Origin of the sequence: Acidihalobacter sp. (genome assembly GCF_037381185.1) — a bacterium.
GTDB lineage: Bacteria > Pseudomonadota > Gammaproteobacteria > DSM-5130 > Acidihalobacteraceae > Acidihalobacter_A.
Map to the genome: position 1 here is coordinate 1 of NZ_JARRQY010000007.1, position 56,546 is coordinate 56,546.

Genomic DNA, 56,546 nt, shown 5'->3' on the forward strand with positions numbered 1-56,546 from the left:
ATCATCCAGGCACACGCCGGCCTCATCGTCAACGTTGTCCAGGCCGTGCAGAACCCGGAACTGCGCCCGCAGCTCGACCAGCTGCTGCGCACCAGCGAGGAAAACGGCTGGGGTGCGCTGGTCGCCACGGTGCGGCGCATCCTCGATGGTTCACGCGACCTCAGCCTACTGGCCGGACTCGACGAGGAGGACCACGTCATCGCCGAGGCGATTCTGCACGGGCTGCAGGATCCAACCAGCCTGCCTGACCCTAACGCCCGCCCCGACCCGGTTCTCGCCGCTCCTGGTCTGGCCGGCATGATCCACGCCTGTACCCGAGGCGACGTTCAGGCCCTCGAGCTGCTCTCCCAGATGGCCGAACAGATGACCCGAGTCGGCGGCGACATGGGGCGCATGGGTGGACTCATGCGCCGCCTCGTCGAAGGCGAGCGCGATCCCGACGTGCTGCTCAAGGGGATGGGTGCCCAAGGCGAATCGCTGGTGCTCGCCGTGCTCGATGAACTGGGCAAGCTCGAAGCGCACTGATCCACTCCGTCAGCCGACCAGCGATCGGAGTCCGATATCTCCCAGCCACAGCTCTTGCAGCACATTGTCCGCATCCCATACGGGACAACAGAAGGTCAGGCAGAAATCCTCCGTCGCCCGTGACAGATACACGCTGGACAGGTAGGCCGCGCACCCCGGCCGAAGCATGGTGAAATAGGGACGATCCCCCCGATACACCCCCACCCCGCCGCGCTTGATCGAGCCTCTCATCGCGGGATTGACCCAGTTCACGCCACACTGCATTCCTTCGCTGTCGACCCGGAACACCAGCTCGAATTCTGGATGATCCGCAAACCAGGCATCGACCGCCTGACCGCTGGCCAATGCAGGGAAACTCCGCAATGCGCGCTCCAAATGTGCATGCCAGGCAGGCAAGCCATCAACCCCGGCGCGCGGCACCATGTGCAGAGGTTTGCCCTCCACCACGATGACGCTGCCTTGCCGATTTTTGCCCAGGCGTTTGAGCTGTGCGGCGCGCGCACTGGCACCGACGCTGTCCGTCACGCGGACCTCGGCGCCGGTAATCACCGCGACCGACAGCGTCGCAACCGGATAGCGCCCTCCACTCTCCGTACTGAAGTAGCCGCGCTGGAAATCGTGCTGGTCATACAGGTAGATGGCCAATTCGTGGAAACGGGTGATAAGCCATTCGAGGGCCTCTTCCACTTCACCGTGCGTCGAGGCCGGAGCCACCATGAGAAAATCGTCGCCTCCGATATGCCCGAGTTCCACGCCCGGCAGCGCAGCCGCGGTCTTGCGCAGAATTTCCGCCAACAGGTAGATCATCGCGTCACCGCGCACGAAACCGTAGCGATCATTGAAGGCCTTGAAATGATCCAGGTCGAGGTAGATCAGATGCAGCCATTCCTCGCCGGCGAGCCGGTGGTCGATGAGACTCCGCAACACCGGGCCGGTCGGCAGATTGGTCAGGGGGTGAACGCTGGACGGCACACCCGCCTTGGTCAAATGATCCAGCGCCCCCAGCAGCGCCAGCGTACCCATGTAGCGCCCCGCATCGTCTGTCACCACCCACGGCTGGTTACGGCCGCCATTTTCGTACAGGCGTCGAAACAGACTATGGGCATTCGCCGTAGCTCCCAGGATATGCTCCAGGGCCTTGGCATAGCGCCCCACATTCCCTCTGCCGACACAACGCAGCAACTTACGGTCCAGGTATCCGACCGGACGTTCGTCATCCAGCACGACAATGAATTCCAAGGCCGTATCGGAGCGAAAACGGCGCTGCGCGGCATGAATACCGTCATGCACCGACACCACGGATCCGGGCACGAGAAAATCCCCCAGACGCACCTGTGGCACGGGCGAGGCCGTTCTCGCAGCGGCAACCGTGGGCAACTGTCCTTCGGCAACCGGTTTCTCGTCGGGAGGCGCGAAGAAATAGCCCTGGGCATAGCTCACGCCGAGGTCGCAGCACAGCTGCACGTCCTGCTCGTCTTCCAGACCCTCCACCACCGTCGCGCATCCCAAACGTTGCGCCAAAGAGATGATCGCCTCAAGCATCACTGACCGCACGCGGCTGTTGTGCGCGCCATGCACCAGATCGCGGTCGATTTTCACGAAATCCGGCCTCAGCGCGCCAAGCAGACTCAGGCCGTTGTAGCCAGACCCCATATCGTCCAGCGCTATGCGCACTCCCTGAGCACGCAGTGCGTCGCAGGCCAAGGCCAGCATTTCAACGTCCTCAAAACGTTCGCTCTCGACGATCTCCACCACGATTTCCTGCGCGGGTACACCGCGCGCCCGTAGTGCGGCGAACAGCGGATGGCGATCGTAGTCCGCCTGCACCAGACTACAGGGCATCGCGTTGATGAACAGGGGCATGCCGGCCGGCATCAAACGAATCTTGGTCTCTATTGCGGCCAGTTGAGCGGCCACATCCATCGCCTCCAGACGCTTTGCCCGACGCGCCACATCGAATGCCTCGATCGCGCCGATCACCTCGTTCTCGCCGGTCCTGACACGGCACAGCGCCTCATAGGCGAACAAACGCCCTCCGCTCTGCAAATCGACGATCGGTTGCAACAGACTAAACAGGCTGTCCCCGAGATCGCCCTTGATCCACTCATGCTCGACCCAGGTATACAGCGTTTCCAGCGAAACCACGTGCGAAAGTGCCTCAAGAGGACTCAACGCGCCTTCGGCGTTACACAGCCACAGAACCTGAATCTCGCTACCGACCGACTGCGGCATCGTTCGACACAATTCCGCAAGCAGGCTGCGCAAACCGTTCTCGGCCACGTCAAAGCACCACAAACCGGCTGCCGCATCCAACAAATTCCCGTACAGCAGACAATCCTTCGGCACCTCATGAATACCCAAGCGAAGATAGAGCTGCCCGGCCTTCGAAATGTTATCCATTCATTCCCATCGCGCGGTATCGGAACATGGCGCGAGACGAAATCCATATCGTGTTCGAAGGATTATGTCGCTGAACTCATCGCCACGGGCCGGCAGGGAGCCGAACCGCGTTAATACAGAGCAAAACCCGGACCACCAAATACAGCCGGGTGTGTGATGAGGAAGAGCTATTGTCCCGGCAACTGGATAGTCATGCTTCCCGGGCTTCAACAAAGCTCTGAATCAAGGCGCGGCGCTTGGCAAAGAGCACGACGCCGGCTCGGGGAATGCTCCAAAGCGGGCGCACCATCGCAAGACCGTTCGCCCCACGATGGTGCAGAAGGCTTTCTGCCATGAATCAACTGCCGGACGAGGGGCGGGGGCAAGGAAACGAAACGGAGGAGATGTCAGCCCTCCGTCTGCTTGAGACTGTCCAGGGCGGAAATCAAGGCCCGGTCGACTACCGGCGCATCTTCGATAATGCGCGCACGCGTTTCACGCAACTCCGTCGCCAAGGCTTGCGGCGTCATCTCAACCACTTTCATTCCCTGACGATTGACGAAGAAGTACTTGTTACTGATGATGCTGCGCCAGGACAACTTGATCCGCTGCTCGAGGCCATTCGCATCGGTCCAGTCAAGCCACGTCCCCTCCTCCAGGCTTTCCGCGCAGTCCATGAATTCATCCAGGACCACTTCACCGGACTCGTCGCCGAGATTCGGCGTGACCGCCTCCGAACCGCGGAAACGGCCCTCGGCGATCATCCGTTTGATCTCGTCCGTCTTGCGCGCCATGAAACTCTTCTGGTCGAGTTCCGGCTCCGGTGTTGCAAGAACTTCCTCAGTCCGGTCAACGGAAGACAAGGCATCCGTATCCGTGTCCACGCTGACGGCGGGAAGCGGGCCAGAAACGCTTTCAAGGCCACTTCCGACCGAGGGGACAGCCTCTGCACCAGCAGCTGCATCTGAAGACGGCGCGGCTACGGCATGCCTCGACTCCGCGGGCATCGGTTCAGGCGCCGGTCGTCTTGCAATCCGCGCCAGACGCGAATGCTCCAGCGCGAGACATGCAAACAGGGCCTCGCGCTTTTCGGCCGGGACATTCAGTTTTTCCATGCCGTCTCTCAACGCCCGCAGGATGTTGGGCAGGGTATCCAGAAGCTGGGCTCGTGCCTCATCCGTCTCCTTGGGCATAAGACTCCAAACCAGCGTTGAAGCTATGTTCAGCGCCTTCATCCAAGGTGTCGATTCACTACCCGAACTCGCATAGATTCCGGCCATCAAATCGCGCCAGGGTCCACGTAGAAACGTTTCCACGGCATCCGGAACCCGGCTTCCCACCAACACTTGATCAATCGCGGCCGATGCCACGACACGTCCGATCTCACGATTTTCGCGGCGCATCGCCTGTTCGGCCTCGGCGCTTTCGCGCTCCTGCGCGGCGTGCTCTTCGGAATCAAGATGCGGCTCGAAATCCGCCAACACTTTTTCGAAGATCTGCGTATCATCCTCGAACTCGTCGACGACCCGATTCACCATTTGCTCGACGCGGGCAAGCAAGTCTTCGGCGCCCTGGCCGGCGCCCGGCATCCAGCCAATCCCGGCATGCGCCATCAGGTTGAGCAGGCGCCGGGCCGGATGATGTTTTCTGGTGAGAAAGCTACGGTCGAGCAGGGCGACCTTCACCATCGGAATCTGCAGGCGCGCAATCAAGCCCTTGAAAGGCTCCGGCAAGGCGGGATCTTCGAAGATGAAATCGAACAGCATCGCCACGATGTCGATGGTGTTTTCGTCAACAGGCGTGAACGCCTGCGTCCCCGCACCACCCGCACCCGCACCACCCGCACCGACCGCCTGGCGGAGTTCGTCCTTGAGCATGTCCGGCGCCAACGGAACAACGCCGCTATCCGCGGCATGGGCTGCCTGCTGCAATCGGGTCAAGGCTCCGACCAATTCGTGGCCGGAAACGATCAGCGGCGCGCCACCGGCATAACCGTAGCCCCCTCCTGGCCCCCGCCCCTGACTGCGAACCGACCCCAGGAACGCCTGCAAAGCGTCGGCCAGCTCGTCGTTGCCCTCATCCTCGTAATAGTCGTTTCCACCCTGTGCGGAGTTGCCGTTGCCGCCGACCGAAGCTCCGCCACGAGGACTACCTGCAGACCCTCGGCGGCTTCTGCCGCCAGAGTGCTCTTCAACGCGCAGATTCGGCAGCAAGCCTGCTTCACGCAACATGAGATTGAAGCCGCCGTACACATCACCCAGTTCGCCAACCACGAAGCGGTCGAACAGCTTGTACAGTACCAACTTGGGCTGGATCGACATTTCCAGCACCGCCGCTGCCTCGTTGAAGGCCTCGCATACCGTTCGCGGACCGATGGCGATATCGTCTTCGGCAGACGGCGCGGTCTGACTGCCAAGCGCCGCCAAACGCTGTCCGATCAGATAGAGGTCTTCCGAATAAAGGCGCTTCGCCTTGCCGGCCATGCCGTCTGTCGCCAGCCGTTGCTCGAGTTCATCGGTTTCGACGAGACTCAGTTCACCTTCATCATCGCCCCCGCCGGCTTGCACACGGTTCCTACTGCCCGGAGTCAGACTACGTTCGAATTCCTTAAGCACCCCCGCAACGAAGTCTCCTTCGATGCTGCTGCGCTTGAGGCGGATTTCCCTCATCGCTTCGAAATAGAGCGCCTGCTGGTGGTTGCTCTCGGCTTTGTCGGCACGCGCGAAAAACGCATCGTCGACGTTTTCCAGCATGACCCGGATGCGCTGCATAAGCGCATCACGAAGCTGCTCGCGCAGACGGGAGATGAGCTGGCCTCGCTGTACCGCACCGAGTCCGCCGCGGACAGGCGCGATTGCTACGACCTTATCCTGATTACCTTGCTGCATCGTTCACCTCACGCGCGGCCCAGCCTCAAAAGGGTATTCGTCCTGGGTGTCGCACCGATGGAGCCTCGTGCGTATTTTCGCATCCAAAATTATCGGCTTCGTTCAAGCCCGACTTAACACGCAACCGATACGCGGTTGCATTCGACCGACAAACGTAGCCCACGCTGACCATGGCATACATCATTCGGTATGATTATGCCTTTATACCATCATCGCCTGCGATGACCCGTAGTTCATACCCGGGTCGTCCGCCGAGCGGCATTATTCAACGCGCGAGCCTGACATGCCAAAGGCCTCCCAACACTGCAATGGAAGATAAACGTATGCTGTGCGCAACCCTGAGCAAAAGACGTACCAGCGTTCCCGTACGTATCGGCTCCGTCATCGTCGGCGGCGACACACCCGTCGTCGTGCAGTCCATGACCAACACCGATACCGCCGACACACTGCGCACCGCGATACAGGTGGCCGAACTCGCGCGGGCCGGCTCCGAGTTGGTACGCCTGACCGTCAATACCGAAGAAGCCGCCGCAGCCGTCCCCGAAATCCGCGAGCGCGTCGAGGCCATGGGATTGGCCGTACCGCTGGTCGGCGACTTTCACTTCAACGGTCACAAGCTTCTGACCAAGTATCCCGCTTGCGCCGAAGCACTGGGCAAATACCGCATCAATCCCGGCAACGTGGGCCGCGGCAAGAAGCGCGACGAGCAGTTCGCGCAGATGATCGAACTCGCCTGCCGCTACGACAAGCCCGTGCGGATCGGCGTCAACTGGGGCTCCCTGGATCAGGACCTGCTGGCGCGCCGCCTGGACGACAATGCGCGCAGCGCAGCTCCCAAGGAACTCGAAGAGATCACCCATGAGGCGCTGCTCGAATCCGCACTGTCGAGCGCGCAGCGAGCCGAGGAACTCGGGCTGGGGCATGACCGAATCATCCTCTCCTGCAAACTGTCGGGCGTGCAGGACCTCATCCGTGCCTACCGCGACCTGGGCGGCCGTTGCGATTACCCGCTCCATCTCGGTCTCACCGAGGCGGGCATGGGCGTGAAAGGCATTGTCGCCTCCACCGCGGCACTGTCCGTTCTGCTCGTCGAAGGCATCGGCGACACGATCCGCATCTCGCTCACCCCCGAACCTGGCGGGGAGCGCACTCAGGAGGTCCTGGTCGCCCAGGAGATCCTACAATCGCTGGGCATGCGCTCCTTCACCCCGCGCGTCATCGCCTGCCCGGGCTGCGGCCGCACCTCCAGCGACTACTTCCAGCGTCTGGCAGCCGAGATTCAGGAATTTCTCGTCCGGCAAATGCCGACGTGGCGCAGCACGCATCCCGGCGTAGAAGACATGAGCGTCGCCGTGATGGGGTGTGTGGTCAACGGCCCCGGCGAGAGCAGGCATGCCAACATCGGAATCAGCCTGCCGGGCAGCGGCGAAACCCCCGTCGCCCCCGTCTACGTGAACGGGGAAAAAACCGTCACCCTCAAAGGCGACACCATCGCGGACGAATTCAAGACTCTGGTCAGCGACTACGTGGAACGCCACTACGCCAACCCACATCGCGAAAGCGAATCGGCCTGAGCGGCCTCAGTCTGCAGCGGATTAAGGCCCGCGCGGGAATTATCCTGCGCGGAAGCTGTCGGATAGCCCTGACACTCATTCCGGTGTGCTCCGTCGCTGCAGCATCGGCAGCCGGCCTCCCCGGGCAATACCTAGTTAATACGCGATCCGCATGCCACGAATCAATTACTTGCCTCCTGCCCTGCAGCGACTGCTCCTGCTGTTGTTGCTGACAGCTCCTTTCCTTCCAACAAGCTACGCGGACACCAAGCCCGAGGGCGAATCACCGCTCTCCGCCAATCACTATCTGATCCCGAATTTCAGCAACCATTTACTGCAGGAAGGACGTCTCATCTACGGGGATCTGCTGGAAGCACGCGATGCGGAGCGCGCCAAGCACATTTTGGCCCTGCGTCTTGCGCTGGCGGACGCAAGCGGTCATCTGCTGCAACTGTCCACGCCACCGTCCCTCGCCGGTCTCAGGCAACAGATGGTCGCCGTACGTCAGGCACTTGCCGGCGACGGCGGAACGACTCCGGCCACGGCCTGGGCGGCACTCATCAAATCCATCAAACAACTGCCCATGCATCGGGCGGACCAACCGGCAAGAGTCCGTCTGCAGCGTACCGCCGAGCGAGGCCAGCAACTGACCGCACGGGGCGACCTTGCGGGCGCCCGGGTCGAACTGTCGAAACTCATCGGGGAAATCGAGATCACCTCGCACGTCTTCCCCATCACCACCGTACGCAAGAGCGTCGGCGATGCCGTCAAGGCAGCCTCGGCATTCACTCCGCACTGGAAGCAGGCGCACAAGGCTATCGCCCAAGCTCTCCGGGAAACCCGCTGGATAACCACCCCCGAAGCCGAACGCATGATCCACGCATTCGATGCGATGGTAGCGGCTTACGTCCAGTTTCCGGACTCCATCTCCAGGGCCCGCAATTCGCTGCAGCACGCCGTCTGGTGGTTGAAGTTCGATCGCCACCAAAGCGACGCATCGCTTCTGCAGGACCTTCGCCGGGCCGCGCGGCCGCATAGCGATCTCAGCCTACAGCGCATAGGTGAGCTGCAAACCCGCCTCGCCTACGACATTCACCATGACCGACTCATTGCCCTGCAGACGAACTAGAACCTTAGAGCCTGTTCACAACGACTATGCATCGCTCAATGGTGTGATCGGACCATGGGGCAGCGCTGCCAATCGCCTGTGGAGACATCTACTCGACGTCTTCTCGGGACCCGCTCAAAACGGGCCCCAGAAAATCAGCCATCCCTCAAACGGCCGCTTCGAGCCCTGACGCTCTATCGCCATTGACCCAATTCGCTTCAGCCGACCTGTTCGATCATCATTGCAAGCACCCTCAAAGGTGGTTGATTTCAACCAACACCTTGCCATATCCACCACCAATAACCCATATGAGGCCGCAGCCCGGCAAGCTATAAACCACCCGTACGGCCTGGCATGGTGCTTGCTGCCCAGCTCCGCACTCGCCGCACTGAACGAACACGCCTAGGAGCGATCGGATGTTGGAAAATTCATTATCCCTATTTATTTCACGGCTGGATTTCGCCTGGATCACCAGCATGCATATCCTCTATCCGCCGCTGACCATCGGTCTATCGCTGATGCTGTTTTTCGCCGAATGGCGGTGGACAAGAACCGAAGATGAGCAGTGGTATCGTCTGACCCGTTTCTTCGAAAAGCTCTTCATCATCAACTTCGGCGCAGGCGTGGCCACCGGCGTCACCATGGAAATGGCTTTCGGAATTCTCTACGGCCCGTTCTCCCAGGCTGCCGGCCCGTTCTTCGGCAACATTCTCGGCTACGAAACGATCACCGCCTTCATGTACGAAGCGGGCTTCATCGGTCTGATGATCTTCGGCTGGGGAAAGATCGGCCGCAAGATGCACCTGTTCGCCACTTTCAACGTCATGCTCTCCTCCAGCCTCTCGGCGATGTGGATCCTGGTGGCGAACTCCTGGATGCAGACGCCAACCGGCGTCGAACTCAAGAACGGGCTGTTTCAGGTCACCAACTGGGGCGCCGCCATCCTGAACCCCGATTTCCTCAAGGCCTTCCCGCATATGTGGATCGCCACGCTGGAACTGGCGCTGTTCTTCGTCGCCGGCGTATCGGCCTGGTACCTGCTCAAGGGACGCAACGTCGCGCTATTCCAGCGCGCACTCAAATACAGCGTACTCGCTGCTCTCGTCATCACACCGCTACAGATTTATCTCGGCGATAGCCTGGGTCGCGTGGTCGCCGAAGCCCAACCCGCCGCCCTGGCCGCCATGGAAGGCCACTACCACACCGAGATCAACGGCAAGGTCAACACCGGATGGCACATCCTCGCCTGGCCGAACGATGCCGAAGGCAGGAACGACTGGGCGATCACCGTGCCGCACGTGCTGAGCCTGCTCGAAACGCACACGCTCAACGGCAAGGTTCCCGGCCTCGACCAGTTCAAGCCGCAGAACCGTCCGCCCGTACTCGTGCCGTTCTATTCATTCCGCATCATGGTCGCGATCGGCTTCTTTCTGTTCCTGATGGCTCTATGGGGCGCATATCTGGCGCTGCGCGGCCGACTGTCGGTAGACCGAGTCGCGCAGAATAAATGGTTCCTGCGTCTGCTGGTGTTCAGTGCTTTCCTGCCCTACTTGGCGATCTGGACCGGCTGGTGGACCCGCGAGATCGCCCGTCAGCCGTGGATCGTATATCACCTGATGACCACCGCACAGGGCGTGAGCCACATGACGGCCGCCGAAGCCATATTCTGGCTTGTCGGTTTCGTGATCTTCGAACTCGGCGTGTGGATCGGCGCCTGGTACTTCTTCGCCAAGGTGATCCGCAAGGGACCCGACATGGACAGTCCGGTGGTCGAGGAAGGCCACGAGCAGCTCGGACATCTCGAGGCGCCCAGTCACGACGAAACCGCCGCGCCCGCCTACGTGCGCCCGGCCTGAGTCGACAAGGAGACGAACTGCATGGATTCTCTCACGCAAACACAGCAAATCATCACCTTCGCCTGGTGGCTCGCGCTCGGCCTCAGCCTGGTGCTCTACATCATCCTAGACGGCGCTGACCTTGGCGCGGGCATCTTCTCCCTGTTCGTGCGCGACGAACAGGAACGCGGTGCCATCATGGCCGCGATGGCCGGCACCTGGGACGCGAACGAGACCTGGCTCGTGGTTGCGGGCGGCGTGCTCTTCGGCACCTTTCCGCTGGTCTACGGCTCCGCCTTCCACTATCTGCTGATACCGCTGGCCTTCGCCCTGTGGAGCATCATCACCCGCGCCGTCGCACTGGAGTTCCGACATCATGCCGAGAGTAGCCAGCGTTTCTGGGACCGGGCATTCGGTATTTCCAGTCTGACCGCGGTGTTCTCCGCCGGTGTCGCCATCGGCGCCGTGCTCAAGGGTTTCCCCATGACCTCCGCCGGTCAGGTGCCGACCTACGTCGGCGGAGCACTGCGTTTTCTCAGCCCATTCAGTGTGTGGACCGGTATCGGCGCCGTAGTCGCCGCCTCGCTGGCCGGAGGCCTGTTCGTGCGCGCGCGCTTCGAGCCGCACTGCCCGATCCGCTCGCGTGCCGCCACCTGGGTCGACACCACCTTCTGGCTGGCGCTGGCGGCCGTGCTCGTCACCGTGATCTGGAGCGTGTTCGCGTTCCCGTGGGCTTCCTCCAAATGGCTGGGACCTCACGCCTGGGCCTGGGTACTGCTCGGTCTGGTCACCGTATACGCGGTGTTCCGCATGCGCCGCGCCTCCGCGCTGGGCAATGACCTGAACGCGATTCTCTGGCTCAATCTCACCATCGTGCTAATGTGGGGCGGGATGATGGCCACCATGTTCCCCTGGCTGGTGCCCGGCACCTGGACCATCTACAGCGGCGCCAGCCCCTCCGTGTCGCTGTTCACTTTCACGCTGGCCATGGGCGGATTCTTCCCGGTGATGATCATGTACAACTGGTACCAGATCTGGGTATTCCGCGCCCGTATCAACAAACTGGCCGCCTACGCCCATCATTAGGCATCCGACCCGCGCGGCGGCGCCGTGCCGCCACGCGGGCACTCCCGGCACATGTACATGAACACACGGACCCATCCCATGCTGCAGGCATTCTGGAATCTGCGAATGCTCGCATTGTTCCTGCTCGGGCCGATACTCGGCGTCGGTCTCGTAGGTATCATTTTCGGCCTGCCGCCGGGCCTCTATCTGTTGGCCGGAGCTGTCTTCCTACTCTCCCTAGGCATGCTGTTCAGCCTGGTCGTCACGGAACGTAGACGCATCGACACGGTCAACAGAACAGGCATGGATCGGCGCTGAACCTGCCGGTCGAATACACTACGCTGCCACATCCGTTCTCGCGCTCTCCCGAGCCGGACGCTCCACACACCAGCATCGGAGCCATCCATGTTCAATCGCGGCCCCAGCCACGCCTTGCGCCGCTTGGTCATGCAACCCTTGTGGCTGCCGGTCCTGATCACCATGACCGCGCTGATCAGTTCCATGACCGTGCTGGTGTTTATCATTTACGGTGGCCTGAACCGCGTCGCACCCTTGTACACCCACGCGAAACACGTCGCCGAACTTCGCAGCGTCGCCAACACGATCGAACACGACCGCGAAGAGCAAAGACTTCCCAGTCCCGCCACCGCCAGACAGCTGAACGAACTGACGCAAGGTACGCGTTGGTTCGCGCCCCGAACCCGAACCTGGCTCGAGCAGGCCGCAGCCGTCCTGCGCGATCGCAACCGACCCAAGGATCAGGCAATAGACCACGCCCTGCAGTGCCTGCGCCAAGCCGAGCAGGCGGAGAATGCAATCAGTCTCGGCATGATCGAGAAGGCCTACGATGCCGCGCGGCGCGCGCTGCAGCTCGCGCTGGCCACGTTGATCGCCTTTCCCCTGCTGGTGATCGCCTTTCTCTACGGCCTGCATGGGCGCCTCGTCGCACCGCTCGGACGCCTCGCAGACATGCTCACCATGCTTGCCGAGCGCAACTACCAACCGCTCGAAGAACGCGGCACGACGCCCACTCTGCGACCACTGCTATCGAGCTACAACCAACTCGTCGCCCGCCTGGAGTTGCTGGAGGAACGACATGCCGATCGTGAACGCGAACTCTCCGCAGCTGTCGACGAGGCGATGCGTTCCCTGCTGCTCACCCACTCGGCGCTCACCCGCGCCGAACGCCTCGCCGCCGCAGGAGAAGTCGCGGCCGGGCTGGCTCACGACCTGCGCAACCCCTTGGCCGGCATCCGGCTAGCGCTGCACAATCTCGAAAGCGACAGCACCGATCCGGACGCCACGGCGAGACTCCAACTGGTCGGCGGAGAAATCGACCGCCTCGTCGACACCCTCAACGGACATCTGGATCGCGTCCGCCATCGACCGGAAGCGCGAAGCACGATCCGCGTTGACGAGGCGCTACGCAATACAGCCCGACTGCAGGGCTTTCACTTCGGCGACAAGGTGCGCCTGCACGTCCGAGCCCCCGAAGATCTGCAGTGCAGACTGCCCGAAACCGGGTTCCGCCACACCGTGCTCAACCTGATGAACAATGCCTGCGAAGCATTGGGCAACGCGGGCGGAGAAGTTCGCATTAGCGCCGAAGTCAGGCAACGGGAATTGCACATCATCATCGAAGATGAAGGCCCGGGGTTTTCTCCACGGCTGCTGACCAGTGGCCCCCGTGCCTTCGTTTCCGAAAAGGATCGAGGCACGGGCCTCGGCCTGACCACCGCCCGGCGGTTCGCGCAGGAGTGCGGCGGTCGCCTGGAGCTTTCCAACCTGGAAAGCGGAGGCGCGCGCGTCCTGCTGGCGATTCCATACGGCTCCGAAGTTGGCATAACGCCTGAACCGATCTCGCATCTGGCACAATGACAGGTTCAAGTTAGTACATCCATCCCGCACCCGCAGTCCGAACAGCGCTCATGAGTGAAGTTCTGCTGATCATCGAAGACGAAGCCCTACTGGGCCAGGAACTCGCACGCCATTTCCAGCGTGAGGGCTGGGAAGTCGTGGTCGCGACCAACCTGACGCAGGCCAGGCAGCAGCTCTTCCACGATACGTTGGACCCTCTGGTGGTCCTCTCCGACATGAGCCTGCCGGACGGCAATGGACTCGATCTGCTGGAAACTGCGCGCAAAGCCGGCATCCGCAGCGAGTGGATACTGCTCACCGGCTACGGCACCGTGCCCGACTCGGTCCGTGCGCTACGGCTGGGTGCCTACGAGTTCCTGGAAAAACCCTGCACACGCGATCGCCTCGACCTAATCGTCGGTGGCGCAGCACGTGCCGCGCGCGCGCATCGCCGCCTCGACCAGCAGCAGCAGGCAGGCAACGAGCGCTACCGGCCCGAATCCATGCTCGGCGACAGCCCTGCCAATCAGCTCGTGCGCGATCTGCTGGAGCGCCTCGCCACCGTCCCGTTCAGCACTCTGCTGATACAAGGAGAGACCGGCACCGGCAAAGGTCTTGCTGCGCGAATCCTGCACCACAGCGGGCCACGCAGCGACGGGGCTTTCGTGCAGCTCAACTGTGCCGCCCTGCCCCGCGAACTGCTCGAATCGGAGCTGTTCGGCCACGAGGCCGGTGCCTTCACCGGCGCCCGGGGACGCCGCATCGGTCTGTTCGAACAGGCCAACGGCGGCACCTTGTTCCTGGACGAGATCGGCGAACTGGACACCGATCTGCAGGCCAAACTGCTCATGGCCATTGAGGAACGCACCATCCGCAGGCTCGGTGGCACGCGTGAAATCCGCATCGACGTGCAGATCATTGCCGCCACCCATCGCAATCTCGTCCAGTCCGTCGAGCAAACGGAGTTTCGCGCCGACCTCTACCACCGCCTCAGCGTCTTCCGCGTCGAACTACCCCCGCTGCGGCGGCGGCTGCAGGACCTCGACCAGTTGGTGCCGGTGTTTGTTGCCGAATTCGCGGCCAAGGCGGGCCGCGCACCCGCCGAGGTACCCGATGACGTCATGCGTCAGCTGCGCGGATACCCCTGGCCAGGCAACGTGCGTGAATTGCGCAACGTGATAGAACGCAGCGTGTTACTCAGCGAAGGCAGCCGTATCTCCACCCGCTGGCTGCAGTTGTGCAGCGTCAGTCCCTGCCCGCTGGACCGGCACGAAGGTCCACTGCTGCAGCTCCCCCTCGACGGCAGCCTCAGTCTGGAAGAGATCGAACGCGAGGTCCTGGCCAGAGCACTCGAGCTGAACGATTACAATGTCTCGGTCACCGCGCGCCTGCTCGGAACCACGCGCGAGACTTTGCGCTACCGCATGCAGAAATTCGGCCTACAGCGGCCGAGCGAAACCACCTGAGCCCAAACACCAATGTCATCGCCATCAGCCCCAATGCCCCGCACCACCGGCAAGCTTCTCAACGACTGGCTGCGCAGCCACGTCGGCCGGGTACGCCGACCGCTAACCGCTGCCGTCGCCGTCGGAGCCGTAGGGGGACTACTGCTCATTCTGCAGGCCTGGCTACTCGCACTCACCATCAACGCCGTGGCCATCGAGGGCCACGGACTGACATACGTCTGGCCGTGGATGACTGGCCTGATCGGGGTATTCGCCGCGCGAGCCGTTGTCTCGGCGCTGTCCGAAGCCACCGCCTTCGAAGCCGCCGCGCGGGTCAAACTGGACGTTCGCAAACGCGTCTATGCACACCTGGAGGCGCTGGGTCCGGCATGGACCCGCCAGCAGCGCACCGGCGACCTCGCCAACACCCTGATCGATGGCGTGGAATCGCTGGAGAAATATTACGCCAACTATCTGCCGCAAACCGCCCTGGCCGCTTTCATACCCTTCGCGATCCTGGTCTTCGTTTTCCCCTCCGACTGGATATCGGGACTCATCATGCTGATCACCGCGCCACTGATCCCGTTTTTCATGATCCTGATCGGCAAGGGCGCCGAACGCCTCAATCAACGCCAGTGGCGCAAGCTGGCGCGCATGAGCGCGCATTTCTTCGACGTCATCGAAGGCCTCACTACGCTCAAGCTGTTCAATGCCAGCCGCTTCGAGGCTGAAGTCGTCGCACAGATTTCGGACGAATACCGCCGCAGCACCATGGCGGTGTTGCGCGTGGCCTTTCTTTCCTCGCTAGTACTGGAGTTCCTGGCGACCGTCAGCATCGCCATGGTTGCCGTGTTCATCGGCTTTCGACTGCTCTACGGCGACATCCACTACCTGCCGGGCTTCTTCGTGCTTCTGCTCGCTCCGGAATTCTACCTACCGCTGCGCAACATGGGCACGCAATATCACGCCCGCATGGAAGCGATCGGCGCTTCGGAACAGATCGTCAAGCTGCTCAATACGCCCCTACCCGAATCGAAAGCCGGCACCGACAGCCTGCCGGACGCAGCTCCACTGGACATCCGCTTCGAACACGTCGGCTTCGCCTATGAGCCCGGACAAGCGGTGCTCACCGACATCGACTTCAGCCTCGCCCACGGCGAGCGCGTGGCCTTGGTCGGACCGAGCGGCGCGGGAAAAACCACGCTCAGTCAGCTCCTGCTCGGTTTCATGCAGCCTCAAAGCGGACGAATCAGCGTCAACGGCGTCGACCTGAGCGAACTATCGGAGGACGCCTGGCTGTCGCGCGTCGCCTGGCTGCCGCAGCGGCCCACGCTGTTCCACGGCAGCATACTCGACAATATCCGCCTAGGCCGGCCCGATGCCACCCCGGAGGCCGTACACCGCGCCGCCGAGCTGGCCAACGCGGCAACTTTCATCGAAGCCCTCCCTCAAAGTTACGACACGCAGGTCGGCGATCGTGGCCAGGGCCTATCCGGCGGCGAGATCCAGCGCATCGCCCTGGCCCGCGCGTTTCTCAAGAACGCCCAGCTAGTGGTGCTCGATGAAGCCAGCGCTAGCCTCGATCCGGAAACCGAGGCGTTGATCACCGAATCGGTCGAACGCCTGGCGCACGACCGCGCCATGCTGATAATCGCGCACCGGCTCGAAACCGTCCGCCGCGCAGACCGCATCCTGGTGCTGAACCGCGGCCGCATCGCCGAACAGGGCAGGCACGACGAACTGCTGGCCGGCGGCGGCCTGTATGCCGGCATGAACAGCCTGTATGGAGGAGCAGGCGCATGAGAGATCTCCTTCGACTGCTCGGCCTGTTCCGGCCCTACGCACGCTGGATAGCCGCCGGCATCCTGCTTACGATCACGGTAACGCTGGCCAACATCGGACTGCTGGCACTTTCCGGCTGGTTCATCACCGCCATGGCGCTAGCCGGTCTGGGCAGCGGCCGCATCAACTACTTCACGCCTGCTGCGGGCATCCGCGGCCTCGCCATACTGCGCACCGGCGGACGCTACCTTGAGCGCCTGGTCACGCACGAGGCGACCTTCCGCCTGCTATCGCGGCTGCGCGTATGGTTCTATGAACACCTCGAACCGCTCGCCCCTGCGCGTCTGCAATACTACCGCGGCGGCGACCTGCTGAGCCGCATCCGCGCCGACATCGATACCCTGGACAACTTCTATCTGCGCGTGCTCGCCCCCAGTATCGCAGCCGCCATCAGCGTGCTCGTCGTGATCGGCTTCATGGCCTTGTTCAGCGTGCCCGTGGCGCTCACCAATCTCGCCGGGCTGCTGTTGGCTGGCATCGCCCTGCCCCTGCTCGCGCAACGTCTCGGCCGCGCTCCCGGAGAACGCACCGTCGCAGTGCGAGCCGAATTGCGCTCCGCAGTCGCCGATGCCGTACGCGGACAGGGCGAACTGCGCGTCTACCAGGCTGGCCGCCGGCAGGCCGAACGCGTCGAACGGCTCAGCGACGAATTGATTACACCACAACGCAGGCAGGCACACATCAATGGCCTGTCCGCCGCCCTGTCCGGGCTTGTGACCCAATTCAGCGTATGGATCGCCGTACTGATCGCCATTCCACTGGTCTCGCAAAAGAGTCTTGACGGCCCGGGCCTGGCGATGATCGCGCTGTTCGTCATGGCCAGTTTCGAATCCATCAACGCACTGCCGCTGGCCTTCCAGACCCTAGGCGAGACCTTGGCCGCCGCGCGCCGCATCTTCGAGATCGTCGATACCCGCCCCGCCGTCACCGAACCCGCCGAGGACGCCTCACGCCCGGCCTCCTTCGGGCTGCGTCTGACGAGGCTGCGCATGCGCTACACCGAGAACGCCGCCTGGGCGCTGGACAGCATCGATCTCGACGTGCCCGCGGGCGGACGACTCGGCATCATCGGCGCGACCGGCTCCGGCAAGACCAGCCTGCTCAACGTCCTGCTGCGCTTCTGGGACTACCAGGAGGGGGAGGTCGAAATCGGCGACGTGCCGCTGCGCGCTTTCCGCGGCGAAACCGTGCGCAGTTGGTGCGCGGTGGTGGCTCAGCAGACGCATCTGTTCAACACCAGCGTACGCCAGAACCTGCTGCTGGCGCGCCCGGAGGCGAGCGAGGCCGAACTGATCGAGGCATTGCGCCAGGCCAATATTCACGATGAGATCATGGCTTTGCCGGAAGGTCTGGACACCTTCGTCGGCGAGACCGGCACGCGGCTTTCCGGCGGCCAGGCGCGGCGCGTCGCCATCGCCCGCGCGCTGCTCAAGGATGCACCGATTCTAATTCTGGACGAACCCACCGAAGGCCTGGATGCGGAGTCCGAGCATGCGGTGCTGCAAGCCTTGCAAATACTCATGCAGGACCGGACCACGCTGCTCATCACGCACCGTCCGCAGGCGCTGAGCTATGTCGACGACATCGCCGTCATGAGCCATGGACGGATCATCGAACGCGGCGCGCCCACCACATTGCTACAGGAAGGTCGACATCTCTCCGCCTACGCGCATATCAGTTGACCTGACTCAAGGAGCCGGCGCGACGGACCTTTGCCAAAGCATTACACTCAGTATTCGGACCCACATTTGACACGCAATCGTGTAAGGGGAAATGAAACATGAGCGAATCACCGAAAGACGATCTCGACGCCCTGCGGGAAGACTTCAACAAGCTGCGCGAAGACGTCGGCAAACTCACCGACACACTCAAACAGCTCGGCCTGGACCGTGCACACGGCGCGCAGGAACACCTCAACGAGAGGCTGGACGAGGCACGCGAGCGCCTGCGTGAACGCGTCGATACCGCCGGTCAACGCGGGCGCGCCTATTACGATCAGCTCGAAGGACGAGTCGGCGAACATCCCTTCAGCAGCCTGCTCACCGCCTTTGGCGTCGGCTTCGTCATCGCCAAGCTGCTCGACCTCGGGGGCCGGCGCTGAACTACCTCACCGAATGGCTGCTGGCGCTGCTGGACCTTCTCGAACTCGAAGGGCGTCAGTTCAAGCAGCAGGTATTCCGCTTGGGCCTCGGCCTCTGGCTAAGCCTGATCGCGGCACTGGCCTTGCTGGCGGGATTGCTGCTGGTGGCCTGGGGTGTGGAACGCTGGCTGAGCACTCTGCTCGGCCCAGTATTCAGCCTCTTGCTCGCAGGAGGTCTGCTCCTGCTTCTCGCGGGCGCACTCGGCTTATGGGTACGCAGCCTGATTCGCGGCTGAAGCGGCGGCTCGAGTCCGGGACAACCTGAATGGATACGAATCTTCACCAAAAGAACATCGGCGCCCGTTCCCGCCTGCGTCGCATTGCCCGGCACGAACCTTGGCCGCTACGCCTGTTCGAACCCGAACGCCGTCCGCTGATCGACGCATTTATACTTGGCCTCGCCGCTGGTGGCCTCATTCCGGTCAGGCGCTGGGTGACGCATGCAATCAGGCGCCGCTTCTCCCTCTGAAAACGCATCCATTGAGTGAGGCAAACGGCTTCGGATCCAAGCGCATTCGAGCCATCCCCCCGTACTTTCCCATCAGGCTTTTCTGATGGTCTCGATGATCTCAGCGAATCCGCCCACCGCGGCGGCGGCATCCAGCTTGAGTGCCTCCTTGGGCATACCGAATACGACGCAGCTCGCTTCGTCCTGCGCCACGGTATACGCGCCGGCGTCGCGCATGCGTTTCAGCCCGTGCGCACCGTCATTGCCCATCCCGGTCATGATGATGCCGATCGCATTGCGTCCGGCCGTATCCGCCACCGAGCGGAACAACACGTCTACCGAGGGCCGATGGCGGTTGACCAGAGGACCATCCAGAACCTCGGCATAGTATTGCGCGCCACGCCGCACCACCTTGAGATGCTTGCCGCCGGGTGCGATGAGCGCCAACCCCGGCAACAATCGGTCACCGTCTCGCGCCTCTCGCACCTCGATTGCACACAGTCCATTCAAACGCTGGGCAAAGGCGGCGGTGAACTTCTCCGGCATGTGCTGCACGATCGCGATCGGTGGACTGACTCTGGGCAGCGCCGTAAGCACCGCCTCCAGGGCCTGAGTGCCTCCGGTCGAGGTGCCGATCGCAACGATCCGCTCGGTCGTCTCAGCCATGGCACGCAGTGCTGGCGTCGAACGAACCTGAACTGTGGGTCTTGGCGAAACTGATGCCGGTTGAGGCAACGGCAGGCGTCGCAGATTCCCCAGCCGTGCCTGCGCCGCACTCTTGACCGCAGTGACGAGATCCGAGGAATTGTCGAGCAGAAAATCGCGTACGCCTAGCTTGGGTTTCGTCACCACGCTCACCGCCCCGGCGGACAGCGCCTGCATGGTCGTCTCGGCACCCTTTTCGGTCAGCGTCGAGCAGATCACCACCGGCGTCGGCCGCTCCTGCATGATGCGCTGCAGGAACGTAATGCCATCCATACGCGGCATCTCCACATCGAGCACGATCACATCCGGCCAGTCCTTCTGCATGCGCTGCAAAGCGAACAGAGGGTCCGGGGCGGCGCCGATGACCTTGATATCCCGATCCGCCCCGAGCAGGCCGCCAAGCACCTGGCGCACCACCGCCGAATCATCGACGATGAACACCCGGATGGGATGCGCTTCACTCATGAATTATCCATCTCGCGCGCCTCGCCCCGTGGCGTAGATACGCGACTCCGTCGCGCAAGTCGAAAATCAACGCCCGGTGCCCGACCCCGCCGAGATGCTCTGCCTTGAGCCAGAAGCCATTCTCGTCTACCAAGCGGCGTGCAGCCTGCACGTTACGGCAGGAGACGCCCGAACAGTCATCATCCCGAATCATATGCGGAAACATGTTGGCACCGCCGAACAGTTTGACTTCGTAGTCCGGCGCAGTGGTATTCAGCTCACGTACATGCCGGCAAAATAACTCGATCACTTCATCCGCATAGCGCGCATCCAAGGCTTCGCCGTCGCGACGGCTGCGCGATCGGCTGGGCAGCATGAAGTGTGCGATACCTCCGACACGCTGCTGTGGATGCCACAGCGTCATGGCCACACAGGAGCCGAGCAGAGTCCTGACCCGCGTGTCCGGCCCGCCGAAGAAAAAACCTCCGGGTTCCAGAAAAATTTCATCCAGATCCGCGGCCCTATTCATAGACAACGATAGATCGAAGGCGACACCGGCTGCAGCTCATCGCATATGCCATGCAGGTTTTCCGAATGACCGACGAACAGATAGCCCCCGGGACGTATACGCGTCAACAGATGCTTGCAGACGGCACGCTTGGTGTCGTGGTCGAAGTAGATCATCACGTTGCGCAGGAACACCACGTCGAAAGGACCGATCTCGGGTAGTTTCTCAATCAGATTGACAGTGCGAAACTCGATACGTTCACGCAACTGTTTGGAAACCGCGAACCAGCCCTGCTTGGAACCAACGCCACGCAGGCAGTGGGCATGCAGCAAGTGCCGCGGGATGCGATCGGCCCGTTCCATGGGGTACTGCCCAAGCCGTGCACGGGCCAGTACGCGGCTGCTGACATCGGAGGCGAACACGGACCAGGGGCGCTGCCCCAATGCATCGGCCAACAGCATTGCGATGCTATAGGGTTCCTCACCGCTCGAACAGGCCGCACTCCAGATTTTCACCCCGCGATGAGTACCCTGAAGAATCCGTTCGCGCAAAAAATCGAAATGCTTCTGCTCGCGAAAGAAATAGGTTTCATTCGTGGTCAGCAGGTCCAGCGCGACTTGCGCCTCCGAGCCGGGCGCGAGTGCGCCATCACCGATGCGTTCCAGGTACTCGGAATAGCTGGTACAACCGATTTCGCGCAAGCGTCGGTCGAGACGCCCTGAAACCAGTGCCCGTTTGGCCTCGCTAAGGCTGATACCCGCGCGCTGATATACGAATTTGCGTATGGCGGCGAAATCAGCGTCGCCCAGCACCGCAGGACTGCCACCCGACAACGGACCGGCGGGCCTGCGCGCCGGAGTCTGCAGGTTTCGCTCAACCGCCCGTTCGGTCATTGGCGTCCTGTTCCTGCGGCAGATTCCACTGCTGGGACTGCGACAACTGCGCCATTTCCTTGATCGACAAAGCCTGATCGATCGCCAGAACTACCACGAAATGGCCCGCGACCTTGCCGATACCTTGGATGAAGTCATTGCGCAGCCCTGCGCCGAAGGCCGGTGGCCGTTCCTGGCTATTCGCATCGATTTCCATCACCTCGTTTACCGCGTCGACGATGATGCCCAGATCCTGACGGGTCGCCTCGTCGCCAACCTCGACGATGACGATACAGCTTCTGCGACGCACTTCGGTCGGCGCACGGCCGAAACGTACGGACAGATCGATGACCGGCACGACCTTTCCGCGCAAATTGATTACGCCGCGCAGGAAAGCCGGCATCGTCGGCACCGCGGTAACCTCTTCGTACTCGATAATCTCGCGGATGTGGCGGATATCGACCGCGAAGGTCTCGGCTCCCAGACTGAAGCTCAGGTACTGCGTCGCCTCCGCGGACAAGTCTCCCGACGGCACCAGTTCGTGCGAACGCGCGCTTTCCGTGTAGTTCATACTCGCCTCCTAGAAACGCACGAATTCGCCTTCGTCCTCGATTGTCCCTGCGTCGCCGGCCCGTTCCTCCGGCGCCACGCGTGCGTGCTTGGCCGTCCGCTGCACCGCCGCCGCGCGCTCCTGTGCGGAGGCCCGCTTGCCCCCCTCGGCACGCAGCTTGAATACGGACATCAGCTGCTGCAGCTGTTCGGCCTGGCTGCTGAGTTCCTCGGAGGTTGCGGCCAGTTCCTCGGAAGCGGAAGCGTTCTGCTGAGTCGCCTGGCTGAGCTGGCTCATGGCGGTGTTGATCTGGGCGACGCCGGCGTTCTGTTCCTCTGAAGCCGCGGAAATCTCCTGCACGAGATCGGAGGTCTTGCGCACGCCTGGCACGATTTCTCCGAGCAGACGACCGGCCCGTTCGGCCTGTGCAACACTGCCGGAGGCCAGTTCGCCGATTTCCTGCGCAGCGACCTGGCTACGCTCGGCCAACTTGCGTACCTCGGCAGCTACCACCGCGAAGCCCTTGCCGTGTTCGCCGGCACGCGCAGCTTCAATGGCCGCGTTCAGGGCCAATAGGTTGGTCTGATAGGCAATGTCGTCGATAATGCCGATCTTGTCGGCGATGTCCTTCATCGCCTGGACCGTCTTTTCGACGGCATCGCCCCCCTCTGAAGCGTTCGTGGCAGCCTCTCCGGCCATGCCGTCGGTAACCTTGGCGTTTTCGGCGTTCTGCGTGATGGACGCCCCCATCTCCTCCATCGAGGCGCTGGTTTCCTCCACACTCGCGGCCTGTTCCGTAGAGGCCTGCGACACTGATTGCGCTGTTGCGCTGACCTCCTCGGAGGCGCTCGACAGCGAATCGGCAGCCGACCGCACCTCGAAGATCACTCCCGACAGGTTGTCCACCATGCGTCTCATCGCCGCCAGGAGTTGCCCGGTCTCGTCCTTGGAAACCGCCTCGACCCGCGGCGTCAGGTCGTTGTCGGCCATGCTATTGGCGACGGCAACCGCATCGCTGATCGGACGAGTGATGCTGCGCGTCGTGAAGAACGCCATACCGAGGCCCAACACGAGCGCGATCGCGACCAGGACGAATGCCTCCGCCATTGCTGCATGGTATGTCGTATTGGCCTGATGATAGGTGGTATCCAGATTCGTCTGTTGAGTCTGGATCAATGTATCCAGTTCGCTGCGCAGCTTATCCACCAGCGGCAGTCCCTCATGAGTGAACAAGGCCTGTGCCTGTGCCTGTTGACCCGCGAGCAACAGTGAGGCTGCGCGTTGATTGACGCCATCGAAATGCTGCAGCGCCGTATTGACCTGACCGAGTAACATTCGGTTCTGCGTTGAAGTAAACAGCTTTCCCGCTCGCGCGAGGGCAGCGCCGAGTTGCTGACTATCCTCCTTCAGCTGTTTTAGATCAGCGCTGCGTTCGGAGGCATCCGTGGCAAGTAGTGCGCCGCGAAAATCGGCGTCCGACCCCAGCACCTTGGACTTCATGTCCATCACCAGTTTCGCCTTGACCCAGGCGTCCTGAGCAATTCGATCCGTACCACTTTTAATCGACGCCATCTGGCTCAAACCCATGACGGCGACGGCAATCAGCAACGCCAGCACCAGGACAAATCCCAGTCCCAATCTGACGCCTATGCGCAAGTTATTGAACGACATCTCAGCTCACCCCGCTTGCTAGCTCTTAATACGCGTATTGATTGAAAGGTGTAAATTCAGGTCGTAGCGGTATTCGTTATCCTTCCCGGAGACTCCGTCCGCCGTGCGGAGGTTTCGTTCTGTACCGCAGCCTGGATCAGCCCAGGCACGTCGAGAATCAAAGCCAGCCTGCCACTGCCCAGAATGGTCGATCCCCCGATTCCCTTGAGGTGATGGAACAGCTCGCCCAAGGGCTTGATCACCGCCTGGATCTCTCCCAGCAATTCACCGGCAACCAAGCCAATCCGCTCGCTCCCGCTTTGCACCACCACCAGTCCTTCACGTTGTACGGCGCCGCGACGTTGGCCAAAGAAATCGTCCAGTCGCAAATAGGGCAGCACCGCATCGCGCAGCTTGATGTAGTCGCCGTAGCCCGAGTGCTCCTCCACGCCGGAAAAGTCCGTGCACTCCACCACACTGTCCAGCGGCAGCACGTAGCGCGCATCGCCGACGCCTAGCAGGAAACCGTCGATGATCGCCAACGTGAGCGGCAATCTCAGTCGCACCAGCGTACCCTCGCCCTGACTGCTCTCCACCTCGACGCTACCGTGGAGCCCGGCGATGACCTGCTTGACCACGTCCATCCCCACCCCGCGTCCCGACAGGTCGCTGACTTTCTCGGCCGTGGAAAAACCGGGCTCGAAGATGAGCGGGAAAATTTCGCTTTCGCCGAGCTGCTCATCCGGCTCGATCAGCCCGCGCTCGACGGCTTTGGCACGAATTCGGACCGGGTCCAGCCCTGCGCCGTCGTCGACGATTTCAACCACCACGTTGCCCGAATCGTAATAGGCCTGAAGACGGATGGTGCCCTGCGCCGGCTTGCCAGCTGCGGTACGCACATTCGGCGTTTCGATGCCATGATCGATGGCGTTGCGCACCATGTGCGTCAGCGGGTCGGCGATCTTGTCGACCACGGCACGGTCGAGTTCGGTATCCTCGCCGCGCAGCGCCAGCTGCACCTCCTTGCCCACCTCGCGCGCAACGTCGCGAACCACGCGATGAAAGCGCGTGAAGGTATCACGTATCTCCACCATGCGCAGGCGCAGCGCGTCTTCGCGGATTACTTCGACCAACCTGGCCACCTCGGCTGCCGCCTGCAGTTGAGCCGGATTGTGGGCCTGCGTGGCAAGTTCCATCACTGCGGAAGTGGCGATCACCAGTTCGCCCACCCCATCGATCAGGGTGTCGAGCTTGTCCGCCTGCACGCGCACCACACGCGAGTCGCGGGCGCGCGTCTCCTTCACCCGCGACTGTTTTTCCAACGCCGCTTCGACGACGCGGGGCTCCACTACACCGCGCCCAACCAGCACCTGGCCTAAAGGTTCCGCCTTGTCCGCCGCCTCGGCCTGCAACCTCAACGCTTCCTGCAGTTCACGTTCGGTCAGCGTGCCGACGCCAACCAGAATCTCGCCCAGACGTATATCGTCCTCGGGCAGAGTCTGGATCAATTCGACGAAGGCCTGCAGCTTCGCCGAACTCGGCAGAATGCGGACCTCGCAATCGTCCTCCACGAACTCGAAGACATTTTCGATCGTCTGCTTGTCGATGTCGCCGCGGAAATTGATTTCGAAACCGAGATGGCAACACTCCGGATCGAAGTCCTGCCCTTCCGGCACGCCGTTGAGCATCGTCTTCACGCCAACCAGTTCGCCAAGGCTGCCCAGATAACGAATAAACGACAGCGGATCCATGCCGTTGCGGAAGGTATCCGGACCGAAACGCAGCGATATGTGCCAGCCGCCGGGCGACTCGCGGCGCGTCAACGTGGAGATGACGCTTTCGACAGCGTCACTTGCCGGCAGCAACGAGGCATCACCCGCCGTGGCCGGTACACTCGACGACGGTTTCGCCGGCGCAGACGGCACCGCTCCTAGCCGCTCGCCCAACGCAGCACTCAGGCTCAGCGTCCCGGCATCCGGATCTCCGCCCTGCTCAGCGACATCGACCAGAGTCGCAAGATGATCGCGGGCCTCGAGCAACGCCTGAATGCCCGACGAGTCCACCACCTGTGCGCCGCTGCGCACTCTGTCAAGCATGCTTTCCATGACATGCGCGAAGTCGACGATGTAATCCAGGCCAAACAACCCCGCGGACCCTTTGAGCGTATGCGCCGCCCGGAACAGCGCATTGATCTCGTCGGGCGCCACGCCATCGTTCTCGAAGCCGAGCAGCAGAGACTCCATCTCGCTCAAGAGTTCGTTTGCTTCCTCGATGAAGGTCGCCAGCGCAGCACTCAGATCGAACGGCTCGCTCATGCTTTCCCCTCCTCGGCACGCAGCACCATCGGATCCCCGAAAAAGGCCGTCAGGTGAGTCAATTCGATCGCCTCGACCACCGCTTCGCTATGCTGAACCAACGACAACTCGCGCCCCAGTCTCACAGCCTCGAGCTTAGCCTCCATCAACATCTGCAGCCCCGCTCCGTCAACCGCCTCGATATCGTGCAAGTCGACTTCAACCCGCTGCGCATCATTCAACGCCCCGAGCAGAACCTCGTTGGCGTCGGTCACGCCGTAGATATCCAGCTCGCCGGAGAATGACACACTCGTCTGCTCTGGGCTCGATTGGACTTGGATATCCATGCCAGTCTCTCCTCGTTGCCTTGACTATGTTCACACTACTTAGCACCGGGCTGCCTCGGCCGCTTTTCATAACCCTGCCCTACGGGTCGCATCCGATTGACCGGCACTCAGCGTTGCTAGTCGCCTTTGACATGACCAAACCTCTCTCCCTGCGCCTTGCTTGGCGGCCAGCTTAGCGCGTCACACGATAGCGTGAGGCCCTAGGGCCCGAGCAGCTTGGACACGGCCGCAAGCATCTGCGCCGGCTGGAAGGGCTTGACCATCCAGGCCTTGGCGCCCGCTACGCGTCCCTCATCCTTACGCGTCGCACCAGCCTCCGTGGTCAACATGATCACCGGGAGAAAGCGGTACTCGGGACGTTGTTTGAGTATCTTCACAAACGTAATGCCGTCCATGCGCGGCATATTCACATCGCTGATCACCAAATGAACCTTGTTGCCATTGAGCTTGTCCAGCGCGTCCTGCCCGTCGCCTGCTTCCATGACCTGATAACCGGCGCCGCTCAGGGCCATGCGCACGACTTGTCGCAATGAGGCAGAGTCGTCCACGATCATTACGGTCTTAGCCATGAGTTCACCCGTCCAGTGTCTAACCGTTCAAAAAAAGGTGACATCGCCGCCACCGGCGACTCCCTCGGTCTTACCCCGATGGTTCATTTTCTGTTCCTCGGTCGTGTACTGGCGCTCTATCTCATCGAGCCAACGCACGATGCGCTCATGTTCACCGACGCTCCCCTGCATCTGCTCGATTTCCGTCGTCAGACTCTCGAGGCTATCGCGCGCATGGGCCAGGATCTGGCTTACCCGATCCTGAAACTGCAGCGACACAAGCATCTGCGTCACTTCCTCTCTGATACCGCCTGTTTCATTCTCGACTTCCGATCCCAGCTCCTGCATCTGGACCGAATACGCCTGAAAACGCTGCAGCACGTCACCAATCGCCGACTCTGCCGAGGTCAACGCCTCGCCTTCTTCCGCACCGGCCTGCACCACCGCCTCGCTCACGCCCGAAAGCGCATTGCTGATCAGTTTCACGTTCTCGACCATGCGGTGCCCGGTATCGCTGGACTGCGCGGACAGTTTGCGAACCTCATCGGCGACCACCGCAAACCCGCGCCCCTGTTCACCCGCACGAGCAGCCTCGATGGCCGCATTCAAGGCAAGCAGATTCGTCTGAGAGGCAATTGCTCCGACCTCCGTGGCCATGCCGTGCAGCGCAGCCGCATGCTCGTCCAAGCCACCGATGGCGCTGGTCACCGCGTCGCGGCGCTTGGCCGCCACGCGCAATGCGTCGAGGACGCTGTGAAGATCCGTTTCGCTGCTGCGAATGGTTCCGCCGGAACCGGTTTCCCCATCTCCGCTCGTCACTCTGGATGCGGCCTCGACGGTCGCTTCCAGTCGTTCGATGAGAGCCTGGAAGCGGGAACTGAGGGAAATGATGGCCTCCTCGCTTTGCTTCCGTCCGCTCTCTATCTGACGTGCCAGAATAGGCAGCGCGGTATTGCAGGCGTGGCGCAAGGCTGCCGCGAGTTCGTCGTCCGAAGAGACAGGCATCTCTTCGATCTCGGCAATCGCCATCGCCGGCCTTGAGCTGCGTTCGACGAGAAACGTGGCGACAATCACCGCCAGCACCGCCGGCCATATGAACCAGGGCCAGACAAGGCCCAGCAGAAGACCCGCCAGTGCTACGGCGGCAACCCAGTACGACGAACGCCGCAGTCCCCGCGCCGCCGAATCACGCGAAGCCCCATCGCCATTCGCCACGCCCTGCGAACGCACCGGTGAACCGTTCATAGTAATGATTCCTTCATATGCCACCTCGCAAAGGCACAGACACCGTGCCGCGCCTCGACTCTGGCCATTTGCTACCCGTATCGGCGGTTCGATCGTCTTCTTGATAGTAAAGCCGATATTTTTTTAGTGGTAGTTGTTTGGTGAAAAAATTCCCTGAAATTGAATATTTATGATTTGATAATTTATCACGGATACAGTCCGTCCCTCGTTTTCACTTCACTCTCACCCACACCGCCCTCTCTATTTCCCAGGCTCCGAGCCACTCTTCCAAACCACACGGAGCTACCGGCGGAGATGCTGAGCGGCGCCCATTTCGGTTAACGCCGAGCAGATCACCATCGGCCTCTCCTGACATGACGCTCAGCAAAACGAAAAAGACTCGGGCAACGCCGATGACCTCAATGCTGCGATCCGCGGTCGGGATACACCAAGCACCCGGAGCACCACCGCGGAGTCGCCAACGGTGCTCACGCGGTTCCCGTTCCCGGCGACTGGACCTCTCCCGTGTGACGCAGATAGACCACGCCATCGCGCAGATCGAAAATCAGCACTCTATGTCCTATGCCACCAAGATGTTCCGCCTTGAGTACGAAGCCGTGTTCTTCCGCGAGGCGACGTGCGGCCCTGCACGTTGCGACTGGATACGTCCGCGCAGTCCCTCGTGCGCACCCTGTGCGGAAACATGTTGCCTCTGCCGAACAGTTTGAGTTCGTACTCTGAAGGACGAGTGCGCAGTGCACGTACACGCAGGCAGAACAACTCGATCACTTCGTCGGCGTAGCGGGCATCCAGAGCTTCATCCGCTCGACGGAGTCGCGAGCGACTGGGGAGCATGAAGTGCGCGATACCTCCGACACGCAGCCGGGGATGCCACAGTGTCATGGCAACGCAGGAGCCCAGCAGTGTCCTGCCCCTCACGTCCTCCCGGACGCCGAAGTAAAATCCTCCGGGTTCGAGAAAAATCCCACTGAGGTCGACGGCCGTGTTCACAGACGGCGATAGATCGAAGACGACACCGACAGCAGTTCATCGCACATGCCGCGAAGACTTTCCGAATGGCCGACGAACAGATAGCCACCGGGTCGAATGCGGGTCAACAGTCGCTTGCAGACGCTGCGTCTGGTGTTCTGGTCGAAGTAGATCATCACATTACGCAGGAACACGACATCGAAGAAGTCGATCTCGGGCAATTGCTCGATCAGATTGACCGCACGGAACTCGATGCGTTCGCGCAAATGCCTGTCCACGACGAACCCGCCCTGTTTGGACCCAACGCCGCGCAGGCAATAGGTTTGCAGCAGATGTTTCTGGATACGATGGTACCGCGGTGACCTCTTCGTACTCGATGATTTCGCGGATATGGCAGATATCGACCGCAAACGTCTCCCCGCCCAGACTGAAACTCAGGTGCTGCGTGACCCCGGCCGACGAACTACCGATCGGCACCAGATCATGCGAGTACGCGCTCTCGGTGTATTCCATCATGCCTCCCTAGGCCCTTTGTACACTACTTGAGCAAACCGGCCCTACGAGTAGCGTCCGCCCGGCCGCCCCTCAGCGCTGCTCGTCGTTCAGTTTGGAATGACCAGACCTCTCTCCTCACGCCTTGATTGACTAGCAACCGGGCGCAACAGCGCACCGCGCAGTAGTGTACGCAGGCCCTAGAAGCGCACGAACTCGCCCTCGTCCTCGACTACCGCTGCATCGGCCGCGCTGTTCTTACGTGGCAGGAGTACGTGCTTGGCCTTCCGATGTCTCAAGGTGTGAATTCAGGTCGTAGCGGTATTCGTTATCCGTCCCGAAGACAAAGTCGACGATGTAATCGAGCCCGAACAGTCCGGCAGAACCTTTGAAGGGATGAGCGGCGCGAAATAGCGCGTTGATCTCGTCCGCGGCTATGCCATCGTTCTCGAAACCGAGCAGCAAGTCTCCACCTCGGCAAGGTCGCCGGCGCGGCACTCATGTCGAACGGTTCGCTCATATCTTGGAAACCTCGGCGCGTAGCACCACAGGGTCGCCGAAAAAGGCGTTCAGCTGGACGAGTTCGATCGCCTCGATGACGGCTGCGCTATGCCTGCGAAGGAGCAACTCGCGGTTCAGCCGTACCGTTTCGAACTTGATCGCCATCAGCATCTGCAAGCCCGCGCCGTCGATTGCTTCAACGTCGTGCAGGTCGACCTCAACCCGCTCCGCCTCGTTCAGAACACGGCGCAAAGTTTCGTTGGCCTCGGCCACCCCGTGGATATCCAGCTCGCCGGCGAGAACTACACTGCCCTGCTCCGGCGTCGATTGAGTTTGGATATCCATGCCGAGTCTCGCAACGCTGCCTACGGTCCGACCAGTTTGGACACGGCCGCCAACATCTGCGCCGGCTGGAAAGGCTTGATCATCCAGGCCTTGGCGCCAGCTGCGCGTCCCTCGTCCTTGCGCGCCTCTCCCGCCTCCGTAGTCAGCATAATCACCGGCAGGAAACGGTACTCGGGCTTCTGCTTGAGTGTCTTCACGAACGTGATGCCGTCCATGCGCGGCATGTTTACGTCGCTGATCACCAGATGGACCTTGTTGCCGTTGAGCTTGTCGAGCGCCTCCTGCCCGTCGCCGGCATCCATGACCTGATAACCGGCACCGCTCAGAGCCATACGCACGACCTGGCGCAGCGAGGCCGAATCGTCCACGATCATTACCGTCTTCGCCATGTACTTACCCCTTCGGTATTCAACAGCCTTCAGAAAAAAGTGATGTCGCCATCGGCGACCACAGCGGCCTTGCCCTGCGGCACTTCGGCATTGCTTGTGGCGGCCGCACTATGAATCTAGCGATACACTACGCCTCGCGTTGGGTAACTGGCCCATTCAAGTCCAGGCGGCGCGCAAGCGCTCACGGTTGAGTTGCAGCCACTGCAGGGCAATGATACTCACCGCATTGTCGATCAGGCCGCACGCGACCTGTTCGAAGGCCTCCTCGGCCGGGCGCACCTCAACGCGGATGTTTTCACCCTCATGAGCCAAACCGTGAATGCCGCCCAGTCCAGCGCTGTCGACACGGCCGACGTAGAGACTGACGCGCTCATTGCTGCCGCCCGGACTCGAGTAGTAGCTGCAGATATGCTCCAGTTCCTGCACCTGGCAACCGGCCTCCTCGAGCGCCTCGCGCCGCGCCACCTCTTCGGGTTTTTCACCCTCCTCCACCAGGCCGGCGACGATTTCGATCAGCCAGGGACTGCGCGACGATTCGAGCGCACCGATGCGGAACTGTTCGACCAGCACGATTTCGTCGCGCACCGGATCGTAGGGCAGTACGCCGGCCGCATGGCCGCGTACCAGCAGCTCACGCACGATCGGCTCGCCCATGCCGCCTTCGAACAGCGCATGCCGCACGCGGTAGCGCAGCAGGCGATAGAAGCCCTGATAGCAAAGTTCCTCTTCCATGATTTCCCATTTCATCCTCGATACTCCTCGCAACGGCGGCATCAGATGCTTTGCGGACGGCACGGGCCCATCCACATCGCGTAAACTAGCGGGCTCTCGTCGACACGCAAGCTCCCGCCCCTCATTTCGATATGTCAGAACCTCCGGCCCTCACCCCGCTGCAGCGCCTCTGGGCCTACTGGCACGCCCTGGTGCACGAACACGGCTGGGTACGCCTGCTGCTGACCACCAATTTCCACCCGGTCGGAAACCGAGCCTACCGTTCCGGGCAGTTGCCACCGTGGATGCTGGTCAAACGGATCCGCCGACATGGCCTGCGCACGGTCGTCAACCTGCGCGGCCCCGTCGAAACGCCGACGCTCGCCCTGGAGCGCGAACTGTGCCGGCGCGAAGGCGTGCGCCACGTCGACCTGAGACTCTTTTCACGCGACACCCATCGCCCCGAAGTCCTGCTCGAGGCCAAGCGTCTGCTGCAGGACATCGAATATCCGGCGCTGTTTCATTGCATGTCGGGCGCAGATCGGGCCGGATTCATGGCGACACTCTACCTGCACTGGGTCGAAAACGTCCCGCTGGAAGAAACCGGACAGCTGCGCCTGTGGCCGTACTGGCACTATCGGCACGCCCGCACCGGCATGCTGGATCACTTTTTCGAATGCTATCAGCAAGCACGGCGTGAGACCGGCATCAGCCTGGAAGAGTGGATTCGCAACGAATACACCCAGGAAGCGGTGCGCGGAAGCTTCCGCAGCAACCGCTGGCTCAATGCGCTGGTCGACCGCGTACTGCGTCGCGAATAACGGACGTCAATACCAGCCCTGTTCGCCCTCGGGACGGGTGCGGAACAGCTTGAGCGTCCACATGTACTGTGCCGGATAGCGGCGAATCTGCACTTCCAGCGCCTCGTTCATGCGTCTGGCATCCCGCTCGGCTTCACCGCTGGGGAAATCCGTCAACGGCGGGTCGAGAATGATCCGATAGCGGCGCGTCGATTCATCGTAGATCGTCATGGTGGGAAGCACCGCGGCACCACTTGCCTGCGCCAACCGGCCGATGATCGGCAGCGTGGCCTTGAGGTGGCCGAACAGCGGCACGAACTCGGAGCGCTCGCGTCCATAGTCCTCGTCGGCCAGGTAGTACAGCACGCCGCCGCCGCGCAGCGCCCGCAGCAAGCCTCGCAAGCCCGCTTCGCGCGGCACGGGACGATTGCCGAAACGGCCTCGGCCATGGCTGATGAGCCAGTCGGCGAGCGCGTTGTCGAACGGATTGTAGGGGCCGTACATCGGCCCCTCCATACCCAGTCTGGGAGGCGCGATGTCGAGGCCGGCGGTATGCGCGACCATCAGGATCACGGCGCGTCCCTGCTCACGCAGCGCGTCGAGATGCTCCAGGCCGTCGATGTCGACCTCGCGGGCCAGCCGGGCTCGGCTGCCGAACCAGGCCAGCGGATAGTCCCAGATCGCCTGCCCCATCAGCCTGAAATGCTCGCGTATCATCGCCGTGCGGGCACTCGCATCCAGCTCCGGCAGGCAGCGGTTCAGATTGATTTCCGCGACCCGGCGTGGCCCCTTGTTGAAACGCCAGGCCAGCCCGCCGAGCGCGCGGCCGACGCGCCGCCGCAATGCGCGGGGCAACACCCAATGGGTCGCCCAGATGCATCCGACCAACAGCCAGCCGGGCCACTGGCGTATACCCAGAGGCGGCTTTTCGTGTTCAGCCATGCGCGGCTTCCAGGGAGAGGCGGCGCTGACCTGCAGCGGGGAAATCGGACGGAGCTGACATGGCGCGCGATGGTAGCACAGCGCACACGAAACCCGGATTCATGGGCGTGCCGCAGTACGCTAGGCTAATGAAGCTACATGCTACGGACCACCACAACCTGATAGATAACTTTAATAAAGTTTTCTTGTAAACTGTTTTAATAGGAAATTAAATGCCAAGCACTACAATTCGGAAACAGTCCTTGAACGTCGGACTGATCGGTTACGGTTTGGCCGGCGCCTTCTTTCATGCTCCCTTGATCGCCGCCACGCCTGGCCTGCGCCTCACACACATCGTCACCAGTTCACCGGAACGCTCCCGCAACGCGCTGGGCGAACACCCGGAAGCCACCGTCGTCCCCGAACCTCAGGACCTGTGGCAACACGCCCACGAACTGGACGTCGTGGTGATCGCCACCCCCAACAGCACGCACATGCCGTTGGCGCGCGCGGCCCTCAACGCCGGGGTGCACGTGGTCGTCGACAAGCCGTTCGCACCCAGTGCGGAGGAGGCCCGTGCGCTGATCGCCCTTGCCGAAAGCTGCGGCCGTCGCGTAACGGTCTACCAGAACCGGCGTTGGGACAATGATTTTCTCACCCTGCGTTCGCTGCTGGAGCAGGACGCGCTGGGCGAGGTTCACCGCTTCGAGTCCCGTTTCGAACGGTGGCGCCCGGAAACCAAGCCGGGCTGGAGACGCAGCGCCATGCGTGAAGACGCAGGCGGCATTCTGTTCGACCTAGGCAGCCACCTCATCGATCAGGCCCTGCAGCTGTTCGGACCGGTCAGACAGGTTTACGCGGAACTCGATCGCGGCTATCCGGACTCGGAGGTCGACGACGACAGCTTCGTCGCGCTGACGCACGCCGGCGGCGTGCGTTCACACCTCTGGATGAGCAGCGTCACCGCGCAACTCGGCCCGCGCCTGCGCGTGCTCGGCAGGCGTGGCGCCTATGTGAAGTACGGGCTCGATCCACAGGAAGACGCGCTACGACGAGGGGTGCGCCCGGGGCTGTCGAACTGGGGTACGGAAGACGCCGCCCGGCACGGCTGGCTCGGTACCGACTCCGACCGCCGCCGCATCCCCTCCCTGCCCGGAGACTATCCGCAGTTCTACATTCAGTTACTGCAGGCGCTGCGCAGCGGCGGACCGCTGCCGGTCGATCCGCAAGACGCGGTCGATGTACTGGAAATCATTCAGGCCGCGCAGCTCTCCCACACGCAAGGAGGCAGCGTGCCGCTCTGAAAAATCCGAAAGCGGCGCAAGCACAAGGGCGCAGCGCTACCGCTGCGCCCTTGCAGCCACGCTTCAGCGCCGCCGCTGTCCGAGCCACACCATCAGCCCCTGGGTGTTCAACTCGACGTCATCTTCCAGCAGAGTGCGCACCGCCTCACGCCCGTCCGCCACACCATGCGCCGCGAGATCCTGCGCGTAAAGCAGGGCGAGGCTTTCCGCAATGCCGGCGTGTGCATCGGGTTCCTCCGCATGCGCCAACGCCACCTCGACCATCGCGTCGATGCTGCGGTGCAGGTCATCCGCCATGCGTACGAGATCCTCCACCCTGCCGTAGTGGGTCAGGTACATAGCCTGCGGATTGTGGGACAGCAGCCGGTCAATGGATGCGTGCAAGGCATCGGGGTCGAACTGCACCGGCGTTGTGGTCGGTAGCGCGAACGGCCCGCGCTCCGTATCCAGCTCGCGATACGACAGACCGAAGGTATCGCCGGTGAAAAAACTGCGGCTGCGCTCGTCCCATATGCAGATATGGTGGCGTGCGTGGCCGGGCGTATCCAGGCACGCCAGCTCGCGCCCCGCCAGCGCCAGACGCTCGCCGTCCCAGGCCTCCACCACCCGCGCGGGATCAACCGGCGTGGCATGCCCGTAGTCGACCTTCATCCTCGCCTCTCCATATACCGCGGTAGCGCTAGCCCATAGCTTGCCCGGATCGATCATGTGACGCGCACCGCGCGGGTGCACGGCGAGCCGCGCATTCGGCAAATGCCGCATCAGTTCGCCGGCGCCGCCGGCGTGATCCAGATGAACGTGAGTGAGGATCACCCAGTCGACATCCTCACGCGCCGCCCCGGCCTCGTCCAAGGCTGCCAGCAGACGCGGTACGCTGTGATGCGTACCGGTATCGACGAAGGCCCCTCGGCCGTTTTCGACCACCAGATAGGCCGCGTCAAAATGCGGGCACTTGAAGCCCGTATCGATCGTATGAATCCCGTAGTCAGCGTCCATGATCACCATAGTTTCTTCCGTGGAGCGGAAAAGCATAAGGCCTGTTCACACTATTGCGCGATGCGCTGCCGGGATCGCTTTTCGTGGCTCGCAAAGCGCTGCGAGCGTAGTGTAGCCCGACCACATGAGCGAGCAGCAACGCCGCGGGACGAAAAAAGCGACCCGGCCCTGCGGGTTGTGTCCGGTTGACCGCCACCCAGCGTTGCTCGTCGTTCATTTGGAATGATCAAATCACTCTCCTCGCGCCTTGATCGGCAGTCAACCGGGCGCAACGGCTCATCGCGCAATAGTGTGAGATCCTAGTCATACGCGGCCATTCGCTATCTCCCGGGCGTATCCACTTTGCGACTCATTCAGCCACCGGCATCCGGCGGATAATGAATCAGATTGTGAAAGACTGCAGGAATTGTTCCCCGGTTGCGATACCCGTGGGACATGTCGGCGGCAAAACGCACCACATCTCCGGCCACGCCCCGAAGCCAGCGACCGTCCAGCAGAAGTTCCATCTCCCCCGAAAGCACCATGACATGCTCGACCACGCCCGTCTCGTGCGCTTGCGAAAGATGTTCCGTAGCGGGCGCCAGCGTCAACTCGAACAGCTCGAAGCCGAAGCGGCGCTCGAAGGGGAAAAGCGGCACGATCTGCAGGCGGTCTTCGGCCAGCACCGGGCCGGAAGCTGAGCGACGGACGATCAGCGGCCGCTCCAGCCGCTGCGGTGGCGGCACCAGCAGGCCTGAAAACGAGACGCCGAAGCCGGCCGCGATTTTCCACAGGGTCGCCACGGTCGGGCTCGACTCGCCCCGCTCGATCTGTCCCAGCATTGCCTTGCTGACCTCGGTGGCCTGAGCAGCGCGGTCCAGGCTCCACGCCTTCTCCCGCCGTAGCGCCCTGAGACGCGCGGCCAGATGATCTCCTATATCCATAACCGGATCATGTCCTCATCGATCGATACCGCATCACGCAGCAAACATTGAGCGTTATAGCGCACGGTGTTAGTCTCGAAAAGCATGTGCGCTATAACGCACAAAATCACAGCCCGCGAGGAACGCCCGCTTGAAACCGAGCTTCGCCCACTTCTCTCTCACGCATCTGACGGCGGGATTCGTCGCCGTACTGGTCGGTTTCACAAGTTCCGTGGTCATCGTGATCCAAGCCGCGCAGAGCGCCGGCGCCGGTCAGGCCGAAATCGGCTCCTGGATCTGGGCATTGGGGCTTGGCATGGGCCTCACCAGCATCGCGCTCTCGCTGTACTACCGCGAACCGGTCCTCACCGCCTGGTCGACGCCCGGCGCGGCGCTGCTGGTCACCGGGCTAGGCGGCGTCACGCTGACCGAGGCCACCGGCGCCTTCCTGTTTTCCGCCGCATTGATCGTGCTGGTCGGCTGGACCGGCGTATTCGAACGTCTGCTGCGCCATGTACCTCAATCCCTGGCCTCGGCAATGCTCGCGGGTATCCTCCTGCAGTTCGGCCTGCACGCCTTCGCCGCGCTGCAAAGCGACCTGGCACTGGTCGGTCTGATGCTGGGCGTCTATCTGCTCGGCAGGCGCACGCTGCCGCGCTATGCCGTGCCGCTGGTGCTGCTGGCAGGCCTGCTGTACGCCGCACTGAGCGGCGAGCTGCACTGGCGCGGCATCCACCTGGAACTGGCGCAGCCGATCTTCACCTGGCCGGAGTTCTCCCTGCCCGTGTTGATCAGCGCAGGCATTCCCCTGTTCGTCGTCACCATGACGTCCCAGAACGTGCCCGGCCTGGCCGTGCTGCGCGCCAACGGCTACAAGGCCCCGCTCTCGCCACTGCTGACCGTGACCGGCGCCGCAACGCTGCTGCTCGCTCCCTTCGGCGGCTACGCACTGAACCTAGCCGCCATCACCGCCGCCATCTGCATGGGCGAGGATGCCGGCTCCGACCGCAACAAGCGTTATATGGCCGCAGTCAGCGCCGGTCTGTTCTATGTGCTGATCGGTCTGTTCGGCGCCACCGTCGCCGCCCTGTTCGCGGCCTTTCCCCAGGCCTTCGTGTTCGCCATAGCCGGCCTGGCCCTGATCGGCACCATCGGCAACAGCCTGCACGCCGCGCTGAATGACATCACCGAGCGCGAGGCAGCGCTGATCACCTTTCTGGTCACGGCCTCGGGACTCACGCTGTTCGGCGTCGGCCCTGCATTCTGGGGGCTGGTCGCGGGGATCACGGCCAGACTGGTGCTACACAGCCCCAAAAGAGAACAACGAAGCGATAGCGATGCACGTTGACTGCGGCCGCGCCAAGGCTCCGAAAGGTCTCGCCGAAGTAAAGCGCCGTTCCTGATCCGGCGCCGGACATCAGGACAAGAACCGATCAGACCATGCCGACGTAGCCGCGCATCCCTGCGATGCGATCCAGCCAGCGCCCGATGGCCGGATAACCCGCCAATTCGAAACCACCCTCGTGCGCCACGTGGGTATACGCGTACAGAGAGATGTCTGCGATCGTCATTGCGGCGCCACAGAGAAAAGGCGTCTGCTCCAATTGACGCTCCATCACGCGCAGCGCCCGATGTCCGCCTTCCTGCTTCGCAGCGTACTCGGCTCTGCGCTCCTCAGGCATGCCGAGATACTTGCTGATGAAACGCGCCACGGCAATGCAGGGTTCGTGGCTGTACTGTTCGAAGAACTGCCACTGCAGCACCATCGCTCTGGCGAAGGCGTCCATCGGCAGATATGAGCTGCCGTCCGCAAGATAGTTCAGGATCGCGTTGGACTCGGTCAGCACCCGGTCGTCATCGAGTTGGAGCACGGGAATCTGGCCCGCGGGATTCAGCGTCAGAAACGCCTCGGTTCGCGTATCCCCGCCCAGGATGTCCATCGGCACCCATTCGTGCGGGATATCCAGCAGAGACGCCAGCAGCTTGATCTTGTAGCAGTTGCCGGATTGTCCATCACCGTAGATCTTTACCATTGAGTTCCGTCTCTCCAGCTATGAGTTATGCCGGCACGATTGCACGCATGAACAGCAGATCGGCGTCCGATTCGGCCTCAAAAGGCTGAAAGCCGAGTGCCATGTATACCGCGCGAGCGGCTGGATTATCACGATAGACGCGCAAGGTAAACACATCGACCCCGGTTTCGGCCGTCGCCTCCTGCATGAGCAGACGGCACATCTGCTTTCCCAGTCCGCGGCCTCTATATCCGGACGCCACGATGATGCGGCCTAGGTGCACCTCGCCCTCCCGGATTGTCCTAAACTGTCCGAAACCGAGCGGCTGCGATATATCCGCGCTCCCCAGCACTCGGCTGCGCCGTTCCTGCATGTCCAACACTTCGGGGAGATCCTGCGCCGCGAAAGGGTATGTCACATGGGGACCGGCCCATCGTGCACAAGCGACGGCATCGCCTATCCACGATGCAATCACCGGGTAGTCATCCCCTTTGGGCTTCCTTAGAAACAATTCCATGAATTCAATCTAGTAAGGAGGTTTTATAAAAACAAAATCAAGTTATTGAACTGATACTCGCAGTGTCCTGCTACAGTCGCCAGCATACCCTGTAAACGGCGCGGCCGGCGCCGCGATTCGACATGCCGGCGACATCCTCCCTAACCATCGGGACCATTTCCGACCTGACGTGGTCCTTCGCGCAGGGTAAACTGCTGCCCGCTTCACAACACTCGGGACCCACGCATGACCCAACGCGTTCTGACCGGCATCACGACGACCGGCACGCCCCACCTCGGCAACTACGTCGGAGCCATCCGCCCGGCCATCGCGGCCAGCCGCCGTCCGGATACGGAAAGCTTCTTTTTCCTGGCTGACTACCACGCACTGATCAAGTGTGACGATCCGGCGCGGGTGGAACGTTCACGGATGGCTTTGGCGGCCACTTGGCTTGCCGCCGGCCTCGACCCCGAGCGCGTCGTGTTCTACCGCCAAAGCGACATCGTCGAGATCCCCGAATTGACCTGGCTGCTGACCTGCATCACGGCCAAGGGGCTGATGAACCGCGCCCACGCCTACAAGGCCGCCACCGACCAGAACCAGGCGGCCGGCGAGGACCCCGACCTCGGCGTCAGCATGGGGCTCTACAGCTACCCGGTCCTGATGGCTGCGGACATCCTCATGTTCAACGCACATCAAGTGCCGGTAGGGCGCGATCAGGTTCAGCACATCGAGATGACGCGCGACATCGCCCAACGCTTCAACCATCTGTTCGGTGGCGGCGAGGAGCTGTTCGTACTTCCGGAGGCCGTGGTCGACGCCAATATCGAACTGCTGCCGGGACTCGACGGACGCAAGATGTCCAAGAGCTATGACAACGTCGTGCCCCTGTTCGAGGGCGGCTCCCGCGCACTCAAGGACGCGGTTGCACGCATCGTCACCGATTCGCGCCTGCCCGGCGAACCCAAGGATCCCGACAGCACGGCGCTGAGCACCCTCTTCGACGCTTTCGCCAGCGCCGACGAGGCTCGCGCGTTCCGCGATGACCTGCGCGGCGGCCTAGCCTGGGGCGAGGCCAAGCAGCGCCTGGTCGAGCGTATCGAAACCGAAATCGGCCCCATGCGTGCGCGCTATGACGAACTCATGGCACAGCCCGAACGGGTCGAAGACATCATGCAGCAAGGCGCCGCCCGCGCCCGTGCGCTCGCCGCCCCCTTCCTCGCACGGCTGCGCGAAGCCGTCGGCCTGCGCGCTTTCCGCCGGAGCAGCGAACGCCGCGAAGGCCAAACCGATAAGCAGGCTCCGCCGCAGTTCAAGCAATACCGCGAAGCCGACGGGCGCTTCTACTTCAAGCTGACCGCAGCCGACGGCCGCCTCCTGCTGCAGAGCCGGGGTTTCGAAGCGGGCCGGGAAGCCGGGCAATGGATCGGCAGGCTCAAACGCGAAGGCTCGACCGCCCTGACCGAGGCCCCCGTCGAGTTGGGAGAAAGCGTAGCCACCAGCGAAGTCGAGGCGGCATTGACGGCGCTTGCCGAAGCATCCTGACGCCGCGCAGCGCGAGCGAATAGCGACACGCCACGCCGTTCACTCGCCTCGCGCATAGACAATGTAGTCCCGAAAGCGCCGCCCCGGCATGTCGGGAAACTGCGAGGGCAGCACTTCCAGCGCCTGGATGCGGTCGAGGCGGAAAGTGCGGAAATCTCCGCGCCACTCGCACCAGGCCCCCAGTGTCCACTTCGCGCCCCAGAACACCAGTCCGAGCGGCCAGACCACGCGTTCGGACGTCTCGCCGTCGTCCCGCCGGTAGCGAAGATGCGCCAGGAAGCGCTGATCGATGGCTCTGCGCAGTTGGGTCATGCCCTTCACGGTAGCCGGACTGACGAACACGTCCGGCGCCAGCAGCTTCTCCTTGTCCCAGCGTCCGCGCAGTCGATCCGGCAGCACGGCATCGACTTTGGCCAACACGCGCCCCGCCGCTTTGGCCAATTCCGCATCGGCCCAGGCCCGGACCATGCCCGCGCCCAAGGCCAGCGCTTCCAACTCCTCGGTGTCGAACATCAACGGCGGCACCTGATAGCCGGGACGCAGACGGTAACCCACACCCGCCTCGCCATCGATAGGCGCGCCGGCAGCGGCCAAATCAGCCACGTCGCGGTAAATCGTACGCTCCGAAACCTCCAATTCCTCGGCCATGCGGCGCGCCGTGAGCACCCGTCCGCGGCCGAGCAACAGAATGATCTGAAACAAGCGGTCGGCCCGTCGCATAGCCATTCATTCCCCTCCATACACCCGTCACGTCCATCAGCTTAGCCCCGACTTCCTGCCAACGGGGTGTCAGTTACCCGCACATATCGGGAAATTCGGCTCTTCTCTCCTGACAAAAGGCTGTCAGCAGCCGCCGTCTAGGCTGTCCAAACCGGAGGACACCCGGCACTTGTTCCGCAACCATGAGGCTCTAGCGATGAAAAACGTCATAAACTGGTTTGAAATCCCCGCCGCCGATTTCGGCCGCGCAATCAAATTCTACGAGACTGTCTTCGGCACGACGCTGCGGCTTGAGGATATGTCTGGCGCGAAAATGGGAATCTTTCCCTACGAGGCTCCTGCTACGTCCGGCGCGGTGGCTCAAATGCCGGAACTGAAGCCGGGCAATACCGGCACGCTGATCTATCTCGACGCCAGCCCCGACATCGGCATGGTATTGAGTCGCGTCGGCACCGCCGGCGGGACTGTGGTACTGGAAAAGACGCTGATCAACGACGACATAGGCTACATCGGCATTTTCATCGATACCGAGGGCAACCGCATCGGGGTACACGCTGCCAAGTAACCCGACACGCCGTCAAACGAGGCCATGTTCGCAACTTCGGGCACGGCCTCCGTCGTGTATGGCAGGCGTCGCCTCAGACAGCTTCGGCCGCCAGAGCGCTCCACATGTGCACTTTGGAAACGAAACCACCTTCGACCGCCATGGCCATGGGTTCCACACCGAATGCCACGAATCCGCAGCGCGCGTACAGCGCTTCGGCGACCGCGCTGCCCTCGGTCACCGTCAACTGCACCAATCGAACGCCGGGACGGGAACGCGCATATTCGAGCGCGGCCGACACCAGCCGCCTGCCCAAGCCGAGACCGCGCTGCGCCGCTGGAACGTACATGCCGAACAGCGTCGCCTTGTGGCGCGCTTTCTCCCGCGTCTCGAATGACAGACCGGCGACCCCGCAGAGCCTGCCGCCCTGCAGTACGCCGAATACGACCTGCCCCGCGGCGGGGTTTTCGTCAAGCCGCCCTTGCCACCATGCGAACGGCAGCGCCGAACGCTCCCCTGCGCTGGAAGTGAACGCATTGGGATGCGTCGCATACGCTTCGAGCATGAGCGCTCTATAGGCTTCGGCGTGCTTTGGCTCCAGGCGTTGGATGTTCATGCAGACTCCGGCGGCAAATGGACGTTGAATCGAGCATCGGGGCCGTGAGGCATCTTCCCTCGCGGCAAAAGCCACGCACACGGCGTCCCAGGCATGCTCAGCGGAAATGGTTCGCAATGAATGCGGCCACTTCCCCGGGCTTCTGCATATGCACGTTGTGGCCGCTGTCGATCTCGGCGAAATGGCGATTGCCAGCATCCGCGGCCAGCGCCTCAACCTCACGACGGCGCGCCGAATAGGAGCCGCGACCGGCCAACACGAACCCGGCCGGAACGCCGATGCGATCGTATATCCCTATCTCGGGATAGATGTCGGCTGCCGCATCGCTGCGGCACACCGCTTCCAGGTCATCCAGGCTCGGGCGGCGCAGCCAGGCGCCGTGACGCTCGACGAACGCACGGCGCATCACTGCGCCCAGCACCCGGGGCTCGATGCCCTCGTAATCCGGATCGGCAGAATCGAGCACCGTCGCGACGTACGCTTCCATCTCGTCGCGGGAAGCCTTCCAACCATAGCGGAAACGCTCCCACAGCGTTTCCCTCGGCAGGCGCCAGGCCGCCTCCTCCTGCGGCGTCTTGCGGGCGTCCAGCACGAAGCCGTCGAGCATGACCACGCCCGCACAATCCCCCCCATCGGCGGCATAGGCGGTCACGGCATAGGCGCCTGTCGAATGGCCGACAAGCAGCGGCGCATCAAGGCCAAGCGCGGAGATTACGGCGCCGATATCTCTCCAGTACTGTTCGGCGTCCGTCGAATCCACGGACGTCCAGCCATGACCTCTCAAGTCGAACGCCATCAGCCGAAAGTCGTCACGCAGTCGCTCGACGAGCGGCTCCCACACCTCGAGATTGTGCCCCGTGCCATGCACGAGAAGCGCATCGCCGCCGCGCCCACCGAAATCCCGCGCGGCGAACCGCCCGCAATCCGTGTTCAACAGCAGATCGCCGGAAGGCTGGCCGCATGCTGCCTGTGACCGTCGTTCCTCCTGTCCGGGTTGCACGTTCGATTCCAGATTAGCAGCTGATTGATGGCGACGAGGAAGAGTCGGCCTGCACCGATCTCGCTTCAGAGTTATGATTTATGAGTTTCACATAAACTGCCAGGTTCCGTGCGGGGCCTAGGCGAAAAATTGGCCCGGGACTGGGCCCGATACGCTGCAGGAAGCAACACGGGAGTGACTGATGGACCAGAAACGTATCGCTTGCGACCGCCTGCGTCGCAAAGTCATGAGTGCCGAAGACGCGGCCTCGCTGATCGACTCCGGCAGCACGCTGGGGCTGAGCGGCTTCACCGGCTCCGGCTATCCCAAGGCCGTGCCGCTAGCGCTGGCGGCGCGCATCGAAGCCGAACACGCCGCCGGGAAGCCCTTTAGCGTGCGCATGTGGACGGGCGCTTCCACCGGCCCCGAGTTAGACGGTGCAATGGCCAAGGCAGACGGTGTGGAATTCCGGTTGCCCTACAATTCGGACCCTATCGCCCGCGAGAAGATAAACCGTGGCGAGATGGAGTATTTCGACATGCATCTGAGCCAGGTGGCGCCGATGGCCTGGCAGGGGTTTCTTGGACCTCTCGACACCGCCGTCGTCGAGGTTTCAGGCATCCGCCCCGACGGCTCGCTCATCCCCTCCTCCTCCATAGGCAACAACAAGACCTGGCTCGACCGTGCCCAGCGCGTGATCCTAGAGGTCAACAGCTGGCAGAATGCCGCGCTGGAAGGCATGCACGACATCTACTACGGTACAGCGCTGCCTCCCAACCGCGTACCGATCCCGCTGGTGCGTTCCGACCAGCGCATCGGCGAACCCTATTTCCGCTGCGATCCCGACAAGGTCGCCGCCGTGGTCGAAACCCATGGGCCGGATCGCAACCTGCCTTTCGCCGCCCCAGACGCCGTGGCGCAAGCCATCGCCGGCCATCTGCTGGAATTCCTCGGCCATGAGATGGCTAAGGGACGCATGCCGGCCTCGCTGCTGCCGCTGCAATCCGGCGTCGGCAACATAGCTAACGCGGTTCTCACCGGACTGCTCGACAGCCCTTTTGAGAACATGACCGCCTATACCGAAGTCATCCAGGACGGCATGCTGGACCTACTCGCCGCCGGCAAGCTGCGCATGGCCTCGGCCACCGCCTTCTCGCTCAGCCCCGAGGCGGCCGCAGCACTTAATGCCGACATGGCGAGCTTCCGCGACAAGATGATTTTGCGGCCACAGGAGATCAGCAATCACCCAGAACTTATCCGGCGCCTGGGTTGCATCGCTATGAACGGCCTTATCGAGGCCGACATCTACGGCGCGGTGAACTCCACCCACGTCATGGGATCACGGATCCAGAACGGCATCGGCGGCTCTGGCGATTTCGCCCGCAACGCTTATGTTTCGATCTTCATGACCCCGTCCACCGCTAAGGATGGCAAGATTTCAGCCATTGTCCCGCAGGCCAGCCACGTCGATCACATCGCCCAGGACGTTCAGGTCATTGTCACCGAACAGGGGCTGGCCGACCTGCGAGGCCTCTCGCCCAAGCAGCGTGCCCGTGCCATCATCGACAACTGCGCCCATCCCGACTATCGGCCCGCGCTGAATGATTACTTCCGTCGCGCACAGGGACAGGCATTCGGCCAGCAATCACCGTCCCTGCCTGCCGAGGCGCTGTCCTGGCATGAGCGTTTTATCGAGACGGGGACGATGCGGGAATAGGATTGATCACAGAGGCGGTTTTCTAGGGTCGATTGGCGATCGTCAAGCTGCCTATTCTTGTAGGGCATAGGAGGGTTTTGCGCTCAATTCAAAGTATTCCTTTCTTGCTCTTGGAGTACTTTTCGGGCGCGATTTGAGGTGCGGGGACTCAATCTAGACCGGTGACGCGCCCGAGCCGGTTTGCTCGGCGCATCCCTGCGCCTCACCCCTTCGGGGCTGGCGCGAAAAATCGTTCCCGACGATTTTTCTTTGAATGCGCAAAGAAACCGGCGAAAGAAACGCGCCCAAAGCACTCGGCACCTGTGCCATTCGCGACGGCAGTGGGCTGATGTGTGTTCAGGACAAGGCGCTGTGCGAAGGCAATGACCCGAGCCCTTGGCAAGCGCCGCAACGCGGCCCTGGGCGCACACCAGCCCACCCGAAGAGCGGCTCCAGGCTGTCCCACCCCGGTGTTGCGCCGCTTGTGAAGGCAATAAAGCCTTCCCCTGCGCGATGCGCCTTGTGGCGAAACAGCCTGGAGTCGCTGCGGCCGCCAATGGCACAGGTGCAGAATGCTGTGCTTGTCCCTGACGGGCAACCTCGCGAACGCACCCCTGAACGAGATCAAGCAGCCCTTCGCTTCCCTGCGAAGAGCTGCTTGGCCGGCTTCCTTCCTGCCATCCCCGCCCAGGCGCATGTTCGCGAGGCAAGCGATCAGGGGAAACCTTACGTCAAGACAAAGCGCATCCGGCAGCAAAGTCCTCTGAACAAGCTTTTTCAGAGCTTCAAACACTCTGGAGGCGCTCTGTTTTGACTCCCCCGTTCCCGTGTGGCCTTGCCTTCAGCACAAGGACAAAGCCTTTCTGGCGCCTTTCTTTGGGTGTGCAAGAAAGGTACTCGGGCGCGTCGCCAATTCAGATTAGAGCTGCCATCCTCCGAATCGCGCACGAAACAAGCCACTAGGGCTGGCAAATACATCGCCTTCATCCACACCAGTCCAAAAAACCTAACGCTGGTACTCATCCGCAAACACAGGTACCCTCAGAATAGGGATACGACTCCATCCCCCAGAAACACCATACCTACCGAAAAACCGACTATCTCGCACCGCGCTGCGCCAGCAAAGCCTCAACCAAGGCAAGATCCTCCGGCGTATCGATGCCGTGCCCCGGCACCTCGACCGCCTCGGCGACGTGAATTCGCGCGCCGTGCCAAAGTACGCGCAACTGTTCGAGCTTCTCGACGTCTTCGAGTTCGCAGGGCGGCAACTCGACGTAGCGGCGCAAATATCCCGCGCGGTAGCAATAGAGCCCGATATGGCGCCAGCCGATCGGCATCTCGCGCTCCTCGGCGCCCATCACGTCGCGCTCCCAGGGAATCGGAGCGCGGCTGAAATACAGCGCGTAACCGGTCGCATCACACACCACCTTGACGGTATGCGGATCGTTCAGTTGAGCCGCCGAGTGGATCGGCGCACAAAGCGTCGACACGCTGGCCTCGGGAAAATCGATCAGATCTTCCGCAACCTGTCGGATCACCGCCGGCGGCGTCAGCGGTTCATCGCCCTGCAGATTGACCACGACCTCATCGTCTGCCCAGCCCCGAAGCTGCACGACTTCGGCCAGCCGTTCGCTACCCGAACGGTGCGTAGCGGAAGTCATTACGGCTTCCGCACCGAAACCGGCACAGGCTTCGACGATGCGCTCGTCGTCCGTAGCCACGAGTACTTCGTCCGACCCTGAAGCGCAGGCACAGTCGTAGACATGCGCCAGCATCGGACGGCCCGCGAGCGGCTGCAGCGGCTTGCCCGGCAGGCGCGTGGAGGCGTAGCGCGCCGGGATCACGACGCGAAAGCTCACAGCGCTTCGACCTCCTCCTGAGTCAGCGCACGCGCTTCCTCCTCCAACATTACCGGAATCCCGTCGCGGATCGGATAGGCCAGACGCGCCGACCTGGAAATCAACTCCTGGCGCTCCTTGTCATAGATCAGCGGCCCCTTGGTGACGGGGCAAACCAGGATATCAAGCAGTTTCTTGTCCATTGCGAAGCTTCCTCAGACGTTCGGCGAGGGCTGCCGTCAATTCAGGCGGCAGCTCGGCGGAGGCCGGCACTGCCCAGCAATCAGGCAGCGCGAACTCACGGCATTTTACGGCATCCTTCTCGGTCATGAGCACCGGCGCACCGTCATCGAAGATCAAATCAGCCGCCTGGTAACGGTAGTGGTCCGGGAAGGGATGGCGGAGGATGCGCAGCCCCGCCGACTCCAGCGCGGCGAAGAAACGTTCGGGATTGCCGATGCCGGCCAGCGCATGCACCGTAACTCCCGAGAAATCGGACAGTTCCCTGCGCTGCGAGGGTTCGGCGAGCGACCAGGCCTCGTCCAGATGCAACGCCATGGCGTATTCACCCGCACGAGGTTCTCCCTCGGTGACCACGACGAAATCGACCTCGCGCAGGCGGTTTGCCGGCTCGCGCAGGGGACCCGCCGGCAGGCAGCGCGTGTTGCCCAGGCGGCGACGCCCGTCGAGCATGGCGATCTCCACGTCGCGCGGCAGGCGATAGTGCTGCATGCCGTCATCGGCGACGATGATGTCGCAGGACTCGTCCGCAAGCAGCGCCTGCACCGCGGCGACACGATCGGCGCAGACACTGACCGGGACCCCCGCGCGCAGCGCGATCAGCAGGGGTTCGTCGCCTGCCTCGGCAGCGCCGCTGCTCTGCGTTACGCGCAGCGGTCGATCGGAGGCGCTGCCGCCGTAACCACGACTGATCACGCCCGGTCGCCAGCCCTGTTCGCGCAGCCACTGGCACAGACGGATCACCATCGGCGTCTTGCCGGTCCCGCCCACGGTAACGTTGCCGACGACGACGACCGGCAACGGCAACAGCGGAGGCGGCGTGCGCAGGAACGCTTGTCGGCGGCGCCGGGCCACGGCGCAGTACAGCGCGGACAAAGGCAAAAGCATCGTGGACAGTGGTCCGCGATGCTGCCATGCGCGCTGGATCCTGTTCTCGAAGGACATGCTCGTGCCTGATCTAGGGCCTGTTCACACTATTGCGCGATGCACTGCTGCGTCCGGTCATTCCAACACTCGTTGCAGACTACCAATCGAACGCCCGCTGCAAAAACTCGTCCATCACCTTCTGCGCCCGGCGCCGCTCCTCCCAGAAGCGGCGTCGGCCCGCATCGCCGCGACGGCGCGCCTCCACCGGCTCGGAATGCAGCGTCTGCCATTCGCGCAGCACGGCTTCGGCATCGCCCAACTTGACGACCTCGTCATGCGGGGCCGCAATCGCCACACCCGGTCCGAAACTGATCGCGCTATTGCCGGCAAGCGCCTGCCATCCGGTGCGACGCGCGGCGGACTGCAGATGGCCGGCATCGATAGCGCTGGCGACCGCCGCAATCCAGCGCAGATCGTCCACCGCCACAACGTTACCCGCCGGCAACGCACCTCGATCCCAGCGGCTGACGTTCAGATCAGCGACAGCAGAGACATCACCCTCATCGCTGGAGACGAACAACACGCCATCGGTCGCCAGCGGACTCGAGCGCCAATGCCGCACGAAATCGCCGGCCGCGATGATGGGACCGTGCCACCACCAGAGCTTCAGCTCCCCTTGCCCCACCGCAGCGAGACTGCGCAGCGTAGTATCGGCCTGCGCCTCGACGAACAGCGCCAGCGGATCGGTCGGCTCCGCGACATACTGGGCGGTACCAGCGTCCAGCCAAGCCCGAGCCTGGGCGGCATCGCAGGGATATGCCGCCTCCACGCCGGTCCCGGACGGCACGGTGTTGAAGGCGGCCAGATGCGTGCCTGCCCGTGCGGCGACATCGAGCAGATGCGCATAAGGCTGTGTATCCACCAGGATCAGCCCGAATGGCTCCAGACGCTGCATGACGCGCGTGACGGCGGCGGGACGATCTCCAGGGCCGTAGCCCAGCCCAATCTTGCGCAGCCCGCGCACACGGGGTTCGATGATGTCGGCGTAGTCGTACTCGAAGGTGAGCGCCAAGCGCACGTCTATACGCCGTTCGCGCAGCGCACCAAGCAGCTCGCAGGTCAGCAGCACCGATTCGCGGCTTGCGCCGGCCTTGAACCAGATGACTTTGCCCTCGCCTCGTGGCGGCAACAGATAGCCGCGCCGAGCGTTGGCTCTGGCGCGCTCGCCCCGCCAGCGGTCGCGCAGATCCGCGCGCAATGCCGGCCACCAGCCGCTGCCGTAACCATCCCCGTCAGCGCTGCTCATGCGTCTCGGCGGCCTGCTCGGGTTCTTCGTGGAACTGCATGCGGTGCAGGCGGGCGTAGGCACCGCTCTTGGCGATCAGTTCGGCGTGCGTGCCGACTTCGACGATCCGGCCCATCTGCATGACCACAATGCGGTCGGCGCTCTCGATCGTCGATAGGCGATGCGCGATGACGAGCGTGGTCCGTCCGCGCACCAGCGTCTCCAGCGCGGCCTGGATGTGGCGCTCGGACTCCGTATCCAGCGCCGAAGTGGCCTCGTCCAGGATCAGGATCGGGGCGTTCTTGAGCAGTGCGCGGGCGATCGCCAAGCGTTGTCGCTGTCCGCCCGACAGCAGCACCCCATTCTCGCCGACCAGCGTATCCAGCCCCTGCGGAAGCTGCTCGATGAACTCCCAGGCATGAGCGGCGCGGGCTGCTTCGATGATCTGCTCGCGCGAGGCGCCGCCCTGTTCGCCATAGGCGATGTTGTTGGCGATGGTGTCGTTGAACAGCGTAACCTGCTGGCCGACGTAGGTGAACTGCGAACGCAGGCTGTCCAGCTGCAACTGCGAGATCGAGACGCCGTCGAGAAGAATGTCGCCGCGATCGAGTTCGTAGAAGCGCGGCAGCAGGTTCACCAGCGTGCTCTTGCCGCTGCCCGAACGGCCGACCAGCGCGACCGTCTCCCCGGACGCGATGTCCAGGTTGATATCCTGCAGCACATCGCCCTTGGCGGTCTCGTAACCGAAATTCACCTCGCGATATTCGATGCGCCCGATGGCGCGTTCGAGGCGCCCGCGGCCGTGGTCCGGTTCCGGCTCGGCGTCCAGCAGCTCGAATATGGTTTCGCCGGCGGCGATGCCGCGCTGCAGCGTGGGGTTGATCTGCGCCAGACGCCGCAGTGGTTCCATGAGCATGAGAACCGCAGTGACGAAAGACACGAAGCTGCCCACGCTCATCGTCTGCAACAATGTTCCGGAGGTAGCGAGGTAGATGATGAAGGCGATGCCGACGGAGGCGATGAACTCCATCAACGGCAGGCTCGCCGCCTCGGCCGCGGTGGAACGCAGGCGCAGACGGCGGCTCTTGCGGTTGACCTCATCGAAACGCTTGGTCTCGTACTCCTTGCCGCCGAACAGCTTGACCACGCGGTGCCCCTCGATCATCTCCTCGGACACGTGCGTGACCTCGCCGACCACGTCCTGAATCCCGCGGCTCAGACGTCGGAAGACCTTGGTCACCGAAGTGGTGATCAGGGCGATGATCGGAAACAGCACCAGGAACACCAGACTCAACTTCCAGCTCACGTAGAACACCCAGATCAGCAGGCCTAGGGCGGTAATGCTGTCGCGGATGAGGATGGTAAAGCTACTGGTCGACGCGCCGGCGACCTGCTCGACGTTGTAGGTCAGCTTGGCCAACAATTCACCGGAGGAGGCATTGTCGAAGAACGTCACCGGCATGTTCAACAACCGGTCGAACATGCGCCCACGCAGGTCCATGACCACGTGCGTACCGACGTAGGCCATGAAATACGAAGACACGTAGCTGGCAATGCCGCGTACCAGGTACAGACCGACCAGCGCGGGGGGAATCCAGGTGATGGCCGTCATATTGCGGGCGACGAAACTGCCATCGAGCAGCGGTTTCATCAACGCGGCCATGGCCGGTTGCGTGGCGGCGGTCAGGGTCATTCCGACCACGGCCAGCACCAGGTACGGCCAGTAACGCAGCGACTCGCTCAGCAGTCGCCGGTAGACGCCGAATCCATCGAGCGATTTGGACGAATCGGACATCAGCGGGTTGGCGCGGGCTTGTCGGTCGCGATGGACAGACGGGAAAGACCCAGCTGACCGGCGACGTCCATGGCCGTGACCACGGACTGATACGGTGTGTTGGCATCCGCGCGCACGATCAGCGGCACCTTGCCGCCCTTGCTGGCCTTCGCCTCCTGCAGCGCTCGGAACAGGGTATCGGGCCGCGTGTTCACCAGTTCCCGGCCGTTGAGATAGTAGTTGCCGTGGCGGTCGATGGTCAGCGTCAGCGGATTCCGTGGCTTGACCGCCTCACTAGACTGCGCCTTGGGCAGTACGATCTTGAGTTCGGATTGCTTATTGAAGGTCGTAGTAACCATAAAGAAGATCAACAGCAGAAACACGACGTCGATCAGCGGCGCCATGTCGATGCCAGGATCATCGCGGCGGTCGCGGCGGAGGAACTTCATTTCTGCGCCCCGGTGCCTGCGCTGCGCGCGTTCTTCATACCACGCAAGGTATCGGCCAGACGCACAGCCTGATCTTCCATTTCCACCGTAAGTTTTTCGACCAACCCTCTGAAATATCGATGAAAAACCAGAGTCGGGATGGCCACTGAAAGTCCAGCGGCCGTGGTGATCAACGCCTTGGCGATGCCGCCGGCCAGGATATGCGGGTTGCCCACGCCGACCGAGGTGATCACGCTGAAGACCTGGATCATGCCGAACACGGTGCCAAGCAACCCGAGCAGGGGCGAGACGGCCGCGATCGTCCCCAGCGTATTGAGGTAGCACTCGAGTTCATGAACCACTTGGCGCCCGCTTTCCTCAATGCGCTCCTTCATCAGTTCATGCGTACGATTGCGGTTGCGCAGGCCGGTAGCGAGGATCTGTCCCAGTGGCGAAGCGCTCTCGATGGCCTGCAGCCGCTCGGCGTTCAACTCGCCGGCCTTGAGCTGCTTCACGATGGACTCAAGCAAACCGTGAGGAATGATGCGTGCGCGGCGCAGCGTCCAGAAACGCTCCAGGATGATCGCCAGCGCCAGTATAGACGCGGCGATGATCGGAAGCATCAGCCAGCCACCGGCTTTGACTATCTCGAACACGTGTACGCCTCTCGATTTATGGGATTACTCGGCGAGGCCGAATCATACACACTTCATTGCAGGCGATTCCAATACCGGCCTGCCTTCTCACGGTATCCGGGCAACAGCCGCACTCCCTCCGCACTGCTGAAACTCACGGCTAGGGCGCCGGAGTCAGCGGTATCTGCAATGGCTATTCCGCGTACGGCATAACGCCGCATGACCGTGGACTTAGGGAAGCCGAATCGATTGCCGAATCCGCGGCTGAGCAAGGCAAGCTTGGGATGCACGGCATCGAGGAACAACTCCGTGGACGAAGTGGCGCTGCCATGATGCGGCACGATCATCACGTCGGAGGCAAGACGCCCGCCCCATCGGCCTACCAGCCTGTGTTCAGCCTCGGCTTCGATATCCGACAGCAGCAGTGCACTGCCGCCAGCTCCCGAGATACGCAGCACGCAGCTGCGATCGTTACGCCCGCCGCTGCTCCGTGCCGAAGGGGAAAGCATCTCGAAGCGAACCCCATCCCAGGTCCACCCTTGCCCCGCCCTACACGCTTCGGAACCTTTCCACGCAACCGCATTCGAGGCGAGCACCCGCGTATGCGGATAAGCCTTCAGCAGAGATTCCACGCCACCGCTGTGATCATTGTCGTCATGACTGATCACCACGAGGTCCAGATGCCGCAGAGCACGGCTGCGCAGGTACGGCGCGACCACCGCCTCGCCCGTATCGAACCGGGGACTGAAGCGAGGACCGGCGTCGAACACCAGGGTGTGACGCGCGGTCTGCACCACCGCGGACATGCCCTGCCCCACGTCGAGCAACGTCAGGCGCCAATCACCGGGCGGCGGATGCACTGACGGCGGCCACAACAAGGGGCCTGCCATGACCACGCCGAGCCAGCGTGCCGGCCATCCGCGCGGCGCGAGCATCCAGACGACACCGCACAACGCAAATCCCAGCGCCGTCAGCGACGGCACGCCCAGACGCAGATGTGCGCCCGGCAGCGCAGCGAGAAATTCCAACACCGGCCACAACGGTCCCAGCGCCGCCCCGGCAAGCGCCAACAGAAGGCCGCCGGCGGCTGGCCAGATTCCAAGCAGCAACAGGCCGAGCAGCGCCAGCGGCACGACGACTAACCCCACCCATGGCACCGCCAGAAGATTCGCCAGCGGGGCGATCGGCGCGACACGCTGGAACAGCAGCGCCGTCAGCGGCAGCAGGCCCAGCAGAAGCCCCCACTGCACCCGCCCCCAGGTGCGCAGCCAGCCTGCCTCGAAGCGGCCCGTGACGGCATAGAGAATCACCGCGACGGCAGCGAAAGACAGCCAGAAACCGGCATCCATGACCGCGAGAGGATCAAGCAGCAGCACGGCCAGCAAAGCGGTGGAAAGCGAGCATGCAGGCCGGGCACGGCGCCACAACAGCACACCACCCAGTACAATGGCGAGCATCAGCAGAGCACGCTGCGTCGGAACCGTAAAACCGGCCAATGCGGCATAACAGCCAGCCGCGATCAGGGCGCACAACGCCGCCGCGCGCGGCGCGGCCAGCAACAGGGTCAGGCGCGGCACCAGGGCCCACAGTCGACGCATCAGCAACCCGATCACCGCCGCGACCATGCCGACGTGCAGCCCCGAGATGGCGATGAGGTGATTGGTCCCCGTATCCAGCAGGGTCTGCCAGCGGGTTTGTGGTATGCCGTCGCGAATACCGAGCGTCAGCGCCATGAGCACGCCGCGTCCGTCACCCTCGGGCACCACCGCGGCGATTCGCTGCGCCAATTCCATACGCAGGCGGCTCAGACGCACCGACGGCGTTAGACTCAGTCCCGGCTGGCGCTGCGCTCCGTGCGGGCGCACATAGCCCGTGGCGCGAATGCCCTGACGAAACAGCCATCTCTCGTAGTCGAAGCCCCCCGGATTCATGAAACCATTCGGCGGCTTCAGCCGCACGCCCAACCGCCAGCGCTGACCCGGCCTCAAGCGCGGCGCGGCGCCATGCCAACTCAGCCTTACCACGGACGGAAATTCCTGAAGCGCCCGCCCGTGCAGGCTAGCGGCCTCGACCCGGAACCTGAAACGCAGGCTATGCGCGGAAACCTGAGGAATAGAGGAAACGTAACCGCTCAGCACGGCGTCCTGTCTCATCGCCTGCTCCGGCCAGACAGGCCCCAACAGTACACCGGCACGCCACGCTGCCCAGGCCAGTCCCACACCGACCCAGAGCAGCGTTTTCGAGACGGGATGCCGCCATGCCGGTACGGCGAGCAGAGGCAAAGCCACCGCCCACCAGAGCGACGGCGGATGCATGAACTGTTGAGCGGCGAAGATGCCGATCAACAGGCCTAGCGCTGCACTGCACACGCCACTGCCATCATGTTTCCCCCTTCACGCTCCTGTGGTCATCCCCGAACACAGCGCCAACCTGAACAGTTTTTTGCATTCACCGTCATACGCAACAACGGCCGAATGCCATAATGTATGTGCTCTCCAACTTTTGCCCGACACGGATCCATCGCGCGACATGGCCAAGCACATCATCCGGCGCCTGTTTCCCAATTACCAGACGGTACGCGAACACAAGTCTCTGCGCTTCCTTGGGACCCTGCTGCACGACCCCAACCTCTGGCATCTGAACCGTCATTCCGTCGCGGGAGGTTTCGCGGTCGGGTTGTTCATGGCGTTTCTACCCATGCCGTTCCAGATGGTGCTTGCCGCGATGGTCGCCATCGCCGTGCGGGTCAATCTCCCGATAGCCGTCGCGCTGGTCTGGCTCAGCAACCCGCTGACCATGCCCCCGATCTTCTTTTTCGCCTACAAACTCGGCAGTTTGATAGTCGGTATTCCCTCGCACGGCATGCCCGCGTTCAATCTCTCCCTGGAATGGTTCGGCGGAGAGTTCCTGCGCGTATGGAAACCGCTGCTGGTCGGCAGCCTGCTGCTCAGCACCGTCTCAGCGTTGCTCGGCTACATCGGCATGCAACTGTTCTGGCGCCTGAACGTGGTGCACCGCTGGGAACAACGCCGCAAGCGTCGTCTGACGGCGCGCAAATGACCTTGTTCGAGGCTCCGGCGAACCGCAGGCTTCTGGGCGGCGGGCTGGTCTATGCGCTGGGCACCGCGGCGGCGCCGCTAGGCCTCGAGTGGCTACGCCAGCACGCCGAACATGCCGCGCTCGGCGCGTGGATACTGCGCTACCTCGGCCGCCCGCTGGCGCATGCGCTATTGCTGGTCGCCTTCGTGCTGATCGCGCTTCCCGCCCTGCTGGGCCTGGCATACCCCCTGAACCCGGCAAAAGTTACGGGCGGTGGTTCGCATCTGGGCGCATTGATCAATCTAGCCACCCTGCTGGCATTGGCGCTGCCATGGGTCGCGCGCCCGGCCGGGCTACAGGCCCTTTTACTGCCATTGCAGACGGCAGCCCTGCTGATGCTGATCGCACACTGGCTGGCCACGGCGCCTCTGGATTACCTGCCCGACCCGGTCAGCGCACTGCTGTTCGTCGTACTGGCCTGGGCCGGCTACCGCCTGAGTCGACTGTTCGGTCAGGCATTGGGGGGAATCGTCGATCGCCACTGGGCCGTGACCGGCAGCGGTCTCATCATCGGCGAAGCTCTGCTGCCACTGTTCCAGGCTCCAGGCGTCATTGCCTACGGCCTGACGCTGGGCCGTCAACTGCTGACGTAGAGCTGGCCGTCGTCGAGACGCAGCACACGGTCCATGCGCCGGGTCAGCAAAGGATCGTGGGTCACGATGACCAGCGCCGTCTCGAGTTCCTCGTTGAGCCGCAGCAGCAGACGGAAGATCTGCTCCGCATTCTTGCGATCGAGATTGCCCGTAGGTTCGTCGGCCAGCACGGCGCGCGGCTCCGTAATCACTGCACGGGCGATGGCCACGCGCTGGCGCTCGCCGCCGGACAACTCGCCCGGTTTATGTTCGGTGCGGCCCAACATGCCCACCCGCTCCAGCAGCATCCGCGCGCGCTGCTCGGCCTGCGCCGTGTGCGTGCCGCGGATCATCAGCGGCATGGCTACGTTTTCCAGCGCCGTGAACTCCGGCAATAGGTGGTGGAACTGGTAGACGAAACCCAGAGACTCGTTGCGCAGCTCGCCGCGCTGGCGGTCGGACAGCTTGCTCATGTCCTTGCCGCACACCTCGGTGCTGCCGGTACTGGGCGTATCCAGCCCGCCGAGCAGATGCAACAATGTGCTCTTGCCGCTGCCCGAACTGCCGACGATGGCGACTTTCTCTCCCGGCATCAGCGAGAAGCTGATGCCGCGCAGCACCT

General features: G+C 62.7%; 57 protein-coding genes (1 of these 57 running past the window's edge). 22 read left to right on the plus strand and 35 right to left on the minus strand.

Annotated elements, in window-relative coordinates; all coding sequences use genetic code 11:
• A partial coding sequence (locus tag P8014_RS03265; RefSeq protein WP_337815876.1) for a hypothetical protein occupies positions 1-525 on the plus strand: 525 nt, incomplete at its 5' end.
• A 9-nt stretch (positions 526-534) separates the two neighbouring features.
• Here the strand turns inward: P8014_RS03265 and P8014_RS03270 are convergent.
• From P8014_RS03270 to P8014_RS03280, 3 genes are all read right to left on the minus strand, one after another.
• A complete protein-coding gene (locus P8014_RS03270; protein ID WP_337815877.1) occupies positions 535-2,925 on the minus strand; it encodes a GGDEF domain-containing protein in 2,391 nt (796 codons plus the stop codon).
• Between the two features lie 190 nt (positions 2,926-3,115).
• Positions 3,116-3,259 carry a hypothetical protein gene (locus tag P8014_RS03275; protein ID WP_337815878.1) on the minus strand — a complete coding sequence of 48 codons (144 nt, stop codon included), beginning with the start codon at positions 3,257-3,259 and terminating at the stop codon, positions 3,116-3,118.
• Between the two features lie 52 nt (positions 3,260-3,311).
• Positions 3,312-5,792, minus strand: a complete 2,481-nt coding sequence (locus P8014_RS03280; protein WP_337815879.1) for a DUF1631 domain-containing protein — start codon at positions 5,790-5,792, stop codon at positions 3,312-3,314.
• 323 nt (positions 5,793-6,115) lie between these two features.
• Here P8014_RS03280 and ispG point away from each other — a divergent pair, with 323 nt between their 5' ends.
• Together ispG and P8014_RS03290 are read left to right on the plus strand one after the other, a co-directional pair.
• Positions 6,116-7,366 carry a flavodoxin-dependent (E)-4-hydroxy-3-methylbut-2-enyl-diphosphate synthase gene (gene ispG, locus P8014_RS03285; RefSeq protein ID WP_337815880.1) on the plus strand — a complete coding sequence of 417 codons (1,251 nt, stop codon included), beginning with the start codon at positions 6,116-6,118 and terminating at the stop codon, positions 7,364-7,366.
• Between the two features lie 151 nt (positions 7,367-7,517).
• Positions 7,518-8,474 (plus strand): hypothetical protein, encoded by a 957-nt coding sequence (locus P8014_RS03290; protein WP_337815881.1) that lies wholly within the window; start codon positions 7,518-7,520, stop codon positions 8,472-8,474.
• A 232-nt stretch (positions 8,475-8,706) separates the two neighbouring features.
• On the opposite strand, the gene P8014_RS03295 is transcribed toward P8014_RS03290, so the two are convergent.
• Positions 8,707-8,931, minus strand: a complete 225-nt coding sequence (locus P8014_RS03295) for a hypothetical protein (protein ID WP_337815882.1) — start codon at positions 8,929-8,931, stop codon at positions 8,707-8,709.
• Here P8014_RS03295 and P8014_RS03300 point away from each other — a divergent pair.
• The 10 genes from P8014_RS03300 to P8014_RS03345 all read left to right on the plus strand — a co-directional run bounded on the left by P8014_RS03300 (position 8,930) and on the right by P8014_RS03345 (position 19,106).
• Positions 8,930-10,309, plus strand: a complete 1,380-nt coding sequence (locus tag P8014_RS03300; RefSeq protein ID WP_337815883.1) for a cytochrome ubiquinol oxidase subunit I — start codon at positions 8,930-8,932, stop codon at positions 10,307-10,309. The genes P8014_RS03295 and P8014_RS03300 overlap by 2 nt on opposite strands.
• 21 nt (positions 10,310-10,330) lie before the next feature.
• Entirely contained in the window at positions 10,331-11,374 is a 1,044-nt protein-coding gene (locus P8014_RS03305) for a cytochrome d ubiquinol oxidase subunit II (protein WP_337815884.1), read from the plus strand.
• Positions 11,375-11,431: 57 nt separating this feature from the next.
• On the plus strand, positions 11,432-11,671 hold the full coding sequence (locus P8014_RS03310; RefSeq protein ID WP_337815885.1) for a hypothetical protein: 240 nt from the start codon (positions 11,432-11,434) through the stop codon (positions 11,669-11,671).
• A gap of 87 nt (positions 11,672-11,758) precedes the next feature.
• A complete protein-coding gene (locus P8014_RS03315; protein WP_337815886.1) occupies positions 11,759-13,231 on the plus strand; it encodes a HAMP domain-containing sensor histidine kinase in 1,473 nt (490 codons plus the stop codon).
• A 50-nt stretch (positions 13,232-13,281) separates the two neighbouring features.
• A complete protein-coding gene (locus tag P8014_RS03320) occupies positions 13,282-14,676 on the plus strand; it encodes a sigma-54 dependent transcriptional regulator (RefSeq protein WP_337815887.1) in 1,395 nt (464 codons plus the stop codon).
• Positions 14,677-14,709: 33 nt separating this feature from the next.
• Entirely contained in the window at positions 14,710-16,458 is a 1,749-nt protein-coding gene (gene cydD, locus P8014_RS03325) for a thiol reductant ABC exporter subunit CydD (RefSeq protein WP_337815888.1), read from the plus strand.
• Positions 16,455-18,179 carry a thiol reductant ABC exporter subunit CydC gene (gene cydC / locus P8014_RS03330; RefSeq protein WP_337815889.1) on the plus strand — a complete coding sequence of 575 codons (1,725 nt, stop codon included), beginning with the start codon at positions 16,455-16,457 and terminating at the stop codon, positions 18,177-18,179. The genes cydD and cydC overlap by 4 nt, the downstream gene beginning before the upstream one ends.
• A gap of 98 nt (positions 18,180-18,277) precedes the next feature.
• Positions 18,278-18,598, plus strand: a complete 321-nt coding sequence (locus P8014_RS03335) for a hypothetical protein (protein WP_337815890.1) — start codon at positions 18,278-18,280, stop codon at positions 18,596-18,598.
• Positions 18,599-18,678: 80 nt separating this feature from the next.
• Entirely contained in the window at positions 18,679-18,873 is a 195-nt protein-coding gene (locus P8014_RS03340; protein WP_337815891.1) for a hypothetical protein, read from the plus strand.
• 29 nt (positions 18,874-18,902) lie between these two features.
• Positions 18,903-19,106 (plus strand): hypothetical protein, encoded by a 204-nt coding sequence (locus P8014_RS03345; RefSeq protein ID WP_337815892.1) that lies wholly within the window; start codon positions 18,903-18,905, stop codon positions 19,104-19,106.
• A 72-nt stretch (positions 19,107-19,178) separates the two neighbouring features.
• On the opposite strand, the gene P8014_RS03350 is transcribed toward P8014_RS03345, so the two are convergent.
• The 14 genes from P8014_RS03350 to nudF all read right to left on the minus strand — a co-directional run bounded on the left by P8014_RS03350 (position 19,179) and on the right by nudF (position 31,691).
• Complete coding sequence (locus P8014_RS03350; protein WP_337815893.1) at positions 19,179-20,255, minus strand: chemotaxis response regulator protein-glutamate methylesterase; 1,077 nt, start codon at positions 20,253-20,255, stop codon at positions 19,179-19,181.
• Positions 20,248-20,763: a chemotaxis protein CheD gene (locus tag P8014_RS03355; protein ID WP_337815894.1), complete on the minus strand. Its 516-nt coding sequence runs from the start codon at positions 20,761-20,763 to the stop codon at positions 20,248-20,250. The genes P8014_RS03350 and P8014_RS03355 overlap by 8 nt, the downstream gene beginning before the upstream one ends.
• Positions 20,760-21,635, minus strand: a complete 876-nt coding sequence (locus tag P8014_RS03360) for a protein-glutamate O-methyltransferase CheR (RefSeq protein WP_337815895.1) — start codon at positions 21,633-21,635, stop codon at positions 20,760-20,762. The genes P8014_RS03355 and P8014_RS03360 overlap by 4 nt, the downstream gene beginning before the upstream one ends.
• Positions 21,616-22,185 carry a chemotaxis protein CheW gene (locus P8014_RS03365; RefSeq protein WP_337815896.1) on the minus strand — a complete coding sequence of 190 codons (570 nt, stop codon included), beginning with the start codon at positions 22,183-22,185 and terminating at the stop codon, positions 21,616-21,618. Before P8014_RS03365 ends, P8014_RS03360 begins: the two co-directional genes overlap by 20 nt.
• Positions 22,186-22,194: 9 nt before the next feature.
• Entirely contained in the window at positions 22,195-23,835 is a 1,641-nt protein-coding gene (locus P8014_RS03370) for a methyl-accepting chemotaxis protein (protein WP_337815897.1), read from the minus strand.
• A 56-nt stretch (positions 23,836-23,891) separates the two neighbouring features.
• A complete protein-coding gene (locus P8014_RS03375; RefSeq protein WP_337815898.1) occupies positions 23,892-26,129 on the minus strand; it encodes a chemotaxis protein CheA in 2,238 nt (745 codons plus the stop codon).
• Positions 26,126-26,455: an STAS domain-containing protein gene (locus P8014_RS03380; RefSeq protein ID WP_337815899.1), complete on the minus strand. Its 330-nt coding sequence runs from the start codon at positions 26,453-26,455 to the stop codon at positions 26,126-26,128. The genes P8014_RS03375 and P8014_RS03380 overlap by 4 nt, the downstream gene beginning before the upstream one ends.
• 200 nt (positions 26,456-26,655) lie before the next feature.
• Positions 26,656-27,024 (minus strand): response regulator, encoded by a 369-nt coding sequence (locus P8014_RS03385; protein ID WP_337815900.1) that lies wholly within the window; start codon positions 27,022-27,024, stop codon positions 26,656-26,658.
• A 27-nt stretch (positions 27,025-27,051) separates the two neighbouring features.
• On the minus strand, positions 27,052-28,086 hold the full coding sequence (locus tag P8014_RS03390; RefSeq protein ID WP_337815901.1) for a methyl-accepting chemotaxis protein: 1,035 nt from the start codon (positions 28,084-28,086) through the stop codon (positions 27,052-27,054).
• Between the two features lie 1,148 nt (positions 28,087-29,234).
• Entirely contained in the window at positions 29,235-29,627 is a 393-nt protein-coding gene (locus P8014_RS03395) for a CheR family methyltransferase (protein ID WP_337815902.1), read from the minus strand.
• Between the two features lie 340 nt (positions 29,628-29,967).
• Positions 29,968-30,174, minus strand: a complete 207-nt coding sequence (locus P8014_RS03400) for an Hpt domain-containing protein (protein WP_337815903.1) — start codon at positions 30,172-30,174, stop codon at positions 29,968-29,970.
• A gap of 51 nt (positions 30,175-30,225) precedes the next feature.
• Positions 30,226-30,555: an STAS domain-containing protein gene (locus P8014_RS03405; RefSeq protein ID WP_337815904.1), complete on the minus strand. Its 330-nt coding sequence runs from the start codon at positions 30,553-30,555 to the stop codon at positions 30,226-30,228.
• A gap of 20 nt (positions 30,556-30,575) precedes the next feature.
• Positions 30,576-30,944 carry a response regulator gene (locus P8014_RS03410; protein WP_337815905.1) on the minus strand — a complete coding sequence of 123 codons (369 nt, stop codon included), beginning with the start codon at positions 30,942-30,944 and terminating at the stop codon, positions 30,576-30,578.
• Between the two features lie 156 nt (positions 30,945-31,100).
• The gene (nudF, locus tag P8014_RS03415; RefSeq protein ID WP_337815906.1) at positions 31,101-31,691 is read right to left on the minus strand and encodes an ADP-ribose diphosphatase; all 591 of its coding nucleotides are present in this window, start codon (positions 31,689-31,691) and stop codon (positions 31,101-31,103) included.
• Positions 31,692-31,807: 116 nt separating this feature from the next.
• Between nudF and P8014_RS03420 the strand changes: the two genes are divergently transcribed.
• A complete protein-coding gene (locus P8014_RS03420) occupies positions 31,808-32,476 on the plus strand; it encodes a tyrosine-protein phosphatase (protein ID WP_337815907.1) in 669 nt (222 codons plus the stop codon).
• 6 nt (positions 32,477-32,482) lie between these two features.
• Here P8014_RS03420 and P8014_RS03425 read toward each other — a convergent pair whose 3' ends face one another.
• Positions 32,483-33,397 carry a lipid A biosynthesis acyltransferase gene (locus P8014_RS03425; RefSeq protein ID WP_337815908.1) on the minus strand — a complete coding sequence of 305 codons (915 nt, stop codon included), beginning with the start codon at positions 33,395-33,397 and terminating at the stop codon, positions 32,483-32,485.
• Positions 33,398-33,639: 242 nt separating this feature from the next.
• On the opposite strand from P8014_RS03425, the gene P8014_RS03430 reads away from it, so the two are divergent.
• Positions 33,640-34,680: a Gfo/Idh/MocA family oxidoreductase gene (locus P8014_RS03430; RefSeq protein WP_337815909.1), complete on the plus strand. Its 1,041-nt coding sequence runs from the start codon at positions 33,640-33,642 to the stop codon at positions 34,678-34,680.
• Positions 34,681-34,743: 63 nt separating this feature from the next.
• Here the strand turns inward: P8014_RS03430 and P8014_RS03435 are convergent, their stop codons facing one another.
• Both P8014_RS03435 and P8014_RS03440 read right to left on the minus strand, forming a co-directional pair.
• Positions 34,744-35,676, minus strand: a complete 933-nt coding sequence (locus P8014_RS03435; protein ID WP_337815910.1) for an MBL fold metallo-hydrolase — start codon at positions 35,674-35,676, stop codon at positions 34,744-34,746.
• 353 nt (positions 35,677-36,029) lie between these two features.
• The gene (locus P8014_RS03440; RefSeq protein ID WP_337815911.1) at positions 36,030-36,599 is read right to left on the minus strand and encodes a helix-turn-helix domain-containing protein; all 570 of its coding nucleotides are present in this window, start codon (positions 36,597-36,599) and stop codon (positions 36,030-36,032) included.
• 130 nt (positions 36,600-36,729) lie between these two features.
• Here P8014_RS03440 and P8014_RS03445 point away from each other — a divergent pair, with 130 nt between their 5' ends.
• Positions 36,730-37,926 (plus strand): benzoate/H(+) symporter BenE family transporter, encoded by a 1,197-nt coding sequence (locus tag P8014_RS03445; protein WP_337815912.1) that lies wholly within the window; start codon positions 36,730-36,732, stop codon positions 37,924-37,926.
• Between the two features lie 85 nt (positions 37,927-38,011).
• On the opposite strand, the gene P8014_RS03450 is transcribed toward P8014_RS03445, so the two are convergent.
• Both P8014_RS03450 and P8014_RS03455 read right to left on the minus strand, forming a co-directional pair.
• Complete coding sequence (locus tag P8014_RS03450) at positions 38,012-38,611, minus strand: glutathione S-transferase family protein (protein ID WP_337815913.1); 600 nt, start codon at positions 38,609-38,611, stop codon at positions 38,012-38,014.
• Positions 38,612-38,636: 25 nt separating this feature from the next.
• On the minus strand, positions 38,637-39,107 hold the full coding sequence (locus P8014_RS03455; RefSeq protein ID WP_337815914.1) for a GNAT family protein: 471 nt from the start codon (positions 39,105-39,107) through the stop codon (positions 38,637-38,639).
• Positions 39,108-39,332: 225 nt separating this feature from the next.
• Between P8014_RS03455 and P8014_RS03460 the strand changes: the two genes are divergently transcribed.
• Positions 39,333-40,631 (plus strand): tryptophan--tRNA ligase, encoded by a 1,299-nt coding sequence (locus P8014_RS03460; RefSeq protein WP_337815915.1) that lies wholly within the window; start codon positions 39,333-39,335, stop codon positions 40,629-40,631.
• 39 nt (positions 40,632-40,670) lie between these two features.
• Here P8014_RS03460 and P8014_RS03465 read toward each other — a convergent pair whose 3' ends face one another.
• Positions 40,671-41,357, minus strand: a complete 687-nt coding sequence (locus P8014_RS03465) for a YafY family protein (protein ID WP_337815916.1) — start codon at positions 41,355-41,357, stop codon at positions 40,671-40,673.
• A gap of 190 nt (positions 41,358-41,547) precedes the next feature.
• Here P8014_RS03465 and P8014_RS03470 point away from each other — a divergent pair, with 190 nt between their 5' ends.
• Complete coding sequence (locus P8014_RS03470) at positions 41,548-41,916, plus strand: VOC family protein (RefSeq protein WP_337815917.1); 369 nt, start codon at positions 41,548-41,550, stop codon at positions 41,914-41,916.
• A gap of 73 nt (positions 41,917-41,989) precedes the next feature.
• On the opposite strand, the gene P8014_RS03475 is transcribed toward P8014_RS03470, so the two are convergent.
• Both P8014_RS03475 and P8014_RS03480 read right to left on the minus strand, forming a co-directional pair.
• A complete protein-coding gene (locus tag P8014_RS03475) occupies positions 41,990-42,511 on the minus strand; it encodes a GNAT family N-acetyltransferase (protein ID WP_337815918.1) in 522 nt (173 codons plus the stop codon).
• A 97-nt stretch (positions 42,512-42,608) separates the two neighbouring features.
• The gene (locus tag P8014_RS03480) at positions 42,609-43,511 is read right to left on the minus strand and encodes an alpha/beta hydrolase (protein WP_337815919.1); all 903 of its coding nucleotides are present in this window, start codon (positions 43,509-43,511) and stop codon (positions 42,609-42,611) included.
• Positions 43,512-43,692: 181 nt separating this feature from the next.
• On the opposite strand from P8014_RS03480, the gene P8014_RS03485 reads away from it, so the two are divergent.
• On the plus strand, positions 43,693-45,207 hold the full coding sequence (locus P8014_RS03485; protein ID WP_337815920.1) for an acetyl-CoA hydrolase/transferase family protein: 1,515 nt from the start codon (positions 43,693-43,695) through the stop codon (positions 45,205-45,207).
• A gap of 253 nt (positions 45,208-45,460) precedes the next feature.
• Complete coding sequence (locus P8014_RS03490) at positions 45,461-46,000, plus strand: hypothetical protein (RefSeq protein WP_337815921.1); 540 nt, start codon at positions 45,461-45,463, stop codon at positions 45,998-46,000.
• A gap of 283 nt (positions 46,001-46,283) precedes the next feature.
• Here the strand turns inward: P8014_RS03490 and kdsB are convergent, their stop codons facing one another.
• The 8 genes from kdsB to P8014_RS03530 all read right to left on the minus strand — a co-directional run bounded on the left by kdsB (position 46,284) and on the right by P8014_RS03530 (position 54,622).
• Positions 46,284-47,045 carry a 3-deoxy-manno-octulosonate cytidylyltransferase gene (gene kdsB, locus P8014_RS03495; protein ID WP_337815922.1) on the minus strand — a complete coding sequence of 254 codons (762 nt, stop codon included), beginning with the start codon at positions 47,043-47,045 and terminating at the stop codon, positions 46,284-46,286.
• Entirely contained in the window at positions 47,042-47,227 is a 186-nt protein-coding gene (locus tag P8014_RS03500) for a Trm112 family protein (RefSeq protein ID WP_337815923.1), read from the minus strand. Before P8014_RS03500 ends, kdsB begins: the two co-directional genes overlap by 4 nt.
• Entirely contained in the window at positions 47,208-48,152 is a 945-nt protein-coding gene (gene lpxK / locus P8014_RS03505) for a tetraacyldisaccharide 4'-kinase (protein ID WP_337815924.1), read from the minus strand. Before lpxK ends, P8014_RS03500 begins: the two co-directional genes overlap by 20 nt.
• Before the next feature lie 136 nt (positions 48,153-48,288).
• Positions 48,289-49,437: a hypothetical protein gene (locus P8014_RS03510; RefSeq protein WP_337815925.1), complete on the minus strand. Its 1,149-nt coding sequence runs from the start codon at positions 49,435-49,437 to the stop codon at positions 48,289-48,291.
• Positions 49,424-51,211 carry a lipid A export permease/ATP-binding protein MsbA gene (gene msbA / locus P8014_RS03515; protein ID WP_337815926.1) on the minus strand — a complete coding sequence of 596 codons (1,788 nt, stop codon included), beginning with the start codon at positions 51,209-51,211 and terminating at the stop codon, positions 49,424-49,426. The genes P8014_RS03510 and msbA overlap by 14 nt, the downstream gene beginning before the upstream one ends.
• On the minus strand, positions 51,211-51,639 hold the full coding sequence (locus tag P8014_RS03520; RefSeq protein WP_337815927.1) for a biopolymer transporter ExbD: 429 nt from the start codon (positions 51,637-51,639) through the stop codon (positions 51,211-51,213). Before P8014_RS03520 ends, msbA begins: the two co-directional genes overlap by 1 nt.
• A complete protein-coding gene (locus P8014_RS03525; protein ID WP_337815928.1) occupies positions 51,636-52,274 on the minus strand; it encodes a MotA/TolQ/ExbB proton channel family protein in 639 nt (212 codons plus the stop codon). Before P8014_RS03525 ends, P8014_RS03520 begins: the two co-directional genes overlap by 4 nt.
• A 53-nt stretch (positions 52,275-52,327) precedes the next feature.
• Positions 52,328-54,622, minus strand: a complete 2,295-nt coding sequence (locus tag P8014_RS03530) for a DNA internalization-related competence protein ComEC/Rec2 (protein ID WP_337815929.1) — start codon at positions 54,620-54,622, stop codon at positions 52,328-52,330.
• A gap of 160 nt (positions 54,623-54,782) precedes the next feature.
• Between P8014_RS03530 and P8014_RS03535 the strand changes: the two genes are divergently transcribed.
• Positions 54,783-55,313, plus strand: a complete 531-nt coding sequence (locus P8014_RS03535) for a DUF2062 domain-containing protein (RefSeq protein ID WP_337815930.1) — start codon at positions 54,783-54,785, stop codon at positions 55,311-55,313.
• On the plus strand, positions 55,310-55,945 hold the full coding sequence (locus P8014_RS03540; protein ID WP_337815931.1) for a hypothetical protein: 636 nt from the start codon (positions 55,310-55,312) through the stop codon (positions 55,943-55,945). The genes P8014_RS03535 and P8014_RS03540 overlap by 4 nt, the downstream gene beginning before the upstream one ends.
• On the opposite strand, the gene lolD is transcribed toward P8014_RS03540, so the two are convergent.
• On the minus strand, positions 55,930-56,546 hold the 3' portion of the coding sequence (gene lolD / locus P8014_RS03545) for a lipoprotein-releasing ABC transporter ATP-binding protein LolD (protein ID WP_337815932.1). The gene runs 88 nt beyond the window's last position; only the last 617 of its 705 coding nucleotides appear in the window; the start codon falls outside the window, past its right edge — the gene reads right to left on this strand; it ends in the stop codon at positions 55,930-55,932. The genes P8014_RS03540 and lolD overlap by 16 nt on opposite strands.

What these genes read in the sequence shown, in the direction of transcription:
- P8014_RS03290 (WP_337815881.1), top strand. Translation starts at nt 7,518, where the DNA reads ATGCCACGAATCAATTACTTGCCTCCTGCCCTGCAGCGACTGCTCCTG.
- P8014_RS03305 (WP_337815884.1), top strand. Translation starts at nt 10,331, where the DNA reads ATGGATTCTCTCACGCAAACACAGCAAATCATCACCTTCGCCTGGTGG.
- P8014_RS03410 (WP_337815905.1), bottom strand. Translation starts at nt 30,944, where the DNA reads ATGGCGAAGACGGTAATGATCGTGGACGATTCGGCCTCGCTGCGCCAG.
- P8014_RS03450 (WP_337815913.1), bottom strand. Translation starts at nt 38,611, where the DNA reads ATGGTAAAGATCTACGGTGATGGACAATCCGGCAACTGCTACAAGATC.
- P8014_RS03360 (WP_337815895.1), bottom strand. Translation starts at nt 21,635, where the DNA reads ATGACCGAACGGGCGGTTGAGCGAAACCTGCAGACTCCGGCGCGCAGG.
- P8014_RS03425 (WP_337815908.1), bottom strand. Translation starts at nt 33,397, where the DNA reads ATGGCTGAACACGAAAAGCCGCCTCTGGGTATACGCCAGTGGCCCGGC.
- P8014_RS03385 (WP_337815900.1), bottom strand. Translation starts at nt 27,024, where the DNA reads ATGGCTAAGACCGTAATGATCGTGGACGACTCTGCCTCATTGCGACAA.
- P8014_RS03540 (WP_337815931.1), top strand. Translation starts at nt 55,310, where the DNA reads ATGACCTTGTTCGAGGCTCCGGCGAACCGCAGGCTTCTGGGCGGCGGG.
- P8014_RS03270 (WP_337815877.1), bottom strand. Translation starts at nt 2,925, where the DNA reads ATGGATAACATTTCGAAGGCCGGGCAGCTCTATCTTCGCTTGGGTATT.
- P8014_RS03455 (WP_337815914.1), bottom strand. Translation starts at nt 39,107, where the DNA reads ATGGAATTGTTTCTAAGGAAGCCCAAAGGGGATGACTACCCGGTGATT.
- P8014_RS03365 (WP_337815896.1), bottom strand. Translation starts at nt 22,185, where the DNA reads ATGAACTACACGGAAAGCGCGCGTTCGCACGAACTGGTGCCGTCGGGA.
- P8014_RS03375 (WP_337815898.1), bottom strand. Translation starts at nt 26,129, where the DNA reads ATGAGCGAGCCGTTCGATCTGAGTGCTGCGCTGGCGACCTTCATCGAG.
- P8014_RS03500 (WP_337815923.1), bottom strand. Translation starts at nt 47,227, where the DNA reads ATGGACAAGAAACTGCTTGATATCCTGGTTTGCCCCGTCACCAAGGGG.
- P8014_RS03345 (WP_337815892.1), top strand. Translation starts at nt 18,903, where the DNA reads ATGGATACGAATCTTCACCAAAAGAACATCGGCGCCCGTTCCCGCCTG.
- lpxK (WP_337815924.1), bottom strand. Translation starts at nt 48,152, where the DNA reads ATGCTTTTGCCTTTGTCCGCGCTGTACTGCGCCGTGGCCCGGCGCCGC.
- cydD (WP_337815888.1), top strand. Translation starts at nt 14,710, where the DNA reads ATGCCCCGCACCACCGGCAAGCTTCTCAACGACTGGCTGCGCAGCCAC.
- msbA (WP_337815926.1), bottom strand. Translation starts at nt 51,211, where the DNA reads ATGTCCGATTCGTCCAAATCGCTCGATGGATTCGGCGTCTACCGGCGA.
- P8014_RS03420 (WP_337815907.1), top strand. Translation starts at nt 31,808, where the DNA reads ATGTCAGAACCTCCGGCCCTCACCCCGCTGCAGCGCCTCTGGGCCTAC.
- P8014_RS03435 (WP_337815910.1), bottom strand. Translation starts at nt 35,676, where the DNA reads ATGGACGCTGACTACGGGATTCATACGATCGATACGGGCTTCAAGTGC.
- P8014_RS03275 (WP_337815878.1), bottom strand. Translation starts at nt 3,259, where the DNA reads ATGGCAGAAAGCCTTCTGCACCATCGTGGGGCGAACGGTCTTGCGATG.
- P8014_RS03335 (WP_337815890.1), top strand. Translation starts at nt 18,278, where the DNA reads ATGAGCGAATCACCGAAAGACGATCTCGACGCCCTGCGGGAAGACTTC.
- P8014_RS03355 (WP_337815894.1), bottom strand. Translation starts at nt 20,763, where the DNA reads ATGAATAGGGCCGCGGATCTGGATGAAATTTTTCTGGAACCCGGAGGT.
- P8014_RS03370 (WP_337815897.1), bottom strand. Translation starts at nt 23,835, where the DNA reads ATGTCGTTCAATAACTTGCGCATAGGCGTCAGATTGGGACTGGGATTT.
- P8014_RS03510 (WP_337815925.1), bottom strand. Translation starts at nt 49,437, where the DNA reads ATGAGCAGCGCTGACGGGGATGGTTACGGCAGCGGCTGGTGGCCGGCA.
- P8014_RS03280 (WP_337815879.1), bottom strand. Translation starts at nt 5,792, where the DNA reads ATGCAGCAAGGTAATCAGGATAAGGTCGTAGCAATCGCGCCTGTCCGC.
- P8014_RS03310 (WP_337815885.1), top strand. Translation starts at nt 11,432, where the DNA reads ATGAACACACGGACCCATCCCATGCTGCAGGCATTCTGGAATCTGCGA.
- P8014_RS03535 (WP_337815930.1), top strand. Translation starts at nt 54,783, where the DNA reads ATGGCCAAGCACATCATCCGGCGCCTGTTTCCCAATTACCAGACGGTA.
- P8014_RS03320 (WP_337815887.1), top strand. Translation starts at nt 13,282, where the DNA reads ATGAGTGAAGTTCTGCTGATCATCGAAGACGAAGCCCTACTGGGCCAG.
- P8014_RS03465 (WP_337815916.1), bottom strand. Translation starts at nt 41,357, where the DNA reads ATGGCTATGCGACGGGCCGACCGCTTGTTTCAGATCATTCTGTTGCTC.
- P8014_RS03440 (WP_337815911.1), bottom strand. Translation starts at nt 36,599, where the DNA reads ATGGATATAGGAGATCATCTGGCCGCGCGTCTCAGGGCGCTACGGCGG.
- P8014_RS03490 (WP_337815921.1), top strand. Translation starts at nt 45,461, where the DNA reads ATGCGCAAAGAAACCGGCGAAAGAAACGCGCCCAAAGCACTCGGCACC.
- P8014_RS03380 (WP_337815899.1), bottom strand. Translation starts at nt 26,455, where the DNA reads ATGGATATCCAAGTCCAATCGAGCCCAGAGCAGACGAGTGTGTCATTC.
- P8014_RS03485 (WP_337815920.1), top strand. Translation starts at nt 43,693, where the DNA reads ATGGACCAGAAACGTATCGCTTGCGACCGCCTGCGTCGCAAAGTCATG.
- P8014_RS03460 (WP_337815915.1), top strand. Translation starts at nt 39,333, where the DNA reads ATGACCCAACGCGTTCTGACCGGCATCACGACGACCGGCACGCCCCAC.
- nudF (WP_337815906.1), bottom strand. Translation starts at nt 31,691, where the DNA reads ATGAAATGGGAAATCATGGAAGAGGAACTTTGCTATCAGGGCTTCTAT.
- ispG (WP_337815880.1), top strand. Translation starts at nt 6,116, where the DNA reads ATGCTGTGCGCAACCCTGAGCAAAAGACGTACCAGCGTTCCCGTACGT.
- P8014_RS03295 (WP_337815882.1), bottom strand. Translation starts at nt 8,931, where the DNA reads ATGCTGGTGATCCAGGCGAAATCCAGCCGTGAAATAAATAGGGATAAT.
- P8014_RS03300 (WP_337815883.1), top strand. Translation starts at nt 8,930, where the DNA reads ATGCATATCCTCTATCCGCCGCTGACCATCGGTCTATCGCTGATGCTG.
- P8014_RS03350 (WP_337815893.1), bottom strand. Translation starts at nt 20,255, where the DNA reads ATGAGTGAAGCGCATCCCATCCGGGTGTTCATCGTCGATGATTCGGCG.
- P8014_RS03315 (WP_337815886.1), top strand. Translation starts at nt 11,759, where the DNA reads ATGTTCAATCGCGGCCCCAGCCACGCCTTGCGCCGCTTGGTCATGCAA.
- P8014_RS03470 (WP_337815917.1), top strand. Translation starts at nt 41,548, where the DNA reads ATGAAAAACGTCATAAACTGGTTTGAAATCCCCGCCGCCGATTTCGGC.
- P8014_RS03405 (WP_337815904.1), bottom strand. Translation starts at nt 30,555, where the DNA reads ATGGATATCCAAACTCAATCGACGCCGGAGCAGGGCAGTGTAGTTCTC.
- cydC (WP_337815889.1), top strand. Translation starts at nt 16,455, where the DNA reads ATGAGAGATCTCCTTCGACTGCTCGGCCTGTTCCGGCCCTACGCACGC.
- P8014_RS03475 (WP_337815918.1), bottom strand. Translation starts at nt 42,511, where the DNA reads ATGAACATCCAACGCCTGGAGCCAAAGCACGCCGAAGCCTATAGAGCG.
- P8014_RS03520 (WP_337815927.1), bottom strand. Translation starts at nt 51,639, where the DNA reads ATGAAGTTCCTCCGCCGCGACCGCCGCGATGATCCTGGCATCGACATG.